The sequence below is a fragment of the Sphingobium sp. WR1 genome, assembly GCF_059693745.1.
The window spans coordinates 1-56,621 of record NZ_JCATID010000021.1 but is presented as its reverse complement, the minus strand read 5'-3'; the positions used below and the strand labels follow the sequence as shown (position 1 = coordinate 56,621).

At 62.0% G+C, this 56,621-nt stretch carries 56 protein-coding genes and 1 pseudogene (1 of these 57 running past the window's edge); 37 read left to right on the top strand and 20 right to left on the bottom strand.

The features are described from left to right. From AC58EF_RS21075 to AC58EF_RS21040, 8 genes are all read left to right on the top strand, one after another. A protein-coding gene (locus AC58EF_RS21075; RefSeq protein ID WP_497278369.1) for a CheR family methyltransferase crosses the window boundary here: on the top strand, positions 1-195 show its end. The gene continues 693 nt to the left of window position 1, outside the view; the window shows 195 of its 888 coding nt (coding positions 694-888); its start codon lies off the left edge, out of view; its stop codon occupies positions 193-195. Further along, positions 192-1,211: a protein-glutamate methylesterase/protein-glutamine glutaminase gene (locus tag AC58EF_RS21070; protein WP_497278368.1), complete on the top strand. Its 1,020-nt coding sequence runs from the start codon at positions 192-194 to the stop codon at positions 1,209-1,211. The genes AC58EF_RS21075 and AC58EF_RS21070 overlap by 4 nt, the downstream gene beginning before the upstream one ends. Before the next feature lie 15 nt (positions 1,212-1,226). Further along, complete coding sequence (locus tag AC58EF_RS21065; protein WP_179045935.1) at positions 1,227-1,616, top strand: response regulator; 390 nt, start codon at positions 1,227-1,229, stop codon at positions 1,614-1,616. 5 nt (positions 1,617-1,621) lie between these two features. Then, complete coding sequence (locus AC58EF_RS21060) at positions 1,622-2,149, top strand: chemotaxis protein CheD (RefSeq protein WP_497278367.1); 528 nt, start codon at positions 1,622-1,624, stop codon at positions 2,147-2,149. Positions 2,150-2,231: 82 nt separating this feature from the next. After that, the gene (locus tag AC58EF_RS21055) at positions 2,232-2,456 is read left to right on the top strand and encodes a hypothetical protein (RefSeq protein ID WP_497278365.1); all 225 of its coding nucleotides are present in this window, start codon (positions 2,232-2,234) and stop codon (positions 2,454-2,456) included. A 17-nt stretch (positions 2,457-2,473) separates the two neighbouring features. Continuing rightward, entirely contained in the window at positions 2,474-3,334 is an 861-nt protein-coding gene (locus AC58EF_RS21050) for a flagellar motor protein MotB (protein ID WP_497278364.1), read from the top strand. Between the two features lie 15 nt (positions 3,335-3,349). Then, on the top strand, positions 3,350-3,775 hold the full coding sequence (locus AC58EF_RS21045) for a hypothetical protein (protein WP_497278363.1): 426 nt from the start codon (positions 3,350-3,352) through the stop codon (positions 3,773-3,775). 13 nt (positions 3,776-3,788) lie between these two features. Next, on the top strand, positions 3,789-4,418 hold the full coding sequence (locus AC58EF_RS21040) for a PilZ domain-containing protein (protein WP_497278362.1): 630 nt from the start codon (positions 3,789-3,791) through the stop codon (positions 4,416-4,418). A gap of 41 nt (positions 4,419-4,459) precedes the next feature. Here the strand turns inward: AC58EF_RS21040 and fliP are convergent, their stop codons facing one another. From fliP to AC58EF_RS21025, 3 genes are read right to left on the bottom strand one after another with little or no spacing between them, the layout of a single operon-like run. After that, positions 4,460-5,206, bottom strand: a complete 747-nt coding sequence (fliP, locus tag AC58EF_RS21035) for a flagellar type III secretion system pore protein FliP (RefSeq protein ID WP_497278361.1) — start codon at positions 5,204-5,206, stop codon at positions 4,460-4,462. Next, on the bottom strand, positions 5,199-5,492 hold the full coding sequence (locus tag AC58EF_RS21030) for a flagellar biosynthetic protein FliO (RefSeq protein ID WP_497278360.1): 294 nt from the start codon (positions 5,490-5,492) through the stop codon (positions 5,199-5,201). Before AC58EF_RS21030 ends, fliP begins: the two co-directional genes overlap by 8 nt. A gap of 6 nt (positions 5,493-5,498) precedes the next feature. Continuing rightward, the gene (locus AC58EF_RS21025; protein ID WP_497278359.1) at positions 5,499-5,732 is read right to left on the bottom strand and encodes a FliM/FliN family flagellar motor switch protein; all 234 of its coding nucleotides are present in this window, start codon (positions 5,730-5,732) and stop codon (positions 5,499-5,501) included. Between the two features lie 113 nt (positions 5,733-5,845). On the opposite strand from AC58EF_RS21025, the gene flgC reads away from it, so the two are divergent. The 8 genes from flgC (at position 5,846) to AC58EF_RS20985 (ending at position 11,068) form a co-directional block, all read left to right on the top strand. Next, the gene (gene flgC / locus AC58EF_RS21020; protein ID WP_497278358.1) at positions 5,846-6,253 is read left to right on the top strand and encodes a flagellar basal body rod protein FlgC; all 408 of its coding nucleotides are present in this window, start codon (positions 5,846-5,848) and stop codon (positions 6,251-6,253) included. A gap of 11 nt (positions 6,254-6,264) precedes the next feature. Next, complete coding sequence (gene fliE / locus AC58EF_RS21015; protein WP_497278357.1) at positions 6,265-6,588, top strand: flagellar hook-basal body complex protein FliE; 324 nt, start codon at positions 6,265-6,267, stop codon at positions 6,586-6,588. A 428-nt stretch (positions 6,589-7,016) separates the two neighbouring features. Then, positions 7,017-7,280 (top strand): flagellar biosynthetic protein FliQ, encoded by a 264-nt coding sequence (locus tag AC58EF_RS21010; RefSeq protein WP_497278356.1) that lies wholly within the window; start codon positions 7,017-7,019, stop codon positions 7,278-7,280. Positions 7,281-7,284: 4 nt separating this feature from the next. Next, positions 7,285-8,040: a flagellar biosynthetic protein FliR gene (gene fliR, locus AC58EF_RS21005; protein WP_497278355.1), complete on the top strand. Its 756-nt coding sequence runs from the start codon at positions 7,285-7,287 to the stop codon at positions 8,038-8,040. 3 nt (positions 8,041-8,043) lie between these two features. After that, positions 8,044-9,111: a flagellar biosynthesis protein FlhB gene (gene flhB / locus AC58EF_RS21000; protein ID WP_497278354.1), complete on the top strand. Its 1,068-nt coding sequence runs from the start codon at positions 8,044-8,046 to the stop codon at positions 9,109-9,111. A gap of 131 nt (positions 9,112-9,242) precedes the next feature. Then, positions 9,243-10,355 carry a flagellar basal body P-ring protein FlgI gene (locus tag AC58EF_RS20995; protein WP_497278353.1) on the top strand — a complete coding sequence of 371 codons (1,113 nt, stop codon included), beginning with the start codon at positions 9,243-9,245 and terminating at the stop codon, positions 10,353-10,355. 1 nt (position 10,356) lies between these two features. Next, a complete protein-coding gene (locus AC58EF_RS20990) occupies positions 10,357-10,656 on the top strand; it encodes a rod-binding protein (RefSeq protein WP_497278352.1) in 300 nt (99 codons plus the stop codon). Positions 10,657-10,669: 13 nt separating this feature from the next. After that, positions 10,670-11,068, top strand: coding sequence for a flagellar biosynthesis protein FlgN (locus AC58EF_RS20985; protein ID WP_497278351.1), 399 nt, complete (start codon positions 10,670-10,672; stop codon positions 11,066-11,068). 61 nt (positions 11,069-11,129) lie between these two features. Here the strand turns inward: AC58EF_RS20985 and AC58EF_RS20980 are convergent, their stop codons facing one another. The 4 genes from AC58EF_RS20980 to AC58EF_RS20965 form a co-directional block, all read right to left on the bottom strand. Continuing rightward, positions 11,130-12,461: a putative bifunctional diguanylate cyclase/phosphodiesterase gene (locus AC58EF_RS20980; protein ID WP_497278350.1), complete on the bottom strand. Its 1,332-nt coding sequence runs from the start codon at positions 12,459-12,461 to the stop codon at positions 11,130-11,132. 55 nt (positions 12,462-12,516) lie between these two features. Then, on the bottom strand, positions 12,517-13,647 hold the full coding sequence (locus tag AC58EF_RS20975; RefSeq protein WP_497278349.1) for a helix-turn-helix domain-containing protein: 1,131 nt from the start codon (positions 13,645-13,647) through the stop codon (positions 12,517-12,519). A gap of 472 nt (positions 13,648-14,119) precedes the next feature. Beyond that, on the bottom strand, positions 14,120-14,545 hold the full coding sequence (locus AC58EF_RS20970; protein ID WP_497278348.1) for a flagellar biosynthesis protein FlgB: 426 nt from the start codon (positions 14,543-14,545) through the stop codon (positions 14,120-14,122). Positions 14,546-14,561: 16 nt separating this feature from the next. After that, positions 14,562-17,261, bottom strand: a complete 2,700-nt coding sequence (locus AC58EF_RS20965) for an NHL repeat-containing protein (RefSeq protein ID WP_497278347.1) — start codon at positions 17,259-17,261, stop codon at positions 14,562-14,564. Between the two features lie 113 nt (positions 17,262-17,374). Here AC58EF_RS20965 and fliG point away from each other — a divergent pair, with 113 nt between their 5' ends. The 8 genes from fliG to AC58EF_RS20925 all read left to right on the top strand — a co-directional run bounded on the left by fliG (position 17,375) and on the right by AC58EF_RS20925 (position 25,981). Beyond that, positions 17,375-18,403 (top strand): flagellar motor switch protein FliG, encoded by a 1,029-nt coding sequence (fliG, locus tag AC58EF_RS20960; protein WP_497278438.1) that lies wholly within the window; start codon positions 17,375-17,377, stop codon positions 18,401-18,403. A 4-nt stretch (positions 18,404-18,407) separates the two neighbouring features. Continuing rightward, complete coding sequence (locus AC58EF_RS20955; protein ID WP_497278345.1) at positions 18,408-19,091, top strand: FliH/SctL family protein; 684 nt, start codon at positions 18,408-18,410, stop codon at positions 19,089-19,091. 98 nt (positions 19,092-19,189) lie between these two features. Then, on the top strand, positions 19,190-20,800 hold the full coding sequence (gene fliF / locus AC58EF_RS20950) for a flagellar basal-body MS-ring/collar protein FliF (protein ID WP_497278344.1): 1,611 nt from the start codon (positions 19,190-19,192) through the stop codon (positions 20,798-20,800). A gap of 80 nt (positions 20,801-20,880) precedes the next feature. Next, complete coding sequence (gene fliN, locus AC58EF_RS20945; RefSeq protein ID WP_497278436.1) at positions 20,881-21,171, top strand: flagellar motor switch protein FliN; 291 nt, start codon at positions 20,881-20,883, stop codon at positions 21,169-21,171. After that, a complete protein-coding gene (locus tag AC58EF_RS20940) occupies positions 21,171-21,614 on the top strand; it encodes a helix-turn-helix domain-containing protein (protein ID WP_497278343.1) in 444 nt (147 codons plus the stop codon). The genes fliN and AC58EF_RS20940 overlap by 1 nt, the downstream gene beginning before the upstream one ends. Positions 21,615-21,686: 72 nt before the next feature. Beyond that, positions 21,687-23,780, top strand: a complete 2,094-nt coding sequence (gene flhA / locus AC58EF_RS20935) for a flagellar biosynthesis protein FlhA (RefSeq protein WP_497278342.1) — start codon at positions 21,687-21,689, stop codon at positions 23,778-23,780. Between the two features lie 696 nt (positions 23,781-24,476). Beyond that, complete coding sequence (locus tag AC58EF_RS20930; RefSeq protein ID WP_497278341.1) at positions 24,477-25,316, top strand: flagellar hook-length control protein FliK; 840 nt, start codon at positions 24,477-24,479, stop codon at positions 25,314-25,316. An 11-nt stretch (positions 25,317-25,327) separates the two neighbouring features. Further along, on the top strand, positions 25,328-25,981 hold the full coding sequence (locus AC58EF_RS20925) for a flagellar hook assembly protein FlgD (protein ID WP_497278339.1): 654 nt from the start codon (positions 25,328-25,330) through the stop codon (positions 25,979-25,981). A gap of 36 nt (positions 25,982-26,017) precedes the next feature. Here the strand turns inward: AC58EF_RS20925 and AC58EF_RS20920 are convergent, their stop codons facing one another. Continuing rightward, the gene (locus tag AC58EF_RS20920; protein ID WP_497278338.1) at positions 26,018-26,320 is read right to left on the bottom strand and encodes a hypothetical protein; all 303 of its coding nucleotides are present in this window, start codon (positions 26,318-26,320) and stop codon (positions 26,018-26,020) included. Between the two features lie 260 nt (positions 26,321-26,580). Between AC58EF_RS20920 and AC58EF_RS20915 the strand changes: the two genes are divergently transcribed. Continuing rightward, complete coding sequence (locus AC58EF_RS20915) at positions 26,581-28,002, top strand: protoglobin domain-containing protein (RefSeq protein WP_497278337.1); 1,422 nt, start codon at positions 26,581-26,583, stop codon at positions 28,000-28,002. 77 nt (positions 28,003-28,079) lie between these two features. Here AC58EF_RS20915 and AC58EF_RS20910 read toward each other — a convergent pair. From AC58EF_RS20910 to AC58EF_RS20880, 7 genes and pseudogenes are all read right to left on the bottom strand, one after another. Beyond that, positions 28,080-29,416: pseudogene (locus tag AC58EF_RS20910) on the bottom strand (LLM class flavin-dependent oxidoreductase). Between the two features lie 211 nt (positions 29,417-29,627). After that, on the bottom strand, positions 29,628-30,980 hold the full coding sequence (locus AC58EF_RS20905) for an FAD/NAD(P)-binding protein (protein ID WP_497278336.1): 1,353 nt from the start codon (positions 30,978-30,980) through the stop codon (positions 29,628-29,630). A gap of 337 nt (positions 30,981-31,317) precedes the next feature. Further along, positions 31,318-32,715 (bottom strand): efflux transporter outer membrane subunit, encoded by a 1,398-nt coding sequence (locus tag AC58EF_RS20900; RefSeq protein WP_497278335.1) that lies wholly within the window; start codon positions 32,713-32,715, stop codon positions 31,318-31,320. Beyond that, positions 32,712-35,894 carry a multidrug efflux RND transporter permease subunit gene (locus tag AC58EF_RS20895; protein ID WP_497278334.1) on the bottom strand — a complete coding sequence of 1,061 codons (3,183 nt, stop codon included), beginning with the start codon at positions 35,892-35,894 and terminating at the stop codon, positions 32,712-32,714. The genes AC58EF_RS20900 and AC58EF_RS20895 overlap by 4 nt, the downstream gene beginning before the upstream one ends. A gap of 10 nt (positions 35,895-35,904) precedes the next feature. Further along, positions 35,905-37,188 carry an efflux RND transporter periplasmic adaptor subunit gene (locus AC58EF_RS20890; RefSeq protein WP_497278333.1) on the bottom strand — a complete coding sequence of 428 codons (1,284 nt, stop codon included), beginning with the start codon at positions 37,186-37,188 and terminating at the stop codon, positions 35,905-35,907. A 99-nt stretch (positions 37,189-37,287) separates the two neighbouring features. After that, complete coding sequence (locus tag AC58EF_RS20885) at positions 37,288-37,710, bottom strand: DoxX family protein (protein ID WP_497278332.1); 423 nt, start codon at positions 37,708-37,710, stop codon at positions 37,288-37,290. 253 nt (positions 37,711-37,963) lie between these two features. Further along, on the bottom strand, positions 37,964-40,645 hold the full coding sequence (locus AC58EF_RS20880; protein ID WP_497278330.1) for a TonB-dependent receptor: 2,682 nt from the start codon (positions 40,643-40,645) through the stop codon (positions 37,964-37,966). A 468-nt stretch (positions 40,646-41,113) separates the two neighbouring features. On the opposite strand from AC58EF_RS20880, the gene AC58EF_RS20875 reads away from it, so the two are divergent. From AC58EF_RS20875 to AC58EF_RS20860, 4 genes are all read left to right on the top strand, one after another. Further along, positions 41,114-42,181, top strand: coding sequence for a lactonase family protein (locus tag AC58EF_RS20875; protein WP_497278329.1), 1,068 nt, complete (start codon positions 41,114-41,116; stop codon positions 42,179-42,181). Positions 42,182-42,483: 302 nt separating this feature from the next. Further along, complete coding sequence (locus tag AC58EF_RS20870; protein WP_497278328.1) at positions 42,484-43,791, top strand: helix-turn-helix domain-containing protein; 1,308 nt, start codon at positions 42,484-42,486, stop codon at positions 43,789-43,791. Positions 43,792-43,897: 106 nt separating this feature from the next. Continuing rightward, entirely contained in the window at positions 43,898-44,680 is a 783-nt protein-coding gene (locus tag AC58EF_RS20865; RefSeq protein WP_497278326.1) for a c-type cytochrome, read from the top strand. A 2-nt stretch (positions 44,681-44,682) separates the two neighbouring features. Continuing rightward, positions 44,683-45,579: a peptidylprolyl isomerase gene (locus tag AC58EF_RS20860; protein ID WP_497278324.1), complete on the top strand. Its 897-nt coding sequence runs from the start codon at positions 44,683-44,685 to the stop codon at positions 45,577-45,579. 11 nt (positions 45,580-45,590) lie between these two features. Here AC58EF_RS20860 and AC58EF_RS20855 read toward each other — a convergent pair whose 3' ends face one another. Beyond that, positions 45,591-45,788, bottom strand: coding sequence for a hypothetical protein (locus AC58EF_RS20855; protein WP_497278322.1), 198 nt, complete (start codon positions 45,786-45,788; stop codon positions 45,591-45,593). Here AC58EF_RS20855 and AC58EF_RS20850 point away from each other — a divergent pair. Next, complete coding sequence (locus AC58EF_RS20850) at positions 45,765-46,772, top strand: HupE/UreJ family protein (protein WP_497278321.1); 1,008 nt, start codon at positions 45,765-45,767, stop codon at positions 46,770-46,772. The genes AC58EF_RS20855 and AC58EF_RS20850 overlap by 24 nt on opposite strands. Positions 46,773-46,911: 139 nt before the next feature. On the opposite strand, the gene AC58EF_RS20845 is transcribed toward AC58EF_RS20850, so the two are convergent. Next, positions 46,912-48,012, bottom strand: a complete 1,101-nt coding sequence (locus AC58EF_RS20845; protein ID WP_497278319.1) for an alpha/beta fold hydrolase — start codon at positions 48,010-48,012, stop codon at positions 46,912-46,914. A 156-nt stretch (positions 48,013-48,168) separates the two neighbouring features. On the opposite strand from AC58EF_RS20845, the gene AC58EF_RS20840 reads away from it, so the two are divergent. Continuing rightward, a complete protein-coding gene (locus AC58EF_RS20840) occupies positions 48,169-48,924 on the top strand; it encodes a GntR family transcriptional regulator (RefSeq protein ID WP_497278318.1) in 756 nt (251 codons plus the stop codon). Positions 48,925-49,010: 86 nt separating this feature from the next. On the opposite strand, the gene AC58EF_RS20835 is transcribed toward AC58EF_RS20840, so the two are convergent. The 3 genes from AC58EF_RS20835 to AC58EF_RS20825 are packed head-to-tail and all read right to left on the bottom strand — an operon-like array spanning position 49,011 to position 51,440. Continuing rightward, positions 49,011-49,886, bottom strand: a complete 876-nt coding sequence (locus AC58EF_RS20835; protein WP_497278316.1) for an amidohydrolase family protein — start codon at positions 49,884-49,886, stop codon at positions 49,011-49,013. A gap of 58 nt (positions 49,887-49,944) precedes the next feature. Continuing rightward, positions 49,945-50,574 (bottom strand): fumarate hydratase C-terminal domain-containing protein, encoded by a 630-nt coding sequence (locus AC58EF_RS20830; RefSeq protein WP_497278315.1) that lies wholly within the window; start codon positions 50,572-50,574, stop codon positions 49,945-49,947. Beyond that, the gene (locus AC58EF_RS20825) at positions 50,574-51,440 is read right to left on the bottom strand and encodes a fumarate hydratase (RefSeq protein WP_497278314.1); all 867 of its coding nucleotides are present in this window, start codon (positions 51,438-51,440) and stop codon (positions 50,574-50,576) included. The genes AC58EF_RS20830 and AC58EF_RS20825 overlap by 1 nt, the downstream gene beginning before the upstream one ends. An 80-nt stretch (positions 51,441-51,520) precedes the next feature. Between AC58EF_RS20825 and AC58EF_RS20820 the strand changes: the two genes are divergently transcribed. From AC58EF_RS20820 to AC58EF_RS20795, 6 genes are all read left to right on the top strand, one after another. Continuing rightward, positions 51,521-52,498 carry an NAD(P)-dependent oxidoreductase gene (locus tag AC58EF_RS20820; protein WP_497278313.1) on the top strand — a complete coding sequence of 326 codons (978 nt, stop codon included), beginning with the start codon at positions 51,521-51,523 and terminating at the stop codon, positions 52,496-52,498. Positions 52,499-52,565: 67 nt separating this feature from the next. After that, positions 52,566-52,955, top strand: coding sequence for a DUF6152 family protein (locus tag AC58EF_RS20815; protein WP_497278312.1), 390 nt, complete (start codon positions 52,566-52,568; stop codon positions 52,953-52,955). A 107-nt stretch (positions 52,956-53,062) separates the two neighbouring features. Continuing rightward, positions 53,063-53,947, top strand: coding sequence for a hypothetical protein (locus tag AC58EF_RS20810; RefSeq protein WP_497278310.1), 885 nt, complete (start codon positions 53,063-53,065; stop codon positions 53,945-53,947). 227 nt (positions 53,948-54,174) lie between these two features. Next, a complete protein-coding gene (locus AC58EF_RS20805; protein WP_497278309.1) occupies positions 54,175-54,708 on the top strand; it encodes a heme-binding protein in 534 nt (177 codons plus the stop codon). Between the two features lie 43 nt (positions 54,709-54,751). After that, positions 54,752-56,248, top strand: a complete 1,497-nt coding sequence (locus AC58EF_RS20800) for an amidohydrolase family protein (RefSeq protein ID WP_497278308.1) — start codon at positions 54,752-54,754, stop codon at positions 56,246-56,248. Between the two features lie 162 nt (positions 56,249-56,410). Further along, entirely contained in the window at positions 56,411-56,590 is a 180-nt protein-coding gene (locus AC58EF_RS20795; protein ID WP_497278307.1) for a hypothetical protein, read from the top strand. Positions 56,591-56,621: the final 31 nt, after the last annotated feature.

Sequence of the window (56,621 nt, the reverse complement as noted above, 5' to 3'; positions counted from 1 at the left end):
GCGATCTTCTGCCGCAACGTCATGATCTATTTCGACGACAAGGCGAAGGCGGAGCTGGAGGCGCGTTTCGTCGAGATGCTCGCCCCCGGCGGGACGCTCTATATCGGTCATAGCGAACGGCTGATCGGGCCGGCGGCCGCGCTGATGGAGCCGGCGGGGCAGACCATCTATGTCCGCAAGGAAGGCGCGCGATGAGCGAGAACACCCGCGTCCTGATCGTCGATGACAGCCCGTCCATGCGCGCGATGCTGACGAAGTTGCTGAGCAGCGATCCGGCGATCGAGGTGATCGGCGCCGCGCCCGAACCCCATGCCGCGCGCGAGATGATCAAGACGCTGAACCCCGATGTGGTGACGCTGGATATCGAGATGCCGGGAATGGACGGCCTGTCCTTCCTGGAAAAGATCATGCGCCTGCGGCCGATGCCGGTCATCATGTGCTCCACGCTGACCGCGCGTGGGGCGGAGGCGACGATCGAAGCGCTGCGCCTTGGCGCAGTCGACTGCATCGCCAAACCATCGGGCAATGCGCAGGAAATGGCGCAGAATGGCGCGCTGCTGCGCAAGATGGTGAAGGCCGCCGCGCGATCCTCGGTCCGGCGTGCGCCCGCGCCGCTGGCCCAGCTGGCCTCGTCGGGCAAGCTGCGCGACGTGGTGATCGCGATCGGCGCGTCCACCGGCGGGGTCGAGGCGCTGTTCTCGCTGATCGGCGCGTTACCGCCCGATTGCCCGCCGGTGCTGGTGGTCCAGCATATGCCTGCGGCCTTCACCAGCGGCTTTGCCGTCCGCATGGACCGCGACTGCCGCGTCAGGGTGGTCGAGGCAGCGCATGACATGACCCTGCAACGCGGCACGGTCTATATCGCGCCCGGCGGGGACAGGCACATGGAACTGGTCGGCGGCAGCAGCGGACGCATCCGCCTTCTGCCCGGTGATCCGGTCACGGGGCATCGCCCTTCGGTGGATATGCTGTTCCGGTCGGTCGCCCCCTTGGGATCGCGTGGCGTCGGTGTGATCCTGACCGGCATGGGCAGCGACGGCGCGGCGGGTTTGTGTGCGATGCGCGACGCGGGCGCCCGGACGCTGGGCCAGAGCCGCGAAAGCTGCGTCGTTTACGGAATGCCACGCGCCGCCTTCGAGCTGGGCGCGGTGGAAAAGGAAGTGACTTTGTCGGCCATGCCCGAGGCGATCCTCGGCCTGTGCCGGCTTTAAATCGGGGTAGGGTTCATGCCGGCAGCGTCTGCAATTAAGGTAATGGTGGTCGACGATCAGACGAGTATGCGCGCGATGATCCGCCGCACGCTCCAGGATCTGGGGTTCAAGGATATTCGCGACAAGGCCGGCCCGGTGGAGGCGCTGGCCGCGATCAAGGCCGACCGGGTCCACCTGATCATCTCGGACTATAATATGCCCGACATGGACGGGTTGCAGTTTCTGGAGGCGGTGCGCGCCGATCCGGTGATCGGCAAGACCGTGTTCATCATGCTGACCGGCTCGGCCGACAAGGAAGTCGTGCAGAAGGCGGCGGCGCTGGGCGTCAACAATTATGTCGTCAAGCCCTTTGCCCCCGCCGCGCTCAAGGAGAAGATCGAGCGCGTCTTCGGCGAATTGGCCTGATCCTGATGCGCCGCGTGTCCATCGTCCAGGGCGACTTTCATGTCGTGTCGGAACCAGGCGTCGTCATCACGACGCTGCTCGGTTCCTGCATCGCCGCCTGTTTGCAGGACCCGGTCGCGCGGGTGGGGGGCATGAACCATTTCTTGCTGGGCGAACCGGGCGCCGATGCGCCCGTCGGCCCGGCGGACATGCAGCGTTATGGCGTTCATGCGATGGAATTGCTGATCAATGCGATGATGCAGCGGGGCGCGCAACGGTCGCGCCTGCGCGGGCATCTCTATGGCGGCGCCAACATCGTCGCGGGGCTGGGCGGCATCGGCAGCAGCAACGCCGCCTTCGCCCGCAATTTCATGCAGACCGAAGGCATCGCCGTCGGCCGCTGCGAACTGGGCGGGGTGCAGGCGCGCAAGGTCGAATTCATGCCCTTCGAAGGGCGGGTCCGTTCGACCAGCGTGGAGGAAGCCCCGCCGTTGCCCCGCAAGCGCCGGCCCGCGCCGGTGCTGGCTGCGGCGGGCGACGTCGAGCTATTTTAAGGAACCGGGGAACAAGATGACAAGGCCGGGGGAAATGACAAGGGAAGTCGCTCTGTGCGCCGCGTTGGCGCAGGAAATGCGCGTGACGCGTAGGCTGGTGGAGGAACTGGCGGCCGTGCTGGTCGCCGACGAGCGGTTCGTCATGAACTATCTCGACCAGCTTCAGGCGTTCGACCTGATCGTCCAGCATGTCGATGAAAGCGCGATGCTGCTCGATCGGGTGGCCACGGGGCAGGATCTGGACAGCGCGGTCGACGGCATCCGGCTGACGGTGGTGCAGCAGCGGCTGCGCACGGCGCTGGGCTGAAACGGGGGAACGGCATCATGAGCGGCGGCGGCGATCCGACCATCATCATCCGCAAGGTCAAGAAGGCGAAACATGGGGGCCATCATGGCGGCGCCTGGAAAGTCGCCTATGCCGACTTCGTGACGGCAATGATGGCCTTCTTCATGCTGTTGTGGTTGCTCTCCAACCCGAACAAGGCGCAGCTCAAGGGGCTGGCGGACTATTTCTCACCGGTTTCGTCCAAGGATTCGCCGGCGACGACATTGACCTCGCTTCCCGGTTCGCAGCCGGGGCTGGGTGGCCATGCGCGCCATGCCCAGGCGGCGGACAAGGATCCGGTAGGCGAGCCATCCGCCGAGGCGGGCGTCAAGGGCGCAGCGCGGGGCGGCACGGCAGAGGTGCCGGAAGCGGCGCTGCGCGTGCTGGCCGAGGAGATGCGACTGTCGATCGAACCGGCAGTCACGCCGGTCGATGCCCGGCGCAATGTCGATATCGAGCAGAGCCGCGAAGGCCTGCGCATCCATCTGGTGGACAGCGCCAGACGCTCCATGTTCCGGGGCAGCACGGCCCAACTCAACGATTTCGCGCGCGACATGTTGACGAAAGTCGCGCGCAAGCTCGCCGGAACCAAGGCGCAGATCGCGATCGAGGGGCATACCGACAGCAGCGGGGGGCAAAGTGACGCCAACTGGCTGCTGTCGGCCCAGCGTGCATTGGCCGCCCGTTCCGCCATGGTCGCGGCCGGGCTGACGCCGGACCGCTTCGGCGAGGTCGTGGCGAAGGCCGGGACCGAGCCGGTCTATCCCGATCGTCCCGACCTGCCGGAAAATCGCCGCATCACCATCGTCGTCATGGCCGAACCATCGGCTCTGCCGCGCGATGCCAGCTTCAAATTCTGACGGGGACAGGGCGGGATGAAGAAACTGTTGGGAGCATTACTCGTTCTGGCATTGGGCGTAGGTGTCGGCGGCGCGAGTGCCTATGGTGTCAGGATGATTTATCCTGATGGTAGACAGCGGGTGGAAAATATAACAGAATTTGTTCCTACCGGGACGATGATGGCTCCGCTAGTATTTGCGGACGGTCGTCTTTCCGGATATGTATCCTTCGAGGTCCAGCTTGAGGTCTTGAAAGGCGAAGGAGAAAACGTGAAGGCCAGGCTTCCTCTGCTGCTCAATGCGGTTAATATGCGAACCTATCGCACCCCATTGGCCAGCGGCCGGGACGGCCTGATCCCCAGCATAGACGCCTTTCGCAAGCTCGTGATCGACGCCGCTCGGGAAACCTATGGCTCTGACCTCGTGCGCGGCGTAGCCGTCACCCAGGCATCGCCGGTCTAGGAAAGGAGCATATGTGATTTTGGTTGAACAGTCTGGAAATGGTCCTGATGCGATGCCCGGCCGCCTCTATGCGCCGAGGGAAACCCGCATCACCACCCTGTTGCTGATCGGAAAGCTGCGGAGCCATCATGGGGAATCCCTGTGCCGCATCCGCAACCTGTCGAACGGCGGCATGATGGCGGAAGTCCATGTGCCGTTGACTGAGGGCGATCTGGTGGAGATCGAACTGAAGGCGGGCGACCGGCTGGCAGGTCAGGTGCGCTGGATATTGGCGGGACGCATGGGCATCGCCTTCGGTCAGCCGGTGGAGGTGGGGGCGTTGCTGGCGCGGGCGGCTGCACGCAGTACCGAACAGGGCCTGGTACGCGCCCCGCGCTTCGCAGCGGAATGCGCCATGGACCTGCGGGGCGATGGCCGCCGCCACGTGGGACGGCTGATCAACGTGTCGCAGGGAGGCGCACGGCTGGAGCTGGATTTCGAACCCGAGCAGGACCAGTTGTTGACGCTCGCCATTCCGGGACTGCCGGAGCGATTGGGCGGGGTGCGCTGGACGCGGGATGGCGCGACGGGCCTGGCCTTCGTCGAGCCACTGGCGTTCGAGGAACTGGGGGCCTGGCTGGCGCAGAGAAATTTGCAGTCATGAGAAAGATGCCCGGCCGGATGCCGCCGAGCCTCTGACGATTTCTACCCGGGCGCGCCGAAACTCTTGACCAGGGATCCGGCGATCAAGGCCCAGCCGTCCACCAGTACGAAGAAGATGATCTTCATCGGTAGCGATATGGTCGCAGGGGGCAGCATCATCATGCCCATGGCCATCAGGACCGCCGCAACGGCAAGGTCGATGACGAGGAAGGGCAGCAGCAGAAGGAAGCCGATCTCGAACGCGCGGCGCAGTTCGGAGATCATGAAGGCGGGCATCAGCGTCGTCATCGGCAGTTCCGCGCGATTGGGCGCGGGCTTGCCCGAAAGCTGGACGAAGAGACCGACATCCTCGTCGCGGACATGTTTCAGCATGAAGCCGTGAAAGGGCTTGCTTGCCCGTTCCAGCGCCTGCGTTTCGGTGATCCGGCCTTCATTATAGGGGACCATCGCCTGCTTCCATGCCGTATCGAAAGTCGGCCCCATGACGAAGAAGGAGAGAAACAGCGCCAGGCTGATCACCACCGGATTGGGCGGCACCCCCTGCACGCCCAGGCCCGAGCGTAGCAACGAAAGCGCGACGACGATCCGGGTGAAGGAGGTGATGGTCATGAGGATGCCGGGAGCGAGGCTCAGCACCGTCAGCATCAGCACCAGTTGAATGGCGCGGCCGGACAACGATCCGTCGCCACCACCACCCGGCAGCAGGTCCTTTGCCAGTGCCGTCTCGGGCAGGGCGATGGCGGCCATGGTCGCGGCGATGGCGCCGCCGATCAACAGGCTCTTACGCATCGGCCTTCTCCACGACGGGGCCGTCGAGGATCAGCAGGCCTTCCGGCGCGATCAGCAGCATATGTTCCTGTCCATCCTTGCGGATTAGCGCGACCGAGCGGCGCGGATCGAGCGCCAGCCGCTCGATCAGTTCCATGCGTCGCGTTGCGCCCTGGCCGGTGAAGCCGGACAGAAATTTCTGCGGCAGGCGGATCTCATGGCGGCGCACGATCCAGAGCGCCGCCAGCAGCAGGCCCAGCACCACCCCCAGCGCGCCGATCATGCGCAGCAGCGATAGCATATCCATGGTGGATCAGACCTCGCGCTGGATGACGCGGGTGATTTCCAGCGACATATGTTCGCCGTCGACCAGGATCTTGCCCTCGGCCACCAACTCATTGTTCACATAGACGCGCGTGGGATCATTATGATCGCAATCGAGCGGGATCATCGCCCCGCGGCTCATCTTCAACACCTGGCGGATGGGCAGATCGGTGGAACCGAGCACGATCGACAGATCAATGGGAATGCCTTCGAGGACCGACATGAAGGTCTCCTTTCAGGCTCGTTATAGGAATAATTTTATAGGATCAGATCCGGTGCCCGGCAAAAATTGCCTATAAGGAAAGTGTCTGCCTCACGCAGTCAGGAGCATCAATAATGGACCTGGATTCATCCATCGGCGTGTCGGCCTCCGGCCTTCGCGCCCAGTCGCTGCGGATGCGGGTGATCGCCGAAAATCTGGCGAACTCGGATTCCGTCGCAACCAAGGCGGGCGGTGATCCCTATAGAAGGCGCGTCGCCACCTTCAAGAGCGAGGTCGACCGCGCCACCGGCGCCACGACCGTCGTGGTGAAGTCGATCGAGGGCGACAAAAGCCAGTTCCAGCGCGTCTACGAACCGGGCAATCCGGCCGCCGACGCCAGCGGCTATGTCCAGCGCCCCAATGTCAACAGCCTGATCGAAACCGCCGACATGAAGGCGGCGCAACGTTCCTATGAAGCCAATCTCAACGCCATCGAATCCGCGCGCGGTATGACCATGCGGACGATCGATCTGCTGAAATAAGGACTATTTCCATGACTATCGGAGCATTCGACGCGACAGCCGCCTATGGCCGTTCGCTCAAGACCCTTGCGCCCGTCGGGGGCGAAAGCGCGGTGCCTGACCAGAGCGCGAGCGCAGGCGGCAGCTTTGGATCGATGATCGAGAACATGGTCAGCGACGCCGCCGGATCGCTGCGCACCGCCGAGGCGGAAAGCGCGAAGCAGGTGGCGGGGAAGGGCGACATGATCGATGTCGTCACCGCCATCGGAGCGGCGGAAACCGCGCTCGATACGGTCGTCGCCGTCCGCGACCGTGTGGTGAGCGCCTATTCCGAAATCATGCGGATGCAGATCTAGAGCATCGTGCGCAAAAAGCCTGTCCTGAGCTTGCCGAAGGGTGGGCTTTTGCGCGAAAACGATGCGACAACAAATAATGAGAGCGCGCGTCCTGCGTCCGATTTAATGCAGCGCGCTCTAGTGTGGTGGATTTGAAATACGCCGCATCAAAGCGGCTAGGTCCGGAGCGTATTTCACATCCATAAACCACACTAGAATCTTATATTTGCTAGTGACCCTGATGAATCTGAAGTTCGTTCGACGCCTCGCAGAAATGTGACGAACGTCAGATTCGGGTCACTAGAGCGATTTCTAACCGGATGGATTCATCCGGTGACTCAGAAATCACGTCAAAACAAAAGTCTAGAGCAGCCGAGTCGAGGCAATCGGATCGGACCCTGCTCTAGCGCCTAATCCTGTCAGCCCCGCCCCAGCCGGAAGGAACCCAGATGGCGCCCACCGCTGCCATAGAAATCGCTCGCGCCGCACTGATGCTGGTGCTGACCATCGCCGGTCCCATGCTGATCGCTGCGTTGATCGTTGGCGTCGCCATCGGCCTGTTGCAGGCGCTGACGCAGGTGCAGGAAATGACGCTGACCTTCGTGCCCAAGCTTGTGGTGCTGGGGATCGTCCTGCTGCTCAGCCTACCGATGATAGGCCAGGCGCTGTCGGTCTTCATGGACCGCATCGCCGACACCATCGTCACCGGATAGCGGCATGGACGCGCTTCCCATCGATGCGGCGACCTTCCTCATCCTCTTCGCGCGGGTGGGGGCGGTGTTGATGCTGCTCCCCGCTTTTTCGGAGGAATCCGTACCTCCGCATGTCCGGCTGGTGCCAGCGCTGGGCTTTTCCATGGGCCTTTATGGCCTGCTGGGCCCGAAGGTCGCGCCAGTCGCCGTGTCGCAGGCAGCCCTGCCGATGGTCGTCTTCGCCGAAATGCTGGTGGGGATCGCCATGGGCATGATCGTCAGGATGCTTTTCAGCGCGGCCGCCATGGCCGGTTCCATCGCCAGTATGCAGATCGGCCTCGCCTCCGCGCTGGTGGCGGACCCGTCTCTGGGCGGCCAATCGCCCTTGCTTGCGCGCCTGATCGGCCTGGCCGCGGTGATCGTCTGCATGAGCGTCGGCGTCCACCATCTGTGGATCGCCTCGATCGTCAACAGCTATGCGTTGTTCCCAGTCGGCGGCCTGCCGCCCGCGCAGGACTTCGCCATGCTCGCCGTGCGCGTGCTGGGTGAGGCGACCGGACTTGGCGTCAGCCTCGCCGCGCCGTTCATCCTCTATGGTGCGATCTTCAACCTGGGCCTGGGCCTGGCCGCCCGCGTCGCGCCCGCGATCCAGGTCTTCTTCATCACCCAGCCGCTCAACCTGCTGCTTGGCCTGTCGTTGCTGGCGATGGTCGCGGGCACGATGCTGACCGGCTTTGCCACCGCGATGACCGATTTCATGCGCAACGGCTGGAGCTTCTGACCCATGGCCGAGGCCGACAAGGATCAGCGCACCCATGCCCCGACCCAGAAGCGTCTGGAGGATGCCCGCAGGAAGGGCGATGTCGCCATCGCGCCGGAGATGCGCCATGCCACGATGATGGTCGGCGCGACCGTGGTGATCGGCTGGATCGGCATTCCGGCGCTGGCGGGGCTTGGCAGCCTGCTTATCCGTCTCTGGGGCAGCGCCGACGATTTTCGCCTCGACAGCCATGGCGCGCGCGACCTGACTGCCGGGATACTGAGTCATGTCGCGCTGAGCCTTGCGCCGGTCATGGGCGTGATGTTCGCCTGCGCACTGGGCACGCTGTTCCTGCAAGGACAGGTGACGTTGAGCTGGTCGCGCATCGCACCCAAATGGTCCAAGCTCAACCCGATGTCGGGCTTCAAGCGTTTGTTGGGCACCCGCGCGCTGGTCGAATTTGCCAAGACCCTCGCCAAGTTCAGCGCGATCGTCACAGTTGTCCTGCTGGTGCTGCGCCCGCGTTTCGGCGGTCTGGATCAGCTGGTCGGCTACACGCCCGGCGCGCTTGGTCTGGCGTCGGGGCGCATGGCGTTCGAAGCGATCCGCGCCGTCACCCTGCTGGTCGCATTGCTCGCCATTGCCGACTTCATCTACCAGAACCGCGCCTTCATCAAGCGGATGCGCATGACCCTTCAGGAACTGAAGGATGAGCATAAACAGAGCGAGGGCGACCCCAAGATCAAGGGCAAGATCCGCCAGATCCAGATGCAGCGTGCACGCCGCCGCATGATGGCCGCTGTGCCGCAAGCCAGCGTCATCATCACCAATCCGACCCATTATGCCGTTGCGCTGAAATATGATCATGGCGCCATGGCCGCGCCGGTGGTGGTGGCGAAGGGCGTTGATGCGGTCGCGCTGCGCATCCGCGAGGCGGCCACGGGGGCGAACGTCCCCATCGTGGAAGCGCCGCCGCTCGCCCGCGCGCTTTATGCCACGGTGGATATCGACCGCCCCATTCCCATCGAACATTATGCCGCCGTCGCCGAAATCATCGGTTACGTCATGCGGCTGGCAAAGCGGGGGAAGTAGGCGCGTGATGGCTCCTCCTCCATCGTCATCCTCGCCTCCGCGCGAACGACGATGCGGATCGGCGCCCAATTTGCACGCGCGCCACGCCCCGCTCCCCCCTCCATCATCCTATAAGGACTAAGATGAAGACCATGACGAGATCGCCGATCCTGACTCTTGCCGCCCTCTGCGCGGCGGTGGCACCGATTCCGGCGCTGGCCGGTCCCACGCCGCGCATCAAGGATATTGTCGATGTCCAGAATGTGCGGCCCAACCAGCTGGTCGGCTATGGCCTGGTGGTCGGTCTGCAGGGAACCGGCGACCGTATCCGCAACATCCCCTTCACCGAGGAGACGTTGCAGGCGATGCTGGAGCGCATGGGGGTCAATATTCGCGGTACACAGATGTTGACGCAGAATGTCGCGGCCGTGTCGGTGACGGCCACCATGCCGCCCTTCGCCCGCGCCGGATCGACCATCGACGTGCAGGTGTCCGCGCTGGGCGATGCGTCCAGTCTTCAAGGGGGAACGCTGCTTGTTTCTTCCTTGCGCGCGCTGGACGGCGAAATCTATGCCGTGGCGCAGGGGCCGGTCGCGGTGTCGGGCTTCAAGGCGCAGGGGGCCGCGGCGCGCCTCAGCCGGGGCGTTACCACCACCGCGCGCATCGCGGGCGGCGCGATCATCGAGCGGGAAGTGCCCTTCGCGCTCAAGTCCGCGACCAGCCTCAAGCTTGCGCTCAAAAATCCCGACTTCACTACGGCGGACCGCATAGCCGGCACCATCAACCGTCAGATTCCGGGCGTCGCCGAGGTGCTGGACCCTGCGACGGTGGAAATTCGTCCGGCGGGCGGCTTTGCCGGCTCGGTCGTCGATCTCGTCACTCGGGTCGAGAATATGACGGTGGAGGTCGACCAGCCCGCGCGCATCGTCATCAACGAAGCGGCCGGCACGGTCGTCATGAGCACCGACGTCCGCATCAGTCCGGTCGCGATCGCGCAGGGCGGCCTTACTATCAGCGTCAGCGAAAACCCGGTTGCGTCGCAGCCGGGACCTTTCTCCAATGGCGAGACCGTGACGTTGCCACGCACCCAGATCGTGGCGGACGACGGCAACGGCGCCTCGCTGGCGATGCTGGGGGGCGGTGCGTCGCTTCAGTCGCTGGTGACGGGGCTGAATGCGCTGGGTGTCAGTCCGCGCGACCTGATAACCATCCTCCAGGCGCTGCGCAGCGCAGGTGCGCTGCAAGCCGAAATCGCGGTCCAATAAGATGGCGGGGCCCATCAATCCCATATCGACCACGCCGCCGGCCATGCCCCGCGCCGACGGCGGGGCGGCAAAGGTCGCGCGCGAGTTCGAGGGCGTCTTCGCCGGGCAGATCGCCAAGATCATGATGGAATCGGTCGAAATGGACGGGGACTTCAGCGGCGGGGCGGGCGAGACCATGTTTCGCGGCATCCTGGCCGAACAGATCGGGAACCAAATCGCGCAAGGACGCGGCCTTGGCCTTGCTTCGGCGGTGGAGGCCCAGATTATCCACATGCAGGGAGGACAACGCGATGCCCAATGAAATGATTGACATCATGACCTCCCTGACGGTGATCATGAATGAGGAGACGCAGCGGCTGCGCGGACTGGAGCGCGCATTGGACCTGGCCCAGCTGGCGGTGGCCAAGGCGCGGCTGGTCGCGAGGCTGGAGGAAATGCTGGCGCGCCGCAATCGCCATCACCCCGAATGGGCCGAGGAAATGGACGTCGACACGCGCGAGCGCCTGACCGAATGCCTCGCCGGCCTGCGCGCCGCATCGACGACCAACGCCAGCATATTGGAACGCCAGATCGACCTGTCGATGGAGATGATGACGGCGATCGCCAATGAAGCCCGGCGGCTGGCGGGCAATCGCGCCTATACTTATGGCGCGCGCGGCGATCTGGCGAAAATGGAGCTGGCGACGCCCATATCTTTCAACACCGAATATTGAAGGACGGGGGCGGAAGGCAACGGGCGCGGCATCGACCGCACCCGTTGCCGGTCTGGTGCTGTCAGCTGCCCAGGGCCAATGTCTGCGCGGCGGGCGCGGGACGGCCGAAATAATAGCCCTGCCCGAAGGCGCAATCGAGATCGCGCAGGAACTGCGCCTGTTCCGGTGTCTCTATGCCCTCTGCCGTGACCGGCATGGACAGGCTGCGACCCAGATCGACCACGGCCTTCACCAGCTTTCGGCCGGCCTCCCGGTTCAGCGACTGGATCAGGGTACGGTCGATCTTAAGGTGATCGATCTCCAGATTGCATAGGCGGCTGAGGCTGGCATAGCCCGTGCCGAAATCGTCGAGCGCGACCCGGATTCCCGTGTTGCGCAGCGAACGGATGGTTTCCTGTGCGCTTGCCAGATTGTGGATCAGTGCGCTTTCGGTGATCTCCACGATCAGCCGTCCCGGCGCCAGTCCCGACGCGAACAGGATCTGGAGCAGCATCACCGCATTGCCGGGATCGCAGAGCTGTGACGGCGACATGTTGATCGACACAGTAAAATGCGGCGGCCATTTGCGCGCATCGCGACAGACCTGACGCAGCAGCATGAATAGCATGTCGCGATCCAGCCTCATATCGTCTGCGATCGGCAGGAAGCGATCGGGACCGATCAGTCCCTGGCGGGGATGATGCCATCGCACCAACGCCTCGAAGCCTTTGGGCTGCCCGCTGTCGAGCCGCACGATGGGTTGATAATAGGGCAGGATCTCGCTTCGCATCATGCCGGAGCGCAGATCATTTTCCAGCTCGGCCCGGTTGCCGAGGTCGATGAACATGTCGGGGGAGAAACGGCCGACCATGTCACCGCCGGCCTTCTGCGCATGGGACAATGCGATCGATGCGGCGTGGAGCAGATCGTCGGCGGGCCGGCCTGCCCCATCCTCCGTCACCAGGCCGATGGATGTCGTCAGGTGGATGACATGCTGGCCCATATGGATCGGCTCACCGATGACCTGCTGTACCTGCTGCGCGAAGCTGACCGCGACATCTTCCTGCGCCTCGGCAAAGGGGAGCAGGCAGACAAATTCGTCGGCGGCCAGATGCAGTGTGTGGACGCCGTTCATCCGCCCCAGCCGATCATGGGCCACGATGCTCAGCACCGCATCGCCTTTGGCCGGGCCGCACAGGTCGTTGACGAGTTTGAAGCGATCGAGGTCGATCAGCAGCAGCGCCAGGCGATCGGTCGGACGCATGGTCCCGCGGATGTCATCGATGGCGCGTTGCAGCCGCTGCCGCGGTGACAGCCCGCTCAATCCGTCGAGGACGGGCGAGGAAGGGCTGCGTGACGCGCGTCCAAGCGTGGACTTGATGATGCCGGGAATGGACATAGGTCGATCGATCACCCTCCAATCTCCATTATAGAGGATCGGAGGGGGCGATGTCGGACCGGGATCAATCTTATTCGAACTGGGCCGACAGGACCGTGGCGACATATTCCGGCGCGACGTCGTCGATCGCGATCTCGCGGTCGGGATGTTCGCTATAGCCGAGCATCCGACCCTGCCGGTCGAACGTGACGGAAAGCAGTCGCAGACCTTCTTCCTCGCGAATGACGGCGAGTCCGCCGGCCGATGGAAACCGATCCGGATCGACCACGATGATGGAGCGGCCCGGCAGACCGGACCCCAATGTCGGCCGGCAGATGCGCAGGCCATAGGCACGCGGGCCGGCATTGCGCGGTGCTTCCACCTGTTCCCCAGTGGCCGTCCGGGCGATCAGGCCATCGTTCAGCGGGGCGCCGAAGACCGGAACCAGGCGAACGGTCGCATTGTCCGATGCATGGATGGCGTCCAGCACCAGCGCGGACGCAGTGCCGGGCACGACGTTCGTCAGCGCCGGCTGCGCGGCGCGCACTTTCCGGCGTTTGGCGGGGGTGGGCCGTGCGACCAGTTCGTCCCGTAATGCCAACACCTTCGTCCGCGTTTTGCTGATCCTTGCTTCGGGGTTGGCGACCAGCGGCAAAATGGCGTCGAGATCCCCTCGGGCATGGGCGGCGATCACATGCTGCTCCAGTTCCTCGGCATCGACGGCGCCAAGCAGACGGCACAGCGCCTGCTGGATGTCGGCGCTCCATCGGTCGATCGGCTTGTAGGCATTTTCGACGCGGGACAGGATGACCGGCGCAATGCCATAATCCAGTTCAAGCGCGGCGATCGTCAGGGACGGCTCGGCCGCGCGGCGCGCGCGCACGCTGGCAGCCACCAGCACGGCGAGGCTGTCCGCCAGCAGATCGACGCTGCCGGGCGCCTGGAACTCCCCGGCCCAGGCGGCAATGTCGAAGGCAGGCGCATCAATGTCTATCAACAGCCGTTCCGGCTCGACGCCCAGCGCAGCGGCGATATCCCTGATTTCGTCGGCTCGCGCAAAGATTTCACCGCGTTCGATCTTCGACAGACGAATATAGGTGATGGTCGGAATTGCCTGCGCGAGTTGCAATAACGAACCGATATTCTTCTTCTTCCGATAGTCCCGGATATTGTTCGGGAATATGAATGTGCGGAAAATGTCGATGCCTGGAATCGGCTGCAAGGCGGTCTTCACTCTAATGTTTTTAATGTTTTTGGGACGTGAACGGCTATTTTTCTGTGTCATTTTGCCCTCTGCACGCAGAATCTTCCAGGAACAGCCCGTCACTCCCCTGGCTGCGATCATCCCATGGCGTCCGCTTTTGGTCAATGAATTGTAAAGGATACCAATTGCGGCGTTCTGATTTTCATCATCCTATAGGAAATATATCGCAGTTCATGAGTGACCCGGACTTGCGGTGCAGAACGCGCTATGGGGCCGATGTTTCCCGGAAATTTCACAAACCGTCACATTTTTTTCGTCGCGTCGCTGATTGACGCAGCCTTTCTCGGCCAGGGCCGTTCACGGCAATATAGGATGCTTCCCATTTCCTCTCCTATCGCCCCCGCATTTCCAGAAGATGAACGGCGCAAATCGGAAAATGCGCGTGACAAAGGTGCGCGGCCCCCTTCATGACGACCCCTGTTGGAGGGAGTCAGCCCCGCCCGATGGCCGTTTTCAACAGGCCGATCTGCTTGCGGTAGAGGTTGGTCATGGCGGCGAAGTCGGACTGGACCTCGCCCATCCTGAGCAATTGGTCTTCCAATGTGACATTATTGCCATCAGGCTTGGTTTCGCTGATGTCGCCTTCCAGTATCACGCCGCTGGCCGCCTGCGGCGCTCTCGCCCCTAGGGCCGCCATCCCGCTCGACAGAGATATATGCGGTCGGCTGACGCGGGGTTTCCCGCCATGGCCGCCATAGACATTGACCAGCGACGAAAAGTCGGGGGCTTCGACGGTCCGGGCCTTGAAACCGGGTGTTTCGCCATTGGCGATATTCTCCGCGATCACCCGCTGGCGCTCGGAGAGATGCTTCATTGACTGGCTGATGCCGGCGAGCAGGGAAGGGGTGGATGTCATTTTGGTCGTCATCCTTTCAGACGGAGAGGCGCGAGAGGGCAGCCTGATATTGCGCAAGCCGGGCCTGCTGATAGGCGGAGCCCGAACCGGTGATCGTGCCGTTGACCTGGGCTTCCTTGGCGGAATCCCAGTAAAGCGAGCGATAGGCGCTCTGGGTCATCGACAGGGCGGCGTTGACGCGAGACAGTGCGGCACTGGCGGATTTGGCGTCGGTCAGGCTCAGCAGCTCGGTCAGATTGAGGCTGTAGGTGCCGCCTGGTGTCACCTTGGGCGCATCGGAATCCTTGGGGGGCGCCGCCACCAGCCGGATGGGTGCCATGCCGAGTTTGGCGAGCGCGTCGCTCCCGTCGGGGCCGGCGATCAGTTCGATGCTGTGGCCGGTCTTGACGTCGATACGCAGCACCTGTTCGCCGTCCACCTTGGCGGCGCTGGCGGTGCCGTTGACGCCTGCGATGCGCTGGATCTTTTGGGCCAGCGTCGCCATCGTCTCATCCTTGCCGATGGTGACGGTCCGTACCGCCCCGCCATCGATGCGGAGGTTGAACTTGTTGCCTTCCTTCAACGTCGTCTGGGTCGAGATGGTCGCCGATACGGCCGGGTTGAGTGTCCCCCGGCTGAGGCCGATCGCGCCGAGCGCTGTTGCGCCGCCGGTCACGGCGGTGATCTTCACCGGCTCGACCATATGAGTGACGAGTCCCCATTGGTCTACATCCTCGACCGCGCCGGTAGCGGCATCGATGCGTGCGATGAAGCCGTCCACCTTGCCGCTCTTGGCGCCTTCGAGCGCGCCGTTCGTGCGGCCGCCCACGTAAAGCGCGCCGTTCATGTAGGTGACGCTGTCGGCCTGTTCGTCATTGGTCGTGCCGATATAGCTGGTGCTGGCCGAGGAAAGATCAGCGGCTATCCGGGTCACGAAGGCGTCGCGCCCGCCGCTCATGCCATTGGCCTGGGTGCCGTTGACGGCCACGCTGGTGGCGCCGGCGACTGCGATCTCGCCACTGTCCGACACAGCGATGGCGCGCGCGTCGACGGCGCCCAGGCTTACCGAACCCAGATCGGTGGACAGGGCCTGCGCGTCGATCCGCATCAGCGTGGCATCGGCGCCCCGTTTGGCGAGGGCGAGCAATTCGCCCGACCCGTCGATGGCGAGAGCCGTGATTGAGTCCGATCCGCCGCTATCGATGGTCCGCTTTTGCTGGATCTTTCCGGTGGCGTCGAGCTTCACGATGACCGCATCCCCACCGCCGGTGGAGGCGCGGCCTGCAACGTAGAGGCTGCCGTCATCGCCCACCGCCACGGCGGTCGCGCTTTCGTTGCCGACCTGCCGGATGGAGGTGGCGAAGCTCTGCACCCCGTTGGCAGAAAAGCGCGCGACGAGCATGTCGGTCTGGCTGTCGTCGCTGCCGTTGAAGGCGCCGCTGACCGTTCCGGCAACCACGATATCGCCATTGGCGGCGATGGTGACGGCCGCGCCTTCACCCGTGCCAGCCGCGCCGAGGCTCCGTTGCCAGACGACCTGGCCTTCGCTGTCGACCTTGGTCAGGAACAGGTCGTTGGCGCCGTCCGAGAGTGAACTGCCGAGATCGCCGGCGGTGGTGCCGACCACATAGCTGAAACCCTGCGCATCGGTCGCGATGGCGCGGGCTGTGGTGCCGGCATAGACGATGGGCTTGGCCGTATCCTCATCCTCCGCGTCGGCATTGGCCGCCGCGGCCTGCGCCTGTGCGGTCGCCTTGCTGTTGATGGCGTTGATCGTGCTGAGCCGTTCGGCGGCGAGCGCGGAGGCGGGATCGTCGATGCGGAACATTTGCGCCGATGTCGGCCCGTCCGTCGCGGTGCGTCCGCTGGCGATCATCAGCGCATCGGCAGAGTTGAGCTGATCGATCGAGGCCTTCTCGATCCCCGCAGCCGTCAATACGAGGCCCCATGTGTCGCCGGTCTTTTCGACCGCGAAACGCGATTTCCATTGCGTGGTGGGATTACCGTTCGCGTCCAAGATCGGATTGCCGCTGACGTCGAGTGCGGGCGTCGCGCCGATGGCGGCGTTCAGCGCTTCGGCCACGCTGTCGAGCGTCGGGGGCTGCGTCGTGGTCGACAGGTCGATGCTGACCGTTTCCGTCACCGTGCCGCGCGTAAGCGCGATGCTGAAGACTTCATTGCCGCTGAGACCCGCCAGCGCCGCGTCGCGTGTCCTGCTGACGCCTTCGGCGTAAACCTTACCCGTATTTTCGACCGGCTGGATGCCGATGCTTTCCGTCCGGCGCGTGACCAGGCCATAATTGAGCGTCAGCAGATCGGTTTCGGCCTGACCCAGATAGGTTTGCAAGTCGCTCAGCCCCTGGGCGAAGACCTTTTGCAGGGCCGTGCGCTCGGTTGCGGACGTGGTCGTCTTGGCGGCGCTTTCCGCCAGCAGGCGCAGCGCGTCCAGCGCCTTATAGGTGGTGAAGGCGGTCTGGACGTCGGGCAGATCCGCCAGTCCATTGTCGTTGCTGGTGTCGATGATCGTCTTCAGCCGCTTGATCGCCGCGATCTGCGTGCTCAGCGGCGCATCGCTTGGCTCCTCCTGCCAGGGCGGCGTGGTTTCGGGCAGGGTGAAGGCTTTCTTCGCCGCGATCACGGCCGGGGTTTCGATCGCCGTGCCATAATAGGATGTGAAGCCGTTGGTGCCGCCCAGCAGGGAAAGGCCGACCAGGCCGTTGGATAAATTTATCGTCAAGCGATCCTCCATCGCCGGAAGCTGCCGGCATTATCCTATAAGATAGAGGAATGCAGCCCCGATCAGGTCCGCCGCCGGGGCAATATTTTGGGGAATATGCGCAGATGAACATGATGACGCCGCAGATCGGCGAGCCGCCCGAATTGAAGAAATATTCGGGGCTTCAGCGCGCTGCCGCGCTGATGTTGGCGCTGGGTCGCGATCATGGCGGCCCGATCTGGGAGCAATTGTCGGTCGAGGAGATCAAGGAACTTTCCGCCGCCATCGCGCAATTGGGCCGCGTGCCGTCGGTGGTCGTCGAGCATCTGCTGGTGCAGTTTTCCGGCGAGGTGTCGAGCATGGCCTCGCTCCATGGCTCGTTCGAAACGGCGGAGCGGCTGCTAGAAGGCATCCTGCCCGCCGACCGCGTCCGGGAGATTATGGAGGATATTCGCGGTCCTTCCGGGCGGACCATGTGGGACAAGCTGTCCAACGTCAGCGAATCCGTGCTGGCGGGCTATCTCAAGAATGAATATCCGCAGACGGTCGCCGTCATCCTGCATAAGTTGCGATCGGACCATGCCGCCCGCGTGCTGGCCGAACTGCCCCGCGAGCTGGCGACGGACGTCGTGATGCGGATGCTCAAGATGGACACGGTGCAGAAGGACGTGATCCTTCAGGTCGAGCAGACGCTGAAGAGCGAGTTCATGACCAACCTGTCCCGCGCCCAGCGCCGCGACCCGCATGAGACGATGGCCGAATTGTTCAACGCGCTCGATCGCTCGACCGAGGAAGCGATGCTGGTCGCGCTGGACGACAAGGCGCCGGATTCGGCCGAGCGCATCCGCGCCCTCATGTTCACCTTCGAGGATCTGGCCAATCTGCTGCCGGGGGCGATCCAGACGATCGTGCGCAACAGCAACAAGCGCGATCTGGCGCTGGCGCTGAAGGGTGCGCCGGAAGATATGAAGCAGATCTTCTTCAACGCCATGACCGAGCGCGCCGCCAAGCTGATGCGTGACGATATGGCGGCGATGGGGCCGGTGCGCGCACGCGAGTGCGAGGAAGCGCAGACGTCGCTGGTGCGTCTTGCCAAGTCGCTTGGCGATCGGGGCGAAATCATGCTCGTCGATCCCAAGAGCGACGATGCGATGATCTATTGAAGCCATGATGGAGGCTGCCATTTCCATAAAGCCCTTCGGCTTCGACCGGGTGTTCCGCTTCGGCGCCTCGCCCGAAGAGGAAGGATCGGTCGCGCCGCCCGTCGAGGAACTATACGCGCAGATCGCGGCGCTCCAGGAGCGGATCGAACAGATGCGCCAGGATCAGGACGTGGCCCTGCTCAAGGTCCGTGCCGAGGGCGTGGCGCAGGGTCTGGCGCAGGCGCGGGGCGAGCGGGCCGAAGCGATGTTGTCCGCCACCGATGCGCTTCATGCCGCGCTCGACGACCTTGGCGGCCAATGGGCGCGGGAAAGCGAACGCATCATGCAGGAGGGCGCCGAGATCGCGCTGATCGCGGCGGAAATGATCGCCGGCCATGTGATCCGGCAGGAGCCGGGCCGGGCTGTGGACGAGGCGCTGGGCCGGGCGTTGCGACAGGTGGCGCGCGGCACAGCCTTGCTGATCCGGGTCCATCCCGACAGCCTGGAGGATGTCGAGCGGCTGGTGGCGGAACGCCGCGCCGGGGAGCGTCGCGCACTTAGCATCACAATCGTCCCGGACGCGGAAATCGCACCGCACGATGCCCATATCGGCTGGGCCGAAGGCGGCCTGATCGTGGATGCCGCCGCACGCCGCGCCGCGGTGGCGCGCGAACTTGGCGGCCTGGTCGGGGAGGGCGGGGAGGCGTAAACTTTTCCCGCTTCCGGCAACTATTGCCTAGCCGCTCCTCCTATAATGATGAGGGGGACGGCCAGGGGGGCCGCCCACTCTCTCACAAAGAGGCAGCCTTGAACGCTTTGCGGAATTTTATCGAGCAGATCGGCCCTCGTCGTGCGCTGCTGATGGGGAGCGTCGCCGCCGCCCTGGTGTTGGGCATCGGCTATCTGGCCCTGCGAAGCCCATCGAGCGAAATGGGCTTTCTCTACACCGACCTTGACCCCTCCGCCGCGCAGGCGATCAGCGAAAAGCTGAAGGGACAGGGCGTTCCTTTCCAGATTTCGGCTGACGGCACGTCGGTCATGGCCCCGGTCGACAAGCTGCCGGAGCTGCGTATGGCGATGGCCGGCCAGCAACTGGGCGGCAAGATCGGCTATGAAGTGCTGGATGCCGAACAGCCCTTCGGCATGTCGGCCTCGCGGGCGAAGCTCAATGAAACCCGCGCGACCGAAGGCGAACTGGCCCGGTCGATCGAAAGTCTGGAGCGCGTCACCAGGGCGCGGGTCCATATCGTCATGCCCGAGCGCGCCATGTTCGAAACCGAGCGACGCAAGGCGACCGCGGCGGTGACGGTCAAGACGACCGGCCGTCTGCCGGGGGAATCGGTGCAGGCGATCCGTTACCTTGTCGCATCCGCCGTGCCGGAACTCTCGCCCGAAAGCGTGTCGATCGTCGACCAATCGGGCGCGCTGCTGGCGCGTGCCGGAGAAAGCGGCGGCGCAGGATCATCCGAGGTCGACGAGCGGCAGGCCGCCGTCGAGAACAAGCTGCGCTCGGAAATCGAGGCGATGCTGGCGCCGATCGTCGGCACCGGCAAGGTCCGCGCCGAAGTCGCCGCCGTGCTGGAACGCGATCAGGTGCGGGAGGAAGCGGAGACGTTCGACCCCGATAGCCAGGTCGTGGCCCATCAGGTCACGGTCGAATCCAGCGACCAGAATGACGAAAGCGGCGCCGGCGCGCAGGGCGTGACAGTGGGCGCGCAGCTGCCCGACAATGAGGCCGCGATCAACGGCACGGGAGGCGAAAGCCGCCGCTCCGCCCGTAATGAAACCTCAGAAGACATTACCTACCAGAACAGCCGCACCCAGAAGGTGAGCGTCCGATCGCCGGGCAAGGTATCGCGCCTGACCGTCGCGGTGATGGTGGATGGCGGGGCCAAGGGCCTGCCGCAGCCGGAAATCCAGCGGCTCCAGCGCCTGGTCGAAAATGCCGTCGGTTTCGACGCCGAACGGGGTGACAGCGTGGTCGTGGAGACTATGAGCTTCGCCGCGCCCGGCGATCTGGAGGATACCGATGGCGGCCTGCCTTTCGGCCTGACCGCTGCTAATCTGCTCGACTTTGCCAAATATATATTGATCGGCGGCGTGATCCTGCTCGCCATCCGAATGCTACGGCCCAAGGTCGCGCCGGTCGAGGCCGGGGTGGAGCCGGCAGAACATCTGCTGACGCCGGAAAATGATGAAATGGCGGCGCTCGCTCAGCGTGCGGCTGACGGGGATGAGGAGGCGATTCGGGCGCTTGAGGAGATGCGGGCGCAGGATGTGCCGCTGCTCGATGAGGAGATCGCGCTTGCCCAGATCGACGGGCGGATCAAGCTGTCGGCCTTGAAGCGCATCGGCGACGCCATCGCCGCCGGACCGGCCGAATCCGCTTCGGTGATCCGCCAATGGATGAACGCATGAAAGGGGATGCAATGAGTGAAGATATGGAACCCCGGCAGCTGACGCCGGCCCATCTGACCGACGGTGCCGATGACGTGGAAATGAATGCCGACCCCAACTGGTCGCCGCGTCCCACCACGCCGCCCACGCCCGATGACCTTCAGGCGGTGTTCGACGTGCCGGTCAAGGTGCAGGCCATTTTGGGCCGCGCGCGCATGGATATCGGCGAATTGCTGCGTCTCAAGCCCGGCATGGTGGTGGAACTCGACCGCCGCGTGGGCGAACCGGTGGACATTTTCGTCAACAACCGCCTGATCGCCCGTGGCGAAGTCGTGCTGATCGACAGCGCGCTCGGCATCACTCTCACCGAAATCGTGCGACAGGAGCGTTGATGTCTGCATCGGACCATGACCCGACCCGCCTGCTGCTGGTGGGCGATCTCAACAAGACCATGGGCCTGGCCGTCGAGATGGTGCGCGGGTCGGCCGCCAGCATCGCGGTCGGCGCGGCGGATTACGAGGCGTTTGGCCGCTGGCGCCGGACGGTGGGCGACCTTGTCGTCGTGGATGTCGCGGTCAACCTGCCCGACGTCCTGTCGCGGCTGCGCGGTGAAAGGGCCGCCAACCAGGCGATGACCGCCGCGGTCGAGGATCTGGTCGGCCATAGCGTCGATGAAGTGGAACGCGCGCTCATCCTCCAGACGCTGGACCGCTGCCGGGGCAACCGCACCAGCGCGGCCGCCATGCTCGGCATTTCGGTGCGGACGATCCGCAACAAGCTGCGCAGTTTCCTGACGGAAGACTTCACGCCGCCGCCAGGCCTGCTGCGGCACTGAACAACGCGCGATCACCTCCGCTTCCGTTCGACCTGAACCTCCGCGTTCCTCCCCTCTCATCGGAACCTTCCCATGAAAGTCCAACTCCCCGCGAAGTTCGACGAGATGATCGTGCGTCTCGGCCCCAATCGCGACCTGGCGCTGGCGCTGGGCGTGACCGGCATTATCGCGATGCTGATCCTGCCCATGCCGGGCTGGATGCTGGACCTTGGGCTGGCGCTGTCGATCACGGCCTCGGTCCTGATCCTGATGACCGCCCTGTTCATCGACAAGCCGCTCCAGCTGTCGAGCTTCCCGACGATCCTGCTGATCGTCACCATGTTGCGGTTGGGTCTCAACCTGGCCTCGACCCGCCTGATCCTGGGACATGGACATGAAGGGCACCATGCCGCAGGCGGGGTGATCGCGGCCTTCGGCGAGTTCCTGATGGGCGGCGAGACGGTGATCGGCCTCACCATCTTCGCGATCCTGATCGTCATCAACTTCGTCGTCATCACCAAGGGCGCGGGGCGCATCGCCGAAGTCGGCGCGCGCTTCAGCCTGGACGCGATGCCCGGCAAGCAGATGGCGATCGACGCGGACCTCAATGCCGGCACCATCACCGAAGCGCAGGCGAAGGAACGCCGCGCTGAAATCGAGGCAGAAAGCGGCTTTTACGGCGCGATGGACGGCGCGTCGAAATTCGTGAAGGGCGACGCTGTCGCCGCGCTGCTGATCACCGCGATCAATGTCGTCGTCGGCCTCATCATTGGCGTCGCCATCCATGGCGTGCCTTTTGGCGAAGCCTTCACCACCTACACCATCCTGACCGTCGGCGATGGCCTCGTCAGCCAGATCCCGGCGCTGATCGTCTCGACCGCCGCCGGCCTGCTGGTGTCGAAGGGCGGCATTTCGGGCAAGACTGGCGCGGCGCTGGGCGAACAGCTTGGTCGTTATCCCAAGGCGTTCGGTGTCGTCTCCGCGCTCATGCTGGCGCTGGCGCTGATGCCGGGGCTGCCCTTCGCACCCTTCGCCCTGTTCGGCGGCATTTGCGGATGGCTCGCCTGGAGCATGACGAAAAAGGCGGAAGCGGCGGCAGTGCAGGCCCGCATGGAGGACGTCGCCGCGCAGCAGCAGGTGCCGCAGGTCGAGGAGCCGATCGCTCGCACGCTCGCCATCGATGCACTGCGCATCGAACTGGGCTATGGTCTGTTGCCGATGATCAACGATGCCAGCGCCGAACCGCGTCTCGACGATCAGGTACGCGCGCTGCGGCGGCAGATGGCGATCGATTTCGGCTTCGTGCTGCCCTCGGTCCGCATCCTCGACAATATGGCGCTCCAGGCCAATGAATATGTCGTCTATGTCAAGGAAACCGAGATTGCGCGCGGTGAACTGCGCATCGGCAAGCTGCTGGTCATCAACGCGGCGGGCCAGGATCTGGGCATCATGGGCGAGCCGACCAAGGAGCCGGTCTTCCATCTTCCCGCGCTCTGGATCGACCGCGACATGCGGGAGGAAGCGGGGTTTCGCGGCCTCACCGTGGTCGATTGCGGCACGGTGGTCACCACCCATCTCACCGAAATCGTCAAGGATAATATCGCTGACCTGCTTTCCTATGCCGAGACCCAGAAGCTGTTGAACGAGGTCCACAAGGATGCCGAAAAGCTGATCGCCGACCTTATTCCCGCGAAAATCTCGATCTCCGGGGTGCAGCGCGTGTTGCAGAACCTGCTGGCCGAAGGCGTGTCGATCCGCGACGTCCCGACCATATTGGAAGGCATTGCGGAGGCGACGGCGATGACTGGCAGCCTGACGCAGGTGACAGAGCACGTGCGCGCCCGTCTCGCCCGCCAGATTTCCGCGCAGCAGACCCATGACGGCACCATCCCGGTGATCACGCTGGGCAGTCAATGGGACGATGCCTTTGCGGAGAGCATCGTCGGGCAGGGGGATGAGCGCCATCTCGCCATGGCGCCGTCCAGTCTTCAGGCGTTCATCGCCGCCGTGCGCGACGCCTATGACCGCTTCGCCACGCAGGGGGAGATACCCTGCCTGCTCACCAGCCCGCCGCTCCGCCCCTTCGTCCGCTCGATCATCGAGCGGGTGCGTCCGGCGACGGTCGTGCTGTCGCAGAATGAAGTCCATGCCCGTGCGCGGCTGCGTAGCCTCGGAACGATCGGCTGACGCGACCGGCGCGGCGCGGACCCCTCTATAATGACAGAATGGAAGCGCGTGTCGCCACAAGATCGAGAGACCATGCCAGCAGCATCCGTGATTTTATCCGTTCCGACGCCCACAGCCGCCGCGTTGCCGCAAGAGGTCGCCGCGACATCACCCGCCATGGCAGGGGCTTTTGGCGCCTTGGTCGATTTGCTGTCGACGAGCGGGGAGGGAGCAGCGTCAATCCCCGCGGCGGTTCAAACCGGCCCGTCAGCGATGCCCGCCGCCGGCGACATGGCGGACAAGTCGGACTTTTCGTCAGACTTTTCGGCTGTTCCCGGCAGGGAAGCGGAGACTGCTCCGCTTCCTCAACCTCATTTGGACGCGACTGACACCATCGCGCTGGCGGTGCGTCGGCCGACGGTCGTGCCCGCCGATCCAGCGACGCCCTCGTCCAATGGCGTCGCGCCCGCGGACCAGGATGCAGCCACGGAATCCGCTGATGGGCTACCATCCGCGGCAGGACAGGTTGTAGCGCATGATCTTCCGACGATCTTAGGGACGCAGCCAAATCCGGTGATCGCCGATCCATCGGAAACAACCGTCAAGGCGAAGGGTAAAATCTCCGGGAAAGAGGACGTGGCCTCGGATCGGGATGTCGCTCCGACAGGTCAGAACAACGCACCGATACCCGTGTCGGCGTCGATGGAGAGCGTAGTGATGGCCGTCGCGCAGCCAGTGCCCGACAGCGACGGGCACAGACTGCAACAAGATGCGGTCCATGACGAGATGCCGCTTGCGGCAGCATCGAAGGCTGAGCCTGAAGAGCTACCTGTCGTTGCGGCCCGGCCTGAAGCGCGGCCCGCCGTCCAAATGCAGACGATGCCGAAAGCGCCGGCGGAGGAAGACGGGCGATCCGCTGCTGCGCCTGCCAATGCCCATCCCCTGCGCGGCGAGGTTCCGGTCGCACCAGAAGGCCCTGCCCTGACCCTGAATATGGTGAAGGCGGACGGGGCGCTGCCGTCCCCCTTGCTGACGCAGGCGATGGCGCCCGCTAACAACATCCCGGCCGTCAGCCCCTATCCCGTTGTGCTGCAGGCGGCGGCCATGTCGCCAGTCGTGCAGGCCCGGCCTGGCCATATCGGCGCCGACATCGGTGTCGAGATCGCCAGGGCGGCGAAGGGCGACCGCGACGACCTGCTGATCCGTCTCGACCCGCGCGAGATGGGGCGTATCGACGTGCGGCTGTCCTTCGATCGCGACGGCACGCTGCGTGCGATCATGTCGGCCGACAGTCCGGCCGCGCTCGATATGCTGCGACGCGAGAGCGGCGACCTCAATCGGGCGCTTGCCGATGCGGGCGTGCGCCACGATGCCCAGTCGCTCCGTTTCGATACGCGTTCGGGCGATCAGGGGCAGGGTGCCGGTTCCGGACAAGGCGGGCAACGCGGCCAGCAGGAACAGGGCGCGCATACTGTCTTCGACAATGGCGGCGATGAGCTTGCCGATCTTCATTACCGGCCGCTGCGCGTCAGTGGTCAGGTCGACCTCATGGCGTAAGGATGAATGAAATGACGACGGTCAACACGACGACGACTGCCTCGAACCCGGCCACTTCACAATTGGCCGGGTTGTCCACCGATTACACCATGTTCCTGAAGCTGCTGACCACACAGATGCAAAACCAGGACCCTCTCGATCCGATGGATACGTCGGAATATACGCAGCAGCTTGTGCAATATTCGCAGGTCGAACAGGCGATCCAGCAAAGTGCTTCGTTGCAGGACATCGTGTCCCAGCTCAGCGCCCAGCAGATGTCGCAGGCGTCGAGCTTCATCGGCAAGGAGGCGCGGTTCGACTCCGCCGTCGCGGGCCTTGGCGCCGACCCCGCCGCCTGGACCTATTATGTCGACGGGATGCCGGGTTCGATCACCGCCACCATAACGGATTCCTCCGGCAAGGTCGTGAACACGGTCACGCTGGACCCCGCCGCGCAAGGCCGGTTCGAATGGGATGGGACTAAGGCAGACGGCACCCGCGCCGCGGACGGGGCTTACACCTTGTCGCTGGCGGCGGTGACCGCTGGCGGCGACAAGTTGGATGCGACGATCAATTCGGTGGCGAAAGTCACCGACGTGGTGAGCAGTGGCACCGATATCATGCTCGGCGTCAACGGCATTCGTATGCCGCTTTACGGACTGGTGGGCGTGTCCGCCATCGATTGACTGGAAGGTGGGGAGAGGCTGATCCGGGCTGCCGGATCAGCCATGGATACGCTTTGTCGCGCCGGCGGTATCTATTGCCGTACTCAGCATGGTGCACCCGCCCATCCGCGCCGGCAGGGCGAGCATCATCAGGCAATCTTCGATGGACGGATCTTCGGCAGGTCCGATGAGGTCGATCATGTCGTCCCGAGAATAGTCGAAGGCGTTCATGCAATGATGGGCGGCGGCTTTCCAAAGAGTGTTCGGGCATTCTACCCGTAATTTCAATGTGAACTCAAATTCCCTGTCCGATACTTCAATCATATTGACAGCGTCGTCTGTGTCAGTGAACATTTTCACATACGCTCTCGATCATGATGTCCAAACCGATACGGCATGGCAATTTTCAGATGGTAGAGACCGTCCCCCGAACTCCGCCGATCTCCTGCTATATGTGGGATTTCCTTCCAACTAAGGGGTTTCCCTTATGCGGGTCGGAAAAGCGCGGCCGGGAGCGCTGAGGGCCTGGATCGCCCCCAAGATTCGTCGCCTGCGATGACCGGATCCGCCTTTCCCATCCTATCATGAAATCAGGTCTGATCGCAGAGCGGGGATGAATGATGAGTGGCGCGGACATAGGGGCACGGCTTTGCTTTTTCGAACTGGACGAGAAGCAGCGTCTCCTCCTCCGGGCCTCCAGGCCGATCCTGGAACGGTGCATCGGCCCAGCCCTTGATCGCTTCTATGACCGCGCCAGGGCAACGCCGGATACGGCGCTCTTCTTTCGCGACACGGCGCATATGGCGACGGCGCGGTCGGCACAAATTTGCCACTGGATGCACATTGTCGATGCGCGTTTCGATGCCGCCTATCATGACAGTGTCCGGCGGATCGGGTCCGTGCACGCGCGCATCGGGCTTGAACCCCGCTGGTATATCGGTGGCTATTCTCTCATCCTCGAAGAAATTATCCGTGCGGTCGATCGTGCCGCATCGACGTGGCAAAGGCTGTTTGCGCGCAGGCGCGGCGGCGGCGGAATGACGGCGGCCCTCGTGAAGGCAGCGCTGCTGGACATGGAATTGTCGATATCCATCTATTTCGAGGAAGCCGCGATCGAGCGGAACGAGGCGATCGCAAAGCTGGACGGGGCCTTGGCGCGGCTGGCGATGGGCGATCTGGCAGAAAATGTGAGCGGCCTGCCCCCGGCATTCTCCTCGCTCGAAAAATCCTATAACGAGACGCTTGCCAATCTGCGCGAAACCATCGGATCGATTGTCCGGGCGTCAGCCACCATCAAGGGCGGTTCGCGCGATATCGCCGACACTTCGGAAGGGCTGGCGCGCCGGATGGAGAGCAATGCGGCCGCACTCGAACAGGCGGCGGTGACGCTGGGGCAGGTCGAGGATCGGGTGAAGGCGACCGCTTCGGGCGCGCGGGAAACGCTCTCCATTGCCGACGAGGCACTTGTGGCCATGGGGCAGGGCAAAATGGGCGCCGGCGATGCGGTGCGCACCATGCATCTGGTGCATGAAAGCGCACGGGGCATCGATGCGGTCATCGAAGGCGTCGACAAGATCGCCTTCCAGACCCGTGTGCTGGCCATGAATGCGGCTGTCGAAGCCGGTCGGGCAGGGGATGCCGGGCGCGGCTTCGCTGTGGTCGCCGACCTCGTCCGGGCGCTGGCGATGCGGGCCGAGGAGGAGGCCAGGAAAGCGCGCGAGGGGCTGTTGGCCACCCAGTCCGAAATTGCGGCAGCCGTGGGGGCTGTCACAAGGGTAGATGGAACCCTGAACGGCGTGTCCTCCAAATTCGAACGAGTCCATGCGCTGATAGCGCAAATGTCGGACGACAATGCAGCGCAGTCGAACGCGATTACGGAAGTCAACAGCACGGTCGGTATAATGGATCGCGCGACCCAGCAAAATGCCTCGATGATCGAAAAGGCGGTGATCGGCGCCCAATCCCTTCATGATGACGCCGCACAACTCGCCGCCCAGGCGAAACGCTTTCGCATCGGTGCGGCAACGGCAATGTCACGGTAGACGATATTTTCGCTGCTCTGCCGAACGATCGGAGATCGAATCGGAGAACCGACGTTCGTGCGCGCGCGCCGGCCGCTTCATGCGGCGCTTCTCTGTGTGCTGGCGGAAGAATGGCGATTGTCCGGCACGGCAAGGCCCAACTGCTCGCGAAAATTCGTCCCCTTATAATCGGTTCGGAACAGGCCGCGCGCCTGCAGAATTGGAATCACCGTGTCGACGAACAGGTCAAGCTGGCCTGGGAGCGGTTCGAACAACACAAAGCCGTCGACCGCGCCGCTTTCGAACCATTGCTGCAGCCTGTCCGCAACCGTCTCCGGTGAGCCGACGAAGGCGCCGCGCGGCGTCGCCAGACGCTCGGCCACCTGTCGCAGCGTCAGATTTTCAGCGCGCACTTCGGCTAGAATGCGCAGCGTGCCGCTCTGTTGGCTGTTGAGGCCAATATGTTCGACGTCCGGGAAAGGCGCGTCCAGATCATATTGGCGGAAATCATGATCGTTGAACGTGCGTGACAGGAAACCCAGCCCCGTCTCGATCGATTCCAGCGCAGCCAGTTCGCGATAGCGCGCTTCCGCATCCTCGTCCGTATCGCCCACGATCGGGGCGATGCCGGGCAGAATGAAAAGCTGTTCGGGATCGCGGCCGAAGCCTTTGGCCCGCGCCTTGACGTCGGCATAATAAGCCTTCCCGTCCTCCTGCGTGGGCGCATGGGTGAAGATCACCTCGGCCCGGCGGGCAGCGAAGCTGCGGCCGTCGTCGGACGCGCCGGCCTGGAAGATGACGGGTTGCCCCTGAGGCGTCCGCTTGATGTTGAGCGGGCCGCGCACCTGAAAAATTCGCCCTGATGGTCCAGCCGGTGAAGCTTGTCCGAATCGACGAATTGTCCGCTTTGCTTGTCCGCGACATGGGCGCCCTCCTCCCAACTGTCCCACAGTCCCTGGACCACGTCCAGATATTCGGCGGCGATGCGATAGCGAACGGCATGGGCTGGATGCTCGGTCTTGCTGAAATTGGCGGCAGTGTCGCCCAGCCACGAAGTGACGACATTCCAGCCCGCACGTCCGCCGCTCAGATGATCGAGCGAAGCGAATTGCCGCGCGACGTTGAACGGTTCGGAATAGCTGACCGTCAGCGTGGCGACCAAGCCGATGCGCGATGTCGTGGCGGCCAGCGCCGACAGGATGGTGATCGGTTCGAAGCGATTGAGATAATGGGGGCTGGATTTTTCGGTGATCGACAGGCTGTCGGCCACGAACAGAAAGTCGAACTTACCACGTTCGGCGGCTGCCGCCTACTGCTGATAATGGGACAGGCTGGTGCTGGCGTTGACGTCCCGTTCAGGATGCCGCCAATCATTCCAGGTGCGCCCGACACCATGAAGGATGAAGCCAAGCTTGATGTGCCGTTGCTGAGTCATGCCGTGCCTTTCGGGATGAGCGATCCCTTCATGGTTAGGGCGCGGCGGCGCAGGCGACCAACGCGGACTCCTCGATCATTTATGATTTGGGTAAATAGGCGTGCGCTGGAGCGATTTCCAAGCGATCGAAATCGATCGCTGGTTAAGAAATCGCGGCAAACAAAGGGCTTTAGAACGGTTTCGATCTGATCCAATCAGATCGAAAACCGTTCTAAAGACCCTCTGCCTCGACCCAGTGCGCGCTGGTCAGCTGGCGCGCGAGCGCCCAGACCTGCCGCCTGATGTCGGGGACGGCAACGATTTCCCAATGGGCGCCGCGCGTCATCGGTCCGACGATAAGCAGGCGCTCCTGCGCATTCCCATGAACATCGATGGCGCGGCACTGGCGATCGACGTCGATGCCGATGGCGAGCGGATCGGGACGAATGTCGCCGCGGTCGAACAGGTTGCGGAGCAAAGGGTCCTTCACCCGGCGAAGGTCGCCCAGCGGCCCGGTGCAATTGACGGTGCGCGCCACCCGTAGGGTTTCGATCGCCGCATGGCCGCGCGGGCGCAAATCCACGGCCAGCCCATCGCCATCCGCTTGCGCCGCGACGACTTTCGCCGCGCGCACCTCCAGCCTCCCTTCGGTCCGCAAGGCATCGAGCCGGGCGGCGACCTCGGGTGCGATGCGATGGCGATGCACGTCCCAATAGGGGCGCAGGTGGCGCAGGAAACGGCCGCGCTCGTCGGGACTGGCGGCGCGCCACATGTCCTGGGCGAAGGGGCGAAGCTCGTCCACGGCGTTGCGCCAGCCAATCTCCGCGCCCCGCGCGCGGATGGCGCGCACCAGTGCGGAGGCTGGGCCGCTCGGTCGCTCCCTTCGCGCGGCATAGGGTTGCGCGGGGGCATGTGCATGGGGCGCGAGGCCGCGGCGCGAGAGGGCGATGATCCTGCCCCTGAAGCCGCTGCTTTCGAGACTCAAGGCGCAATCCAACGCGGTAAGGCCGCTTCCCAGCAGCAACAGGCTATCCCGTGCATTCAACCCTGCCCCCAAGTCCGCCGCCCAGGGATCATCGACATAGGCCGGACGCGTTTGGCCGACAAAGGCGGGCAGGTCGTGCGGCGGGAGGTTGCCTGCGGCGATCACGGCGACGTCGGCGGCGACCGTCCCGCCTGGCCTGAGCGTCAGGAAGGCGCTGTCCTTGGCTAAGGTCAGGTTGACGGCGTCGTCCTGCAACAGCGTCAGCCGATCTCCGGCCGCAACGCGCATGGTATCGAGCATGGCGCAAAGATAGGCGCCATAGTCGCGCCGCCGGGCGAAACTTGTTTCCTGTCCCAGGGCCTGCGCCCGCAGCCATTCGGCAAAATGTCCGGGTTGGTCCGGCAATGCGCTCATGTTGGCGGCGCGGACATTAAGGACATGGTCGGCGTGCGCCGCGCCATAGGCGAGGCCGCGACCCAGCCGATCCGGCCTGCGTTCGATCAGCGTGACCCGGACAGTGCCGTGCCGCAGCAGGTTGACCGCGAGCAGCGCGCCGCTGAAGCCCCCACCGACGATGGCGACATGATCGACCCTCAGCATGGATCAAGCATTTCTAATGGCTCGCTCAACATTGCTTATGGGACATATCTCTACTCTATGAATAGATAAAGATGCATCTTCATGGTCGGAAGGATGATGATGAGCCTGTTTCGCTCGTGCAGCCAAGGCTCTGCTCGCGGATCGAGGCTGTGACACCAACGCCATTCGCGAGGAAATCGCCGTCCACGGCGTACAGGCCATCATCCCGGCCACTCAAGAAATGGTGGCGCATCGCCACCCGTTACGACAAATCCTATCTCGGCTTCGTCAGCCTAGCCCAGCATTGCTGCGGCTGCCCTTTATCCACAAAACCTAGAGGCCGCTCCAAAGCACGGCCTCAACTCTCGCTCTGACGCTCATTTCCGCCCAAGGCACGAAACAGGCCGATGCGATTGACGGCGGCTGCGAGCTGGATGGAGGCCAGGGCTTGGCGCGCGGCATAGAGTGTGCGTTGCGCGTCCAGCACAGTCAGGAACGGCTCCAGACCCTGCCTGTAGCGTGCCTGCGCCAGCGTGGCATTGGCCGACGCGGCCGACACACCGGCATTTCGTGCCGCAAGCTCGTCGCTCATCGTCCGTTTGCGCGCCAGAGCGTCGGCGACTTCGCGAAAGGCCGTTTGGATCGTCTTTTCATATTGTGCGAGCGCCGCTTGTTGAAGCGCGTCGGCATAGTGCACACCCGCGCGTCCCGCCCCTGCACGGAACAGCGGATAGCTGCCTGCTCCGGTTGCCGACACCGCAAAGGCGCCGCCCGTGAACAGTGACGTGAGTGCAGCGTCGGCGAACCCCGCAAGCCCGGTCAGTGTGATCCGAGGGAAGAGGGCGGCGCGTGCTGCACCAACGTCGGCATGGGCCGCTCGCAGCATATATTCTGCTTCATGCACATCCGGCCGTTGCAGCAATATGGCGGATTCCAGTGCGGCGGGCACATCCCTGACGAGCGCCGAGACCGGGGCAATAGCATCCGGCAGGGACGCAGGATCGATGGGCACGCCCACTAGAAGCTCCAGCGCGTTGACATCCTGCTGGACGGTCGTCATCCAGCGCGCCACGTCGGCGCGCGCAATTGTCAGGATTGTTTCCGCCTGATGCAGATCGATGGCTGATCCGATGCCCTGGTGCAGCCGTTCGCGCGTCAACATTACCAATCGGTCGGCATTCTGGACCGTATCGAGAGCGATCTGCAACAGGGTACGGTCGGCTGCGCAGGTCAGCCATGCTTCGGCTATGTCGGATAACAGTGTGAGGCGCGTTGCCCGCATGGCCGACTGACTCGCCTGATACCGATTCCACGCCGCCTCGTTGAGCGCCCGCAAACGCCCGAACAGATCGATTTCGAAGGCGGTGCTCCCAAGCGACGTCGAATAGCCCGATTGCATGACGCCGCCCGGTCCCCCCGATCCGGCATCGGAACGGGTGTAGCCGAAGCTAGCATTGATCTGCGGCAGAAGATTTGCCCGCTGAATCCTGTATTGAGAGCGTGCCGCCAGGATATTGGCGATGCTGATACGGAGGTCTCGGTTATTCTCGACCGCCTGCGCCATCAGATGTTCCAGGCGAGGGTCGCGGATGAGCTGCGCGTAGGAAAGAGGCGGAGATTCGGTCGCGGGGCTGACGGGCATCCTTTCCCAACCCGCCGGGACCGGAGCGGCAGGGCGAACATATTCCTCCGTCATCGAGCAGGCCGGGAGTCCGATCAGCATCGCCGGGAGAAGTGGGGCGAGACGGGTTTTCACAGACTCGCGGGACCCGCAGGGCTTAATCGCCGCCATTGCCGCTTTGCGAGGAGCCGCACGAGAATGAAGAACAGCGGAATATAGAAGATGGCGAGGGCCGTGGCCGTCACCATCCCTCCGACGACCGCCGTGCCGATGGCGATGCGGCTGTTGGCGCCCGCGCCCGTGGAAATGGCGAGTGGCAGCACCCCGAACACGAAAGCGACGCTGGTCATCAATATGGGCCTCAGTCGGAGCCGCGCCGCTTCCAGCGCCGCGTCGACCACCGATTTCCCCTGTCTTTCGAACTGGTCAGCGAACTCGACAATCAATATGGCATTTTTTGCGGCAAGGCCCATCGTGGTCAGCAGGCCGATCTGGAAATAAATATCGTTTTCCAGCCCGCGCATGGAGACGGCGATTACAGTGCCGATCAGGCCCAGAGGAACGACCAGTAATACCGCGAGAGGGACCGACCAACTTTCATAGAGCGCCGTCAGGCAGAGGAAGACGAGCAGGAGTGAAAGCAGATAGAGAATCGGAGCCTGTCCAGAGGAAAGCCGCTCCTGATAGGAAACCCCGGCCCAGGCGACGGTAACGCCACTCAAGCCCGCCGCCAGCTCCTCCATTCGGGCCATCGCCTGGCCGGTGCTGACGCCCGCGGCCGGCATGCCCTGAAATTCGGCGGCGGGAAAGCCGTTGAAGCGCGGCAGGATAGTGGGTGCCTGCGACCAGGATGTTTTGGCGAAGGCGGCAAAGGGCGTCATCTGCCCTGTGGTGCCACGGACAAACCATTGGTTGATATTGTCCGGGCTGGCGCGATAGGGCGCATCCCCCTGCACATAGACGCGCTTTACACGGCCACGGTCGAGGAAGTCGTTGACATAGGTACCTCCCCAGGCGGTCGACAGGGTATTGTTCACGTCATCCTGCATCAGGCCATAGGTCGATAACAGTTCCGCATCGCTGTCGACTTTCAAGGTGGGGACGTCCGGCAATTCGGTGAGGCGCACCGCCTGGAGCAGCGGGTCTCGCTGCGCCTGGTCGAGCAGCCGGTCGCGCCGCTCGTTGAACTCTTCGCGCGTTAGGCCGCCGCTATTTTGTAACTCCATGGTGAAGCCGGCATATTGGCCCAATCCGCGTATCGGCGGCGGCACGAGTGTGAACACCTGGGCATCGGCCAGCGTGCGGAATGCCTTGCCGGCGCGTGCCACAATGGCGTCGACGCTGTTTTGCGGCTCGAATCGTTTTGACCAGTCGGTAAGATCGATGAAGCCCTGGCCGGTATTCTGCGCGGCCGTGACGCCGCCGCCGCCGGTGACGGTAAAAAGCGTGGTGACCTGCGATGCTTCCCGTTCCGCGAAATATTGTTCGACCTGGTTGCGGACAGCATCCGTGCGCCCTTGGGTGGCGCCCGCTGGCAGTCGAATCTGGACCAGGGCGCGGCCCTGGTCTTCGGCCGGTACGAAGCCGGACGGCAACCGCTGAAACAGTAGGGCGAGCAGAACCACGATCAGCCCGTAGATGATCAAGAACAAGAATTTGCGGCCCAATATCCGGCGCACACCCCCCAGATATTGATCGGTGAATCGCGCGAGGCAGGTTTCGAAGGCATGGCCAGCCCGTTCCATTTGTCGCATTGCACGCGGCCAGCGGCGGGACATCCAGTTTTCCGACACCGTGCCGGCCGGTGCCGGCGTCTTGAGCAATGTTGCGGTGAGGGCCGGGCTGAGAATCAGCGCCACCAGCACCGACAAGATCATGGAGGATACGACGGTCAGGGAGAATTGCCGGTAGATTACGCCAGTCGATCCGCCGAACAGCGCCATGGGCACGAACACCGCCGACAGGACCAGAGCGATCGCTATCAGCGCCACGTTGATCTCCCGCATCGATTCGATCGTTGCATCGCGCGGGGTCATGCCGGGATTTTCCCGCATCAGCCGCTCGACATTCTCGACGACCACGATCGCGTCATCGACGAGCAGGCCGATCGCCAGGACCAGACCGAACAGAGTCATCGTGTTGATAGAGAAACCGGCGACATAGAGAATCCCGAAGGTTCCAAGCAGAACGACGGGCACCGCGATTGCCGGAATCAAAGTTGCGCGCCAGCTTTGCAGGAAGATGAACATGACCAGCACGACAAGGATGATCGCTTCGATCAGCGTCTTTACGACTTCCCTTATCGAAAGACGGATGAAGGCCGAACTGTCGCTGGAATAGACGACTTTCAAGCCGGGGGGGAAATTCCTCGCGACGCTCTCCACCGTGGCCTTGACCAATTCGGCAGTCGCCAGCGCGTCGGCGCCGGGGGTGAGAAGAATGGAAATGCCCGCACCGGGATGCCGGTTGATCCGGCTGCGCGGCTGATAACCCTCCGTTCCCAGCTCAACGCGAGCGACATCCGCCATACGGACGGTGGCGCCGGTCGGCTGGGTTTTAAGGACGATGTTCGCAAACTCTTCGGCCGTGCGCAGGCGCGACTGCGCGCTGACGGTAGCTTGCAACATCTGAGTGTCGGGCTGGGGCTGACCCCCTATGTCGCCCGCGGCGACTTCGCTGTTTTGGGATCGGATGGCTGCGACGACGTCGCTCGGCATGAGCTGATAGGCGGCGAGCTTGGCGGGGTCGAGCCAGATCCGCATCGCATAGGGCGACCCATACACCAGGGAATCGCCCACGCCCGGAACGCGACCGAGCGAATCCTGGAGCGTCGATATCAGAAGATCGGCAACGTCCCGATTGGTCAGCCTGTCGGTTTCGTCATAAACGCCGACGATCATCAGGCTATCGGGATTGGCCTTCCGCACCACCAGCCCCTGTTGCTGCACGGCGACCGGCAGACGCGGGATTGCCTGTTGCACCTGGTTCTGGACCTGAACCTGGGCGATATCTGGATCGATACCTTTCTCGAATATCGCGCTGATGGCAACCTGTCCGCGCGAAGAGGAGGTCGAACTGAAATAGAGCAGGCCATCGATCCCCGTGAGTGATTGTTCGATCACCTGGGTGACGCTGTTCTGCATGGTATCTGCCGACGCGCCGGGATAGGTGGCTGCGATCGTTACCTGTGGAGGGGCGATGTCGGGATATTGGGAAATCGGTAGCGCCATTATCGCGAAAAGCCCACCGAGCATCATGGCGATTGCGAGCACCCACGCGAAACGTGGACGGTCGATGAAGATGCGTGAGAACATGAGTCGCCCTTCAACGCCCGCCGAACGGGGGATTTGTTGCCGCCCCGGCCCTTCGCCGCGACGTCGAATCGGCGATGGGACGCAGCATCGCGCCGGGCCGGAGATTGCCAATCCCCTGGGTGATAATATGATCGCCGGGCTTGAGTCCGCCGGTTACGACCCAATTGGTCCCTTCGGTGCGATCCGCCGTTATGTAGCGCATGACGGCTTTGCCATCACTGCCGACGATCCATATTCTGGCATTTCCTACCGCATCGCGCGACACCGCTGGCTGGGGCACGAGATAGGCGGGTCTTTGCGCCGGTTGGACGAAGGACGCGCGGACGACGACACCCGGAATGAGGAGGCCGTCGGGATTGGGCAGCCGAAGTCTGAGCGTCACCGTGCCAGTCGATTCGTCAGCTATGGCCTCGGAAAAGAGTATGGTCGCCATATGGGGATAGATGCTGCCGTCGGGCAGCGTGAGCCGAACCTGGGTGGCGGGCGCCGGCCCTTCATTTTCGCCAAGATGGCGCCGAAGCGTCAGCAATTCGGCGGCTGACTGAGGTATGTCGACATAGATGGGATCGAGCCGCTGGATAGAAGCGAGCGGATCGGCTTGGCCGGGCGTCACGAGTGCGCCAACGGTGAAGATCGATCGACCGATCCGACCCGTGATCGGTGCCGGGACAGTGGTAAAGCGTAGATTGATCCTGGCCGTTTGGAGAGCAGCTTCATACTGGGCGACCGAGGCGCCCGCCTGATGTGCGGTCCCTACAGCGGCATCGTAATCCTGACGGCTCACTGCTTCGATGCCGACGAGCGGACGATAGCGTGCGACCAACAGGTCGGCCGTAACTTTGCTTGCGCGGGCGCTGTCGAGATTGGCTTGGGCTTGGTCGACGGTCGCCTGATAAAGGCTGGGGTCGATTTCATAAAGCGGCTGGCCGGCGCGCACGATGCCGCCCTCCTGGAAGCGGAGTCTTTGAATCACCCCGCCGACCTGGGGCCGGACCTGAGAACTTTGCGAGGCGACGACGCGCCCGATGAACTGCTTGGTTATCGGAACCATCGTCGGATGTGCGACCACATAAACGACCAGCGTTTCTCGCTTGTCCTTCGAATGGGCCTGCTCGGGCGCACACCCCGAAATGCTCGATCCGAACAGCGTAGCGAGGAGAAGGGTGGGGAGGGGAGTCCGACGAGATGCCATAGTGCGTGCCATCCGCATTTGAGATTCGTTGCTACCTCGGACACCAATGTGCTTCACGCGAAGGAAACTAGCATTGCTTGTGGACCTCCAACCGGCTGCCATGACTATAATCCTGGTCCTACCGGCCGGCATGTCACGTAAGGGGATAGGCACAGGGGCCGGCACTGGATCGGTGATAAATATAGGGCGCTGGCGCGCGCATCAGCCGCGCGGCTCGAAACGGGGTTCGCGTGCTCGCAGGATGCTGACCGCAAGCAGTCCGCCAATCAGGGAAAGATGTTCATAGATACCAGCCAGCGTTGCGGCGCGTGCGGGACCCTGTTCGTTCCAGAAGTCGAAGGCGACCGGGATGGTGAGCAGGGTAAAACCTGCCAGCAAAACCGCTCCGAGCCATGTCCGTTTCGTCCAGATCACCAGATAGCTGCCGCCCAATTGAAGTAGTATGACGGCCAGATTGAACAGGTGGGCCGGCTCGAGATGGAATTTGGTCATGATCCTGACGCCGGTATCCCACCAGAAAAGCTTGGTGAGACCGCTCACCCAGAAGCAAAGTGTCACGAGCAAGCGGGCGATGAAGCTCGCCGACGGCGTTTGCAGCAAGGAATGGGGCAGATCTGTCGACATGGCGTCTTCCTAATTTCCGGTGAGGTATCTTATTAACATAATAAACTAGGTAAATAAGCTAAAATCGACGGGTGGCTCACTTTATGAGATGCCGGGCGTCCTGCGCAGCGCTCGCCTTTGGCGGATCGTGCTTCTCATGCAATATCGCGGCCGACCCTTGCCGGCGGGATCTTCAGCGGCCGGCCGCAGGCATGGCCTGGCCAGAGGCCCGCGGCACGCATCGATCGGGCGCGCCGCAGACCCTCCTTTTCGTTCAATAGGAGAAGCGGACCCCGACCTTGAAGTTTCTGCCGACAACATCATAGGGTGAACCGGTTTCGAACGCGACAAGCGCACCTACTGGCTGCTTCTTGTTGAACAGATTGTTGATCGTCGTGTATAGTTCGAACTTCTTATTCCCCTGATCGAGCACCTTGATGCGCGCCGACCAGTTAAAATAAGTGGCGGCGGGAAATTTGTTTTGACTGATGCTGTTCGGCAGCGCCGGATCGTATCGAGGATCATCGGGACCAATGAGAAGCGCATCGCCGCCGATCGCCGACGTATAGCGCATCTGCAACGAGGTCATGAAATTGCCGACGTCATAGGTCAATGTCGCATTGCCCGTCCAGCGCGGCAGCCCGCCATTGCCGAAGCCCGCACGATCGACAGTCCGCGTCCGTTCAATCGTCGTCAGATGGTCCACCCAGGTGGCGAGCGCCCGGAAATCCAGGCTTCCCGGAAGGCCGACGCGCTCAAGCGAACTGCGATAGGATAGTTCGAAGTCGAGGCCGCTGGTGATCAGCCTGTCCTGATTGACGGGGACCAACTGGATGGTGGAGATAAACGGCGTCGTATTGGTGAAGGTGATGAGCTGGCAATAAATCTGATCGCCCGCCGCGCACGCATCCACAATATCTCGCGCGGTCGGTGAACTGATCACGCCGTCCACCTTGATCTTGAAATAGTCGACCGAGAAGCGCAGGCCGGACAACCAGTCCCAGCGTGGCTGGAACACCGCGCCCAAGGTGAGAGTGTTCGCAACCTCCGGTACAAGATTCCGGTTCCCGCCAGTCAGGGTCTGGACCTGACCTGTTGCGTTATTGATCGGGTTGAAGAAGCTGGCGACGTTCGCCAGGCTGCCCGTGCTGAACAGTTCGGCAAGAGAGGGGGCGCGGATATCGCGCGATCGTGTGACACGCAGGCGCAGCATGTCAACCGGCTCATATGTCGCGCCGATCTTCCATGTCGTGACCGTCCCGCTGGTCGAATAGTCGGTACGTCGAATGGCGGCATTGAGGTCGAGGCTGTTCACGAGCGGCAGGTCACGTAACAGAGGTGCGCCCAGTTCGGCATAGGCTTCCTTCACCGTCACCCTGCCGTTGTAGGTCGCCCCGTTCGAGGCGGCGAAGGCCTGAAGCTGGGAGAGCGGGTCGGCAATGCTGCTCAGCTTCTCCCTGCGATGCTCGGCGCCGACCGCCAACTCCCAAGGGCCTGCGCCGATCGAGAAAAGCTCGCCGCGCAAATTCGCCGATATGACATCCTGCGTGTAGAGAACGCGCGTGTAGGAGGGATCGGCGACATAGTCGAGCGCCGCTGCCGACGGCGACCCCGCGCCGAACAGGTTGATGGGAACGCACCCCGACTGAACCAGCGCACGTTGCGCCGCCGTCAGGTTCGGATTGCTGGCGATGGGGCCGCAGATGGGTTCGCCATTGGGACCTGCGACGGCATAGGCGGCGGCCATGAAGTTGGCGTTCACGATGTTCGACGGCTTGCTGTTGAGGAAATCCGTTTTGCCGTGAACATAGGCGATGTCCCATTTCCACGTGTCGGACAGATTGCCCCTGACCCCGCCCACGGCTCGCCAAGACTCGCTCTTGATCTGGCCCAGCGTTCCTCCAAATTCCGTGGTGAAGCGGCCCATGTTGAAGGAGGTGATGTTGTTGGCGATCATGGTGTCGCGCACTGATTGCGGCAGGAACGGGTTGTCCCGGGAAATCACGATGTTCGGCGCCTGAAAGTAAGTGGTGAAGGCGTCCGAGGTGAGCCGGCCGTAGCCGATTTCGCCGAAGACCGTGAGATCGTCGGTGAGGTCATAGTGGCCCAGCGCCATCGCCGTATAGCGTTCATAGGGTTGAGCGAGATTCCAGTTGCCGAACGGGTTGCCGCGCGGGTTGGACCCGCCCACCATCAGGTTTGAATAGACCTGACCATAGTCGAAGCGCGTCGGAACGCCGCCAGGTCCGAAGGTGATGCCGCGAAGTGGTCCCGGAGAATTGATGACGCTGCCGGCGGCCTGATTGGCATAGGTCACGTCGGTCGCAAATCCCTGGGCCGGTACGCCGACGGGTCGGTTGGTCCCATAGGAGATGATCGCGGATTCCCTGAACCAGTCCCGGCTGTAGGTGGTGGCGATCCCCTTGTTGATCGCATAGTCGCCGCCGATTACGATGCTACCGCGATTTTCGTGAAACGTGAAGCCGGCGGCGAGACTGGCGACCGTTTCGGCATAATCGCCATATTGCGAGATGCCCTTTTGGAAATTGCCCTGAATGCCTTCGATATGGTCCTTCAATACGATGTTCACGACACCGGCCACGGCATCGGAACCATAAGCAGCCGAGGCGCCTCCCGTGACCACGTCTATCCGGTCGATCAGGCTGGTCGGCAGGCGATTGACGTCCACAGTGCCGTCCGCATTGGCGGGCACATAACGATAGCCGTTGACGAGAACGAGAGTGCGCTGCGGGCGAAGGCCGCGCAGGTCGACATTGTTCTGCGCGCCTCGCAGGCTGCGCTGCCCCTGAGTCGGACCCGATGTCTGGCGGAAGGAAGGCACTTCGGTAATGGCTTCGCCAATGGTCGCCGGCGCCCGTGCCTGCAACTGTTCTCCGCTAAGCACGGATACGGGGGTCGGGGCGGAGAAACCGCCGCTCAATCGGCTTCCGGTCACGATGATGTCCGCGGTATTCGAATCGGACGTATTCGCGTCCGATGCATCGCTCGAATTTCCACTTGCATCCTGCGCCGAGACGATCTGAGGGGTTGCGAGGGCCCAAAGCGACACAGCCAGAAACAATCTCAAGCGGGGCTGACCCTTTCTCATTTTCGCGCTCTCCTTCCCATATCAATTAATTGTATGCGTCCGCCTTTAGTGTGTTAAAACATAAAAATCTATGATTATATGTTTTCCCTCGAGGAAGGTTTTTACGAGTGAAGGTGCGTAGCGGGAAGGATGTACGATATGCCTCGTTTCAGCCGACGGGAAATTGCAGAAGGCATCATGCTGCTTCCCATCGCCGGTGCGGGAAAGGCTCTTTCGTCGGTTCCGCTCCCCCGACCAAGGCGGCATCGCATTTTTCTAGGCAGCTATACATTCACCGCCGGTGAAAGAAAATTTCGCAATTTTGGACCGGACGATATGGCGGGCGAAGGCATCTACAGTTTTGATTTCGATGCGCGCACAGGTCTGGCGGGGAAGGTGACGCTGGCGGCCAGAACCCCCAATCCGGCCAATCTCATGCGGCATCCTTCATTGTCGGTGCTGTATGCAGCCGGTAGCCGTCATCCCGTCAAAAGCGGCCAGAATCTGATCACCGCTTTTCACCTGGCGGAAGGCGTATTGCACGAAATCAACCATGGGCCTTGTGGCGGCATCAATCCGACACAAGGCAGCGTCGATCGATCGGGACGCAATCTGCTGACCGTCAATTTCGATAGCGACAATCTGGTATGCCTGCGGCTCCGCTCGGACGGCGGGATCGGCCCAATATCTAGCCGCGTGGGCAAAGATCCTGGAGAAGATCCGTCCCAAAGCGATGGCCCGCCGATGCAAAGCGGCGCGGATGCTGCCAACCACGGCATCGCCGACCGGACTCGGCCGCATATGGCGCTGTTGTCCCCGGACGGCCGTTTCGCTGTCGTTGCGCAAATGGAGACCGACAGTTGCGCCATTTTCCGCTTCGATTCCACCAGGGGCAGCCTGACACCCCATGGCGAGGCGCTTGGCGCCAGAGGATCAGGGCCGCGTCATATCGCGTTCGGTCGCGATGGTCGTTTTCTCTATAGCGCTGATGAGCATGGATCGACCGTCACCGCTTGGCGCTGGAATAATGGGAAAGGGGAACTCTCCGCCTTCCAGCGGCTTGGCACCTTGCCCGAGGGGGAAGCCGTCGCCGGGAACAGGGTGGCTCATATCGCGGTCCATCCGGCCGGGCGTTTCCTCTATGTCAACAATCGGGGACCGGGAACTATCGCTGGCTATGCGATAGATCAACGAGCCGGAACATTGACGCGGATCGGCTGGACTTCGATAGGCGCCGTCATGTCCTGGCATTTCGCGTTCGATCCATCGGGGCGCTGGCTTCTCGTGCCCAGTAATTCGGACAGCACGACCCGAATCTTTGCCGTCGATAAGCAAACCGGCCGCCTGTCGGCCACGGATCAGATATTGACCACGCCATTTCCCACCAGCATCCAGATCGTCTGAAACTGACCGGGGATATCGTGGCGCTCCGTTTCCCTGGGCGACATTGCCGGGATTCGCGCCATCGGGTCCGACATATTCGATATATGCCCCGCACCGGCACGCGCGAAGGGGTGGCTTCAACCACCACCGATGCGGTATCGGAATTTTGTGAGCCGTCGGAGTTGCGCTATACTCAGGCTGAAAATGGGGATATAGGACGAGGCCGGTAGCTTTATGGATGATCTAGTTTTCTATGCTAATATTGCTGGTTTGTCATTCATCTTAGCGGACATACGACGCTGACCACGTGAAATTGGGGCAACGTGTCCGTGAATGATCTTTTAAATAAGGATGAATGGCTGGCTTTGGCGGCGCAACTGCGCGATGCCAAGGTTTTTGGCCGATCCTTCAATCTCAATCAGCTTTTCGATCTATTGATCGAGGCTGCTGTCGAGGGGCGGACCTTTAGGGAAATTGAAATTGCCTGCCTGCTGTTCGGCGAAAGCAAAGGGCCGGCCGCCGTTCAGGATGCGACGGTACGTGTCTATGTGCACAGGCTTCGCCAGAAACTTGACCAATATTATGCGACACAGGCTCCGCAGGCGCCTCGGCGCCTCTATATGCCAAAGGGCGAATATCGGCTGAGTATATTGGAAACGGCAGCGATACCTGTCGAAGAGACCCCAGCCGAAATCCGGCGACCCAGCTTGTCGTTCAGGGCGACGCTCTGGGGCGTCGGGATACTTGCTGCGCTAGGGCTGTTGGTCCTCATCTTGACTCGTGCGCCGACACCGGATTCCGGCATGGCGGCCATACGTTCCTCCAGCTTCTGGGGACCTACGATCGCGTCTGGCAATAGCGTGATTGTGCTTGGTGACTATTATATCTTCGGCGAATTGGACGGCTCGGGCCAGGTTCACAGGCTGGTACGAGAATTCTCGGTCAATTCCCGCTATGATCTCGCCGAAATGTTCATGGAGAAGCCGGAACTGGTCGAAAAATATGTGGATCTTGGCCTGCGCTATTATCCCATTGGCGTGGCGCGTGCGCTCCGTGACATATTGCCCGTGGTCCAGTTCGGCACCACAGATGAGGCGCGACCGCGTATCATCTCGGCTTCGAACCTATCGCCAGGGATGATCCGAACCCGCAATCTTATCTATGTCGGTTATCTGAGTGGCCTAGGCGCCCTGCGTACTCCGGTGTTCAATGGCTCCAGGCTGAAGATAGGTTCATCCTATGACGAACTGACCGATAGCAAGACTGGTCGGCTCTATGCGATGTCAATAAATCGTTCGGAAGACGGCCAGACGCACGAGGAGTATGCGTATCTCAGCCGCTTCGCCGGCCCCAGCGGAACAAATATCATCGTGATCGCCGGTACGCGTGACGCTGCGTTGATGCAGGCGGCGGACTTCGTATCGCACAAGGCCAATCTTGAAGAGGTGGAGCGGCAAGTGGGAGGCGCCAAGGCATTTGAGGCGCTGTTGCGTGTCGAAACCTTGGGAGACGAGAACGTCTCCGGCAAGCTTGTCTTCGCTTCGCCGCTCGCGGCCGACAAGATTTGGGGGGCTTCGACGAAAGAAGGTTTCCCGGACGATGACATGGGGATGCGCAGTTCCAACCGCTAGGCAGGCCGATCAACGTAGCAGTAACGTTGTGGAACTGTAATCGCCTTGCACGGTGCGGCCGTCCTGACCACGGCGGGCCATTCCTTCATTCTCAAGGGGTGCCGCAATGCCCGGCGGAAAGGCGAAATGGTCGACATACCAGTGCGCGTTGTTGGTTTTGTGCGGAGGATTAATTCTTCTGCTTATCGTTATGGCTGTCCATCATGGTTGGTCCGACGGGACCAAGCGGGCTGCGCTCGTGGCTGCCGATCCCGATGCGATCCTTACAGATCCATCGCTTGTCGCAACCGGTATCACGCTTGGTGCGCCGGTGTTCCGGGAGCATTGCCAATCCTGTCATGGCCCAGCCGGAGAAGCGGATCGCACTAGAGGCATACCTGACCTCACGGATCAGGACTTCCTCTATGGCGAGGGACATGTGAGCGAGATAGAACAGATCGTGCGCCATGGCATCCGTGCGGGCGACCCCGAAGGCTGGAATGCCGCCGACATGCCCGCCTATGCCACGCTGCGGCCCTATGCTCGTGAGCCCATTCCGCCTCTTGCGGCCAGACAAATCGACGATGTCGTAGCCTATTTGCGCACCTTCGCCGGGGACGATCCCGATCCTCTTGCCAGCGAGCGGGGAAGGGCGATCTTCGCGGGCAACGGCGCTTGCTGGGATTGCCATTCGGAGGATGTGTCCGGTGATGCGGCAATTGGCGCGCCCAATCTGTCGGACGAGATTTGGCTTTATGGCGACGGATCGCGGGCATCGATCCGGCGGTCCGTCGCCCATGGCCATGCCGGCATCAGTCCCGCCTTCGGCAGGCTGCTTTCACCACTCGAGACACGTGCTGTCTCTGTTTTTGTCGCTTCGCTTCCATCGAAGCACGCCAGGAAAGGATGATCATGAACGATCATGATTCCGCGGGAAATGGATGGTCTCTGGCACAGCCGAACAGCAGACGGGCGCTGTTGCTGAGCGCCCTAGGTGCCTTGACCGGGCTCGGCATTGCAGGAATGGGCCTCTTCACCGCGCAGGGCACGCGCACCTCGCGGATCCCGCCCGAGGATATCGCTATCGTCAATCAGATACCGATCCTGATGAGCGATTACGTGATGCAGTTACGGGCCGTCAACGATGTTTCCCTGGCCAAGGCGACGCCTGTGCAGAAGCGCCGGGTGCTTGAGGATATGATCCGGGAAGAACTCTATGTTCAGCGGGGACTCGAATTCGGCTTCCAGACCGACACGACCGAAGTGCGCAATGCGCTGGTAGGCGCCGTGGAGGCACAGATCGCCGCCGACGCCGCCATGACGCAGCCCAGCGATGATACGCTGCGGCGTTTCTACATGGCCAATCAGGACAAATATGCCGATGAAGGACTTATCAGCGCGGACGACTATCACATAACCTCTTCTGCGGCGGCTGCAGAGATTATCGCCGATTTGCGCCGGGGCGGCATTTCGCCTGCAAAGATTGCGCGTTGGGGACTGGTCCGTACGTCTCGCTCGACAACTGGCGAGGAATATTATTTTGCGGCGCGCATTCATCTGGGCAACCAGCTATTCGCCATCGCCCGCCGGATTGCTGCAGGCGGCATTTCCGATCCTGTCGCCCTGCCGGACGGCCTCCACATCATAGCGGTTCGGACGAACAGCATGCCATCGCCCCGGGTCTTTGAAGAGGCTCGCAGTCAAATACTCTCCGATTATGTTGCTGCCGAGGCAAAGCGCCTAATCGCCCGTAATGATGTTTTCCTTCGCAAGCGCGCTGATGTGATTGTTCGGGACGGTTTTGAATGATCCGTCCGCTCCTACTTCTGTTCATCGCCGTCTTCTGGAGTGGCGGCCAGGCGCAGGCGCACACGCGCAGCGAGTCCCGAAGCGCCTGGACGCTCGAGGGGCGTCAGGTCCACATGGCCTTTACTGCGGCCGAAGCGGAGATCGCGCGTATCGACAAACACGTCCAGCGCCCGGACGACAAGGAAATGCTGCGCTATCTTGCCGCCCATCTTGGCGTGGCCGTCGACGACAAGCCTTGCACCGTGTCAACGCCGCCCAAGGTGCTAAGCGCGGCGCCCGGCTTTCGGCGCGCGGAATTCCAGTTCATCTGCCCAGGCACCGAGGGAATGCGTCTGATCGATACCGCCCTGTTCACCGAGGTTCCCACGCATGTCCATCTGGCCCAGATCCAACGGCTCGATGGCGAGTTTGTCGAGCAGATGATTACCGCGGAGGATCAGGGGATCGACATCGACAAGGAGGGGGGCAGCGCGCTTCGTGACGCAAGTTTCGCCAGGTTCATCGAAATGGGCCTGATGCATATCTTCACGGGCATCGACCATATCTCCTTTCTTATCGGCCTGGTGCTCATCTCGCGCCGGTTGCGTGATCTGGTTTTCGTGGTGACGGGCTTCACGATCGGGCACAGCCTGACCCTGGCGCTGGCCGTGACCGGAATCATCCGACCCCATGCTGAGTTCATCGATGCCCTGGTGGCTTTGACGATCGCGCTGATCGGTGCGGAAAATGTCGCATTGTCTTCACGCCGTTCCGGGACGATTGCACTTACGGTAGGCGGCATGTTGGTCGTCATGCTGATCCTTCGCCTGTTCGGTATCGGACTTCTGCCACCATTGCTTCTTGCCGGCGCTGCCCTGTTTTCCGCCTGCTATCTCATTATCTCCGGGCATCTCCGGGATGCGGGCCGTATCCGGCTGTTGGTCACACTGATCTTTGGGCTGATCCATGGTTTCGGTTTCGCGGCCGATCTTCTTGAAAGCAGGCTACCGGCCGAAAAGCTCGCCGAAATATTGATCGGCTTCAATCTGGGTGTCGAGATCGGTCAGCTTAGTATCGTATTGCTGCTAACGGCCTGCGTCGCTCTGCTCGCAAAGATTCGGTTGGCGATGCCGCGTCCCATTGTGACCGATGTCGCCGCCGCGATCCTGGTTGCCGTAGGTACTTACTGGTTCATTAGCCGAAGCTTCGCTTAAGGAAACGGGCGGTTGGAGCAGCCGGGCGAGCGCCGGGACAGTTATGCGCCCTATCCTGCAGAGAAATATAGCCCTCCACCCTATTGATCGGGGCAGATGCCTCGGCCAACATGGTGGAGGGCGGTGGGATGATCTCGATTCAGCGAGCTGCGCTTTGGGGTAGTGAGTCAAGGAATTGGGCGAGAGCGGGCGCCCAAAGTGAGGAGTCCACGTAGGATAGATGGCCACGGGTCTTGGGGCCTGCCGGGATCAGCAGATATTTTGCGTTAGGAATCTGTTGTACGGCTGCGTCCACAGTGCGCAGATGCGGCGGATTTACGTCATCGTCGGCGAAATTGATCGCCAGCAGCCGCGCCTTGATCCGGTTGATCCCCGGCGCAGGATCATAGTCCTCCGCCGCTTCCCGGCCCCACAGCACATCATTGGCATCGGTCTTCTCCGCCTCCCGTTGCGCGCGGAGCACCCATTCGCGGCCGCGGGCGGGATTGGGCGCCTGCGCTTGAAGATTGACGGAACTTTCCATCATCAAGGACAGGGCAGGGGCGGTGATCGTCCATAGCTTGGGCGGTGTGGTATAGTTGCCATTGTTCCAATCTGGATCGCCACGGATTGCGTTGATCGTCACTTGGCGCATCATCCAGTTCCGGCCGTTCAAGGCGACCGGCTGGCTATTGATGGGCACGGCCGCGTCCATGAAATCGGGATAGGTGATCGGCCACATCCAGCTATGCATACCACCCATGGAGACGCCCAGCACAAGCCGCAAATGGCTTACACCAAGCACTTCGGTCAGCAGCCTATGTTCGAGTAAGATCATGTCGCGATAGCGATAATGCGGAAAATTGCCTTTCAATCCATCGCTCGGTTTTGATGAACCGCCGCGACCAAGGGCATCGGGAATGATGATGAAATATTTCGAGGCATCGAGTGGCTTTCCGCTGCCGAAAAGCGGATCCGCCGTCTCCGGCTTGAACCAGTTCTTGCCTACGCCACTGGTGCTGTGAAGCAGGAGTACCGCGTTGATCGGCCTGCCTGAAGCATCACGACGCAACGTACCGAGCGTAGTGTAGGCCATCTTCACTTCGGGAAGTGAAGAACCGTCTGCGAAGGTGACGTTAGCGATCGTGGCGGTTGCGGAACGCTGTTGGGGCCAGGTGCGCTCGGCGGTCTGTGATGTTGCCGGACCGGCGAGCGCGGCAATCATGAGCGCGGTGATCGCGATAGTGAATTTTCTCGGCATGTCTCTCCCTCACGTCAGGATCATTGTCCGTTACATGCTATCGTAAAAACCTAGTATATGATGTTTTTTGCCTGTCAAGGCAAAGCCCATGCAGATGTTTTTCGCTTTGGCGCGTTGGCTGCTTGACCGTTCAACTATGTTGCCTATTTTTAGGCCATGGTATCTATAAAACTAGATCATGCGAATCGGGAGCCGCCGGAGTTCAATCGCCGGGGTGTTCTCCGTTATGTCCAACTGGCCGCGCTGTTTCGACGAAAGATCGAAACGGGCGAGTGGAGCGAGGGCGCGCAGATTCCCACTGTCATGGAGCTTGCCGAGGAGTTCGGGGTCGCACGTGAGACGATCCGGCAGGCGCTGGGCATTCTCCATCGAGACGGCCTGATCGAGCGGCATCGTGCCAAGGGCACGTTCGTGACCGGAGGCCAGAAGGAACAGCTCTGGTGTGAGTTGACCACGAGCTATTTCGGCCTGCTGCAAGCGCGCGAAGGGGCGGAGATCGAAGTATTGTCGGAAACGCGACGGGCCCAGATTCCAGGGCTACTCGAATTCGGCACCGCGACTGGCACTTATCGCCATCTCGTGCGCCGGCACTGGCGTAAGGAAGAGCCGTATTTGCTGGCTGATGTCTTCATTGCGGAAGATTTGGTGAAGCTGATCCCTCGTGCCGCTTTCACGCGGAAAACGGCGCTTAAGATCATCGCTGATGTTCCCGATATCGATCTGAACGACGTTGAGCAGACGCTGACGATCGGCGCGGCCGATATCGAAATGGCCGACAAACTTCAAATGCAGCTCAATGCGCCGGTAGCGCATGTGAATCGCTATGCCTTGAATTCGAAGGGAGAATTGTTGCTGTTTGCCCGTGGTACGTACCGCGCCGATGTTGTGCGACTGAACGTCAAACTCAAATAGTGCTGATGAGGCTTTGGTCCGGGCTTTCGCCTGGGGGCGTCGGTTTTCGGCATTGACCCGGTCATCGCCGATGACCGAAATCTGTTTCAGCCGTAGCGACGGCGGGGATTGTCGACCAGTATCCGCCGGAGGATGTCGGCATCGTTGATCCAGTCAGCCAGGAGATCGAACAGGTGCCCTACATCGGGCGCCTGTTCCCTCATGCGGACATAGGGCCAGTCCGATCCCCATAGCAATTGGGCGGGATTGGCCTCGATCAGCGCGTCATGGAATGGACGTAGCGGTGTGAGGTCGCCGCCTGGAGCGACCCGGCGACAGAGGGTCAGCTTCACCATGACCGCCCCTTCGCGCACCATCGCCAGAAGGCGCTGAAAATCGGGATGGGACAGGCCCAGCGACGGGTCGAAGCCCCCCATATGATCGAGTACCGGATCGACACCCCACTTCTCGACATCGGGCCATGCGGCGAGAAGCGTAGCAAGCGGCCCCCAAAGTTCGGCATGCCATCCGAGATCCGGGAACTTCGGGGCGACGCCGGCAAGCCCTTCCAGCGTGACGGCGCCGCTATAGGGCGAGCCGTCTGGCAACCGGGCCTCCACGAAACGCAGCCCTTTCACACCGGCCACGCGCATTTCCTCCAAAAGGGAATCGGGTGTCGTGGCATCCGCGACGGCGATGCCGCGCAGGCGCCCTTGGGCAGCGCGCAATCCACGGACCAATACGCTGGGGTCGTGCCCATAGGGACTGGGCTGCACGATCACGCCGCAGGCCACGCCGATCCGATCGAGCATGGCCAGATGCCGCTCGACGGGCGCCAGGGGGGGCGCATAGCTCGGCGGATTGGCGAAAGGGAGATCGGCCTCGAAAATATGCGTATGGCAGTCCCAGGCTCCTTCCGGCGGCGCTTTGGACGGGGCGCTAGGGAACACGGCATCCTCGGCCGTGGCCATCAATGCGTTCATCATATCTGCTCCTGAATAGCTGGGCTGTGCTCGCTCCCCCTTCCGGCGAGCGCCAAGATTAGTTTCCAGCGGACGGATTTTCGCGGCGTTGGTCGAGTCGGGCAAGTATGTCGGGAAGCTTCTCCTCGGCCTGCCGGCTCAGATCGGCGTAGAGCGAATGGCCAAGAGCATCGATCGCGACAGTGAGCGGACCGAGTTCCCGGACCAGCAGGCGGCTAAGCTGGAAATGGGACGGCAGATCGCGCCATTCCACTTGGCGCACTTCCCGGATCGCGGCGGAAAGGATCGGGCTACCCCCGCCCAGCATGGACACATAGATACAGCCGATCTCTTTCATCGCCTCCACCGCCGCCGGTCCCAATCCCCCCTTGCCGCCGACGATCAGGAGATCGAGCCCGCGGATGATATCGGGCATGACATCGTTGAAGCGCGTGCTGGTGGTCGGGTTCACATAGTGAACGTCAAAACCGCCCGCCCCATCCGGCTCGATCATGGCGGGAAGATGGAGGAAGGCGCCGTCGATTGTCAGCGGCAGCGGCGTATCCGTCTGTATCGCCTGGAGAATCCGCTTGTGGGTGGGCAGGCCGCCCGTGACGACAATTTCACCCGAAAGATAGAGAATATCTCCGGCTCGCAACTCCAGAATCCGCTCGCGCGGGCACGGCAGCTCAAGATGGTGGGTCGCCATCAGATAAGCCGCTCCACGCGGCCATCGCTGTGGATACGCGCCTTGGTGCGCCGATTGATCCAGCAGTTGAAGCAGACCGCGACCGGCGTGTAGCCATGTCCGAAGGCGTAGTCGATATGGACCGCAAGCACCGTGGTTCGCCCCCCCGTACCCATCGGGCCGAATCCGGTCGCATTCGCCGCCTCGGTAAGTCGTTCTTCCATGGCCGCCAGCACGGGTTCCGGATTGACCGAGCCGATCGGCCGATAGGTGGCGCGTGTCGCCAGCTTGGCCGTCATATCGAAATTGCCGCCGATGCCGACACCTACGACGACCGGCGGGCAATGCTGCGATCCCGCAGTGATGATCGCACGCATCACGGCCGCTTCGATGTCCGCCAGGGAAGGGGAGATGAAGGTTTCGATCGATGCCCAGCGGCCGGACCCGAGCGCCTTGGGAATGCAGGTGATGTCGATATAGTCGGCATCGCCAATCAACTCGACGCTGATCGCAGGCATTTCCTTTCCGGCATAGCCGCGTTCATTGGTGAGCGGATTGTTGACATGCTTGAGCAGAGGTGGGTCGATCGTGGCGGCCAGATGCGCAAAACCCTCGACGATCGCCGCCTTTAGATCACCCGACCAGCGCGCGCGGCCCCCGATTTCGAGCAGATACATCGGCACGCCGCTGTCGGAACAGACATAGCGGTCGTTGGTTTCGGCCGCCTCGGCGCTTTTTAGCATGAGATCGAGCGTCGCCCGCGCACTTTCGCTCGTCTCCTGCTCCCGGGCTGCGGCCAGTGCCGACTTCGTATCGTCGGGCACCTTGCGAAGCGCATCGGAATAGAGGCGCTCTGTCACCTCACGTACCAGATCGTTGTTGATCATTGCCACTTTCAAAGACCTATCATTATGGGCTATAAGCTATGCAGCGACGCGCGACGTGTCAAGAATTGGAGAGCAATTGGGTGTCCCAGATACTGGAAAAACCAAAAATGCTGGTGATTGGTCTGGTCCCGCCCGCTCTGCGCGAGTCGATGGGTGCGTTCTTCCAGCTTGAGGATTATCCGTTGGAAGGGCCGGACGCCCAGCCGGTGTCGATGCTTCCGTCAGGTTTCGATGCATTGTTGACGCGAGCGATATGCGGCGTTCCACCGGGCGTGACAGATGCGCTGCCCGAACTCAGGCTCATATTGTCGCTGGGCGCCGGAACCGAGCGGATACATGTCGCCGACCTGCATGAGCGCGGTATTAGCTTCGTCAATACGCCTGACTCGATGACCGAAGACGTAGCAGACTATGCGATCGGTCTTATGTACGCGCTGCGTCGCCATATCGTCGCCGCCGATAATTTCGTGCGGTCGGGCCAATGGGGCGTGAGCGCATTTCCCGTTGCCCGGCGGATGGCGACCGCATCGCTGGGCATCGTGGGACTCGGCCGGATCGGTTGCAGAATTGCCGACAAGGCGGCCGCCTTGGGATTGACGGTCCACTATCACGGTCGAACGCCTCGGCCCGAAATCACCCATATCTATCATGACAGCATCGCGGATTTGGCGGAAGTCGCGGACATTTTGGTGTTGGCTTGCCCCGGTACGGACGAAACACGCCATATCATCGACGCGCCCGTGCTGCGGGCGCTCGGTCCGAATGGGTTGCTGATCAATATCGCGCGCGGCTCTGTCGTGGATGAGGCGGCGCTGCTGACTGCTTTAGAAAATGGCACAATCCTTGGCGCGGCGCTTGACGTGTTTGAAAGCGAGCCTGGCATAGATCCCAGGTTTCTGGAGCTTCGCAATATTCTCCTGTCCCCCCATGCTGCGGCGATCACGGAGGAAGCCAGAATGGACGCCGTCGACCGCCTGGTGTCGGCGGGACGGAGTTTTACACAGGGATCGACAACGGGGGAAATGATGGGTGAGGACAGAAAGAGGATGAAGATGTAAGCCCAATCGCCTTGTACCTGGCCGCACTGAAATAGATTAGAATGTAAAGTGTATTCCGGAGAGTATCATGAAGAATATCATAAAGTGGGTCGCCCTTGCCGGGGTCGCTATGAGCGTACCGGCACTTGCGCATCATTCCTATTCCGCTTTTGACCGGACCAAAACGCTGACATTGCGCGGCACGGTGGCGGAACTCGATTGGGCGAACCCACATGTCTATATCGTATTGATGGCGTCGCCGCCCAAGGGCGGCAAACCCATCCGCTGGATGATCGAGGGCAACCCGCCGGGACATATGGCCCGTCTCGGATGGAAAAAGAATGCCGCAAAAGTAGGAGATGTCATCCAGGTCGTGATCAATCCGCTACGCGACGGACAACCGGGCGGCCACTATCTCTCGGCTGATCTGCCAAATGGTGTGAAGGCGCTTTCGGCAGCCGATGCGCGCGCCAAATAAAAGCTAGGCGGCGGACGGTTCGTCCGTGCGCGCAGCGGGCAAGGATGTGCCCGTCGATGAACATTATTGTCGGGAGGATTTAAGTGAGGCACGGCATGACTAAGGGGATGCAATTGCTGCTCGCTGGCGGCGCTTTGATATTGGCGGCAGGACAATTGGCCCGCGCCCAGACCACGGAAGACCCGTCGACATCTCAGGCGGAACCGCGCCCGGCAGGAGCCGATGAGGTCGATCTCAAGAAGACCGATAGCTATTATGCTGACCCGAGTGTTCCCAACATAGCGGGCTTCTGGCGCCCTGATCCCAAAGTGCCGCTCGAACGCTTCTTTTTGCTCGATGGCACCCAGTTGCCGCTACGCGACAACACCGGGCAGAATGGCTTCCCCTACAAGCCAGCCTGGCAAAAAGCCTATCAGGCGAGGCGCGACGCGGAGCGCGCGGGGCAACCCTTTGGTGATCCGAGCGCAGTTTGCTGGCCGGGCGGTCTCTATAAGGATTATATTGGCTATCCCTCGCCCATCGAGATCATTGAGACGCCTGGGCGCGTGGTTCTTACTCATGAACGCATGTCCCCGGTGCGACGCATCTATACGGACGGACGCGGCCATCCGGGGCCGGACGATCTGGTCCTGACGGCCAACGGTCATTCGATAGGAAAATGGGAGGGCGAAACGCTTGTTGTCGACACGGTCGGATTGCGCAAGGAGTTCACGCTTTCCGCTTCGCCAGGAATGCCGCACTCGGAGGCGCTGCACGTTACCGAACGGTTCACGCGCGTGGATCCTGTGACCTTGAAGCTCGAAATCATCCTGGATGATCCTGTGGCATTCACTCAGCCTGTAAAGAACATCCTCTTCTTCAAGCTGTGGAAGAATGATGAGATGACCGAAGATTTCTGTGTGGACGACAACCGCTATGTCGTGGACGAAAATCTGCGGACTCATCTCGACTTGCGGGAAAAGAAGCGCTTCGGTTCGGACCTGCCCGAGTAAGGATAGGTCCTTCCGCCTGGGTGAACGCCAACGATGTTCGCCCAGATCGGAAACGATCTAGGGGTTGACCGGGTGTCGAAAAACATAAAACATTATGTTATAGATATTTGAGTGATAGCGGCTATTGATTCGAGAGGCGAATCACTGTGCGCGCGGCAACAGCCGCATTGCGCGGCGGCGCGGCGGCTTCCGGACTACTATGGTAAATGGAGAGTAAGATGCGGACTATGATCAAACTGGGCACTGCGATGGCTGTTGCGGCGTTGATGGGCGGAAGCCTTGCAGCTCAGACCCCCGCGAATATACAGGCGATCGTGCAGGTGCCCACGCTCTCCCAGGAGGCGGCGGTGACTATCGGCGAAACCTGCATGGCCATGTCCAAGAAGAATGGCTGGCGGGAAGCGATTACGATTCTCAATGCCCGTGGACAGGTGATCTATTTCAACCGCGTCGAAGGCACGCATGACATGGGCATGGAAACATCGCTCATGAAGGCGCAAGGGGCGCTGTTTTCTCGCCGCATCGGCCGCGATATCGGCCCCCTCAATCCTGAACTTATCCGGATCAAGAATATCCTGATGTCGCCGGGCGGCATTCCGATCATGGCCGGCCGGGATCTGCTGGGCGCGGTCGGTGTCGGGGGAGGCATCAGTATCAATGATCATGAATGCGGGATGGCCGGGCTTACCGCTGTCGGTCTGGCGCCCAAGGAGGTGCCGCCGGCTGCGGTGAGCAAGCCGGCCTCTCCGGACAAGCCATGACGGCCTATGCCTTATCATTGTCGGTTGAATAAGGACTTTAGTAATGCCCCATATTAGCGATGAGGAACTGGCTCAACTTTTCCCGGCGGAGGACATTGCCTTTCGTTCGCCGTTGCCGACCCAGATAATTTCCAGTCCGGAATATTTTCCGGAGCGGCAAACCGCCCAGCAAAAGCAGGTAGAAGCGCGGCTGAAAGAACGCGGTAGCGAGATGGCCGCCAAGCTCGGGATGAGCCGGCGCCGTTTCTTCCAAACGGCTGCCGGTATGGCGACCGCCTATCTTGTGATGAATGAGGTTTACGGCAATCTGTTCGACGTTTCGGCGGCCGAAGCGGCAACCCCGGAGCTCGCGGACGAGAAGCGCGCCGCGCTTGCCCATCAGAATATCTTCGATGGCCACACGCATTTCATGCGCGACGACACGCGGCTGACCAATCTTGTCAACATGCGCAAAGCCGTGGGAAGAGCTGGTTGGAACAAGTCGCTGATCGATACCGAGCAGACGGTCGACAGTCTGAAGTTCAACAATTACTTCAAGGAAATATATCTCGACAGCGATACGGCGATCGGTACGATCAGCAATTCGCCGTCGGAGGTCGAACAGGACTGGTTCATTCCCAACACGACCGCTTTCGAGGCGCGCGACAAGATCAATCGATGGGCCGGTTCGCGCCGAATGCTGGCGCACTATACTTTTAACCCCGGCGATCCCGCATGGCTTGAAGGTATTGAACATGCCGGAACCTTCAAGCCGGACGGTTGGAAGGGCTATACGATCGGGGATAATACGAACAAAAAACTCGCCAAACCCTGGCGCCTTGACGATGAAAAGCTCATGTATCCCGCTTATGAGCGAATGTTGAAGCTGGGTGTCGATCAGCTTTGTATCCACAAGGGGCTTTTTCCGCCGTCGCTTGAAGCCCAGTTCCCCAATCTCAAGGAATTTGCCGGGGTTGGTGATGTTGCAAAGGCAGCCAAAGACTGGCCGCAGATGAAGTTCATTATCTTCCATTCGGGCTATCGTCATGTCGGTTCCCCCGATGCGTCGCCCGACGTGGCAATGGCGGAATGGGATCAGACCGGCCGCAGTTCCTGGGTTTCCGATCTTGCGGAGATTCCGGAAAAATATGGCGTCGACAATGTTTATGGCGATCTCGGTCAGCTTTTCGCCTACACGGCTGTGGCCCAACCGCGTTTGGCCGCGGCGTTGATGGGCACGCTTATTCGCGGCCTGGGTGCCGACAAGGTTTTGTGGGGCACCGATGCGGTCTGGACTGGGTCCCCCCAGTGGCAGATCGATGGCTTGCGCCGTCTCGAAATTCCTGAGGACATGCAGAAAAAACATGGCTTCAAGCCATTGGGCGGTCCCGATAGTGCCGTTAAACGCGCTATTTTTTATGAAAATGGCTTCCGCGTGTTCAACTACAATCCCGAGAAGGAATTGGGCAAGACCGATCGGTTTGCGGAGATGAAGGCGGACTATATCCGCAGTGGGCCTAACCCCAGCAATCTGCGCTATGGCTATGCACGTCTCGGCTGACGCAGCTCCCCGAGATACCAGAGCATTTTTCAGTCGGGTGGAATACCCGACGATTCGGAAATTGCGTCAAACCAAAAGCCTGGAGCGGTCGATCCGACGCAATCGGATCGCAAATCGCTCTAGGCAAATGGACTGATTGCCATCCTTGCCCAAGGGTGGCGGTTGGCCCTTCTCAATAAAGCGAATGGCGGCATCGCGTGCTGCGATGAAAAGGAGATCGGCGCTATGCTCATAGATAAACAATCGGCATCTGCCGACCGTGATGCGCTGTACCGGAAGATCACGCTTCGTATCCTCCCGATTGTCAACGGCGGAGCAAAAGTCGGCCATTCGGCGGCGTAAAACCAGGCCATCGTGTTACATGCCGGGGGGA

What these genes read in the sequence shown, in the direction of transcription:
- AC58EF_RS21070 (WP_497278368.1), top strand. Translation starts at nt 192, where the DNA reads ATGAGCGAGAACACCCGCGTCCTGATCGTCGATGACAGCCCGTCCATG.
- AC58EF_RS21065 (WP_179045935.1), top strand. Translation starts at nt 1,227, where the DNA reads ATGCCGGCAGCGTCTGCAATTAAGGTAATGGTGGTCGACGATCAGACG.
- AC58EF_RS21060 (WP_497278367.1), top strand. Translation starts at nt 1,622, where the DNA reads ATGCGCCGCGTGTCCATCGTCCAGGGCGACTTTCATGTCGTGTCGGAA.
- AC58EF_RS21050 (WP_497278364.1), top strand. Translation starts at nt 2,474, where the DNA reads ATGAGCGGCGGCGGCGATCCGACCATCATCATCCGCAAGGTCAAGAAG.
- AC58EF_RS21045 (WP_497278363.1), top strand. Translation starts at nt 3,350, where the DNA reads ATGAAGAAACTGTTGGGAGCATTACTCGTTCTGGCATTGGGCGTAGGT.
- fliP (WP_497278361.1), bottom strand. Translation starts at nt 5,206, where the DNA reads ATGCGTAAGAGCCTGTTGATCGGCGGCGCCATCGCCGCGACCATGGCC.
- AC58EF_RS21030 (WP_497278360.1), bottom strand. Translation starts at nt 5,492, where the DNA reads ATGGATATGCTATCGCTGCTGCGCATGATCGGCGCGCTGGGGGTGGTG.
- AC58EF_RS21025 (WP_497278359.1), bottom strand. Translation starts at nt 5,732, where the DNA reads ATGTCGGTCCTCGAAGGCATTCCCATTGATCTGTCGATCGTGCTCGGT.
- flgC (WP_497278358.1), top strand. Translation starts at nt 5,846, where the DNA reads ATGGACCTGGATTCATCCATCGGCGTGTCGGCCTCCGGCCTTCGCGCC.
- fliE (WP_497278357.1), top strand. Translation starts at nt 6,265, where the DNA reads ATGACTATCGGAGCATTCGACGCGACAGCCGCCTATGGCCGTTCGCTC.
- AC58EF_RS21010 (WP_497278356.1), top strand. Translation starts at nt 7,017, where the DNA reads ATGGCGCCCACCGCTGCCATAGAAATCGCTCGCGCCGCACTGATGCTG.
- fliR (WP_497278355.1), top strand. Translation starts at nt 7,285, where the DNA reads ATGGACGCGCTTCCCATCGATGCGGCGACCTTCCTCATCCTCTTCGCG.
- flhB (WP_497278354.1), top strand. Translation starts at nt 8,044, where the DNA reads ATGGCCGAGGCCGACAAGGATCAGCGCACCCATGCCCCGACCCAGAAG.
- AC58EF_RS20995 (WP_497278353.1), top strand. Translation starts at nt 9,243, where the DNA reads ATGACGAGATCGCCGATCCTGACTCTTGCCGCCCTCTGCGCGGCGGTG.
- AC58EF_RS20990 (WP_497278352.1), top strand. Translation starts at nt 10,357, where the DNA reads ATGGCGGGGCCCATCAATCCCATATCGACCACGCCGCCGGCCATGCCC.
- AC58EF_RS20985 (WP_497278351.1), top strand. Translation starts at nt 10,670, where the DNA reads ATGACCTCCCTGACGGTGATCATGAATGAGGAGACGCAGCGGCTGCGC.
- AC58EF_RS20970 (WP_497278348.1), bottom strand. Translation starts at nt 14,545, where the DNA reads ATGACATCCACCCCTTCCCTGCTCGCCGGCATCAGCCAGTCAATGAAG.
- fliG (WP_497278438.1), top strand. Translation starts at nt 17,375, where the DNA reads ATGACGCCGCAGATCGGCGAGCCGCCCGAATTGAAGAAATATTCGGGG.
- AC58EF_RS20955 (WP_497278345.1), top strand. Translation starts at nt 18,408, where the DNA reads ATGATGGAGGCTGCCATTTCCATAAAGCCCTTCGGCTTCGACCGGGTG.
- fliN (WP_497278436.1), top strand. Translation starts at nt 20,881, where the DNA reads ATGAATGCCGACCCCAACTGGTCGCCGCGTCCCACCACGCCGCCCACG.
- AC58EF_RS20940 (WP_497278343.1), top strand. Translation starts at nt 21,171, where the DNA reads ATGTCTGCATCGGACCATGACCCGACCCGCCTGCTGCTGGTGGGCGAT.
- flhA (WP_497278342.1), top strand. Translation starts at nt 21,687, where the DNA reads ATGAAAGTCCAACTCCCCGCGAAGTTCGACGAGATGATCGTGCGTCTC.
- AC58EF_RS20930 (WP_497278341.1), top strand. Translation starts at nt 24,477, where the DNA reads ATGGCCGTCGCGCAGCCAGTGCCCGACAGCGACGGGCACAGACTGCAA.
- AC58EF_RS20925 (WP_497278339.1), top strand. Translation starts at nt 25,328, where the DNA reads ATGACGACGGTCAACACGACGACGACTGCCTCGAACCCGGCCACTTCA.
- AC58EF_RS20915 (WP_497278337.1), top strand. Translation starts at nt 26,581, where the DNA reads ATGAGTGGCGCGGACATAGGGGCACGGCTTTGCTTTTTCGAACTGGAC.
- AC58EF_RS20905 (WP_497278336.1), bottom strand. Translation starts at nt 30,980, where the DNA reads ATGCTGAGGGTCGATCATGTCGCCATCGTCGGTGGGGGCTTCAGCGGC.
- AC58EF_RS20895 (WP_497278334.1), bottom strand. Translation starts at nt 35,894, where the DNA reads ATGTTCTCACGCATCTTCATCGACCGTCCACGTTTCGCGTGGGTGCTC.
- AC58EF_RS20890 (WP_497278333.1), bottom strand. Translation starts at nt 37,188, where the DNA reads ATGGCAGCCGGTTGGAGGTCCACAAGCAATGCTAGTTTCCTTCGCGTG.
- AC58EF_RS20885 (WP_497278332.1), bottom strand. Translation starts at nt 37,710, where the DNA reads ATGTCGACAGATCTGCCCCATTCCTTGCTGCAAACGCCGTCGGCGAGC.
- AC58EF_RS20875 (WP_497278329.1), top strand. Translation starts at nt 41,114, where the DNA reads ATGGCGGGCGAAGGCATCTACAGTTTTGATTTCGATGCGCGCACAGGT.
- AC58EF_RS20865 (WP_497278326.1), top strand. Translation starts at nt 43,898, where the DNA reads ATGCCCGGCGGAAAGGCGAAATGGTCGACATACCAGTGCGCGTTGTTG.
- AC58EF_RS20860 (WP_497278324.1), top strand. Translation starts at nt 44,683, where the DNA reads ATGAACGATCATGATTCCGCGGGAAATGGATGGTCTCTGGCACAGCCG.
- AC58EF_RS20850 (WP_497278321.1), top strand. Translation starts at nt 45,765, where the DNA reads ATGCTGCGCTATCTTGCCGCCCATCTTGGCGTGGCCGTCGACGACAAG.
- AC58EF_RS20855 (WP_497278322.1), bottom strand. Translation starts at nt 45,788, where the DNA reads ATGGGCGGCAAGATAGCGCAGCATTTCCTTGTCGTCCGGGCGCTGGAC.
- AC58EF_RS20845 (WP_497278319.1), bottom strand. Translation starts at nt 48,012, where the DNA reads ATGCCGAGAAAATTCACTATCGCGATCACCGCGCTCATGATTGCCGCG.
- AC58EF_RS20840 (WP_497278318.1), top strand. Translation starts at nt 48,169, where the DNA reads ATGGTATCTATAAAACTAGATCATGCGAATCGGGAGCCGCCGGAGTTC.
- AC58EF_RS20835 (WP_497278316.1), bottom strand. Translation starts at nt 49,886, where the DNA reads ATGAACGCATTGATGGCCACGGCCGAGGATGCCGTGTTCCCTAGCGCC.
- AC58EF_RS20830 (WP_497278315.1), bottom strand. Translation starts at nt 50,574, where the DNA reads ATGGCGACCCACCATCTTGAGCTGCCGTGCCCGCGCGAGCGGATTCTG.
- AC58EF_RS20825 (WP_497278314.1), bottom strand. Translation starts at nt 51,440, where the DNA reads ATGATCAACAACGATCTGGTACGTGAGGTGACAGAGCGCCTCTATTCC.
- AC58EF_RS20815 (WP_497278312.1), top strand. Translation starts at nt 52,566, where the DNA reads ATGAAGAATATCATAAAGTGGGTCGCCCTTGCCGGGGTCGCTATGAGC.
- AC58EF_RS20810 (WP_497278310.1), top strand. Translation starts at nt 53,063, where the DNA reads ATGCAATTGCTGCTCGCTGGCGGCGCTTTGATATTGGCGGCAGGACAA.
- AC58EF_RS20805 (WP_497278309.1), top strand. Translation starts at nt 54,175, where the DNA reads ATGATCAAACTGGGCACTGCGATGGCTGTTGCGGCGTTGATGGGCGGA.
- AC58EF_RS20800 (WP_497278308.1), top strand. Translation starts at nt 54,752, where the DNA reads ATGCCCCATATTAGCGATGAGGAACTGGCTCAACTTTTCCCGGCGGAG.